The sequence below is a fragment of the Nocardiopsis sp. NPDC006938 genome (assembly GCF_042869555.1).
Classification (GTDB): Bacteria; Actinomycetota; Actinomycetes; order Streptosporangiales; family Streptosporangiaceae; genus Nocardiopsis.
On the sequence record NZ_JBIAGA010000014.1, the window covers coordinates 1 to 57,333 of the forward strand.

The 57,333-nt window shown below is 72.2% G+C and carries 48 protein-coding genes and 2 tRNA genes (1 of these 50 only partly in view); 29 read left to right on the forward strand and 21 right to left on the reverse strand.

From position 1 onward, the window contains the following. Window positions 1-136: 136 nt before the first annotated feature. Complete coding sequence (locus ACFYL4_RS20050; protein ID WP_387519880.1) at window positions 137-1,255, reverse strand: hypothetical protein; 1,119 nt, start codon at window positions 1,253-1,255, stop codon at window positions 137-139. A gap of 162 nt (window positions 1,256-1,417) precedes the next feature. On the opposite strand from ACFYL4_RS20050, the gene uvrB reads away from it, so the two are divergent. The 16 genes from uvrB (at window position 1,418) to der (ending at window position 19,365) form a co-directional block, all read left to right on the forward strand. After that, window positions 1,418-3,511: an excinuclease ABC subunit UvrB gene (gene uvrB / locus ACFYL4_RS20055; protein ID WP_387519882.1), complete on the forward strand. Its 2,094-nt coding sequence runs from the start codon at window positions 1,418-1,420 to the stop codon at window positions 3,509-3,511. Window positions 3,512-3,714: 203 nt separating this feature from the next. Beyond that, entirely contained in the window at window positions 3,715-4,164 is a 450-nt protein-coding gene (locus ACFYL4_RS20060; protein WP_357759926.1) for a DUF3060 domain-containing protein, read from the forward strand. A 314-nt stretch (window positions 4,165-4,478) separates the two neighbouring features. Then, window positions 4,479-5,474, forward strand: coding sequence for a GNAT family N-acetyltransferase (locus ACFYL4_RS20065; RefSeq protein WP_387519885.1), 996 nt, complete (start codon window positions 4,479-4,481; stop codon window positions 5,472-5,474). Window positions 5,475-5,578: 104 nt separating this feature from the next. Continuing rightward, window positions 5,579-6,502 (forward strand): hydroxymethylglutaryl-CoA lyase, encoded by a 924-nt coding sequence (locus tag ACFYL4_RS20070; RefSeq protein ID WP_357759921.1) that lies wholly within the window; start codon window positions 5,579-5,581, stop codon window positions 6,500-6,502. Between the two features lie 318 nt (window positions 6,503-6,820). Then, entirely contained in the window at window positions 6,821-8,461 is a 1,641-nt protein-coding gene (locus tag ACFYL4_RS20075; RefSeq protein ID WP_357759919.1) for a CTP synthase, read from the forward strand. 42 nt (window positions 8,462-8,503) lie between these two features. Continuing rightward, entirely contained in the window at window positions 8,504-9,172 is a 669-nt protein-coding gene (locus ACFYL4_RS20080; protein ID WP_357759916.1) for an NUDIX hydrolase, read from the forward strand. 24 nt (window positions 9,173-9,196) lie between these two features. After that, entirely contained in the window at window positions 9,197-10,216 is a 1,020-nt protein-coding gene (locus ACFYL4_RS20085; protein WP_357759952.1) for a site-specific tyrosine recombinase XerD, read from the forward strand. A 289-nt stretch (window positions 10,217-10,505) separates the two neighbouring features. Further along, the gene (locus ACFYL4_RS20090; RefSeq protein ID WP_357759913.1) at window positions 10,506-11,465 is read left to right on the forward strand and encodes an AAA family ATPase; all 960 of its coding nucleotides are present in this window, start codon (window positions 10,506-10,508) and stop codon (window positions 11,463-11,465) included. Further along, a complete protein-coding gene (locus tag ACFYL4_RS20095; RefSeq protein ID WP_357759910.1) occupies window positions 11,462-11,863 on the forward strand; it encodes a hypothetical protein in 402 nt (133 codons plus the stop codon). Before ACFYL4_RS20090 ends, ACFYL4_RS20095 begins: the two co-directional genes overlap by 4 nt. A gap of 117 nt (window positions 11,864-11,980) precedes the next feature. Continuing rightward, the gene (locus ACFYL4_RS20100) at window positions 11,981-12,844 is read left to right on the forward strand and encodes a ScpA family protein (RefSeq protein WP_357759907.1); all 864 of its coding nucleotides are present in this window, start codon (window positions 11,981-11,983) and stop codon (window positions 12,842-12,844) included. After that, window positions 12,844-13,434: an SMC-Scp complex subunit ScpB gene (gene scpB, locus ACFYL4_RS20105; RefSeq protein WP_357759904.1), complete on the forward strand. Its 591-nt coding sequence runs from the start codon at window positions 12,844-12,846 to the stop codon at window positions 13,432-13,434. The genes ACFYL4_RS20100 and scpB overlap by 1 nt, the downstream gene beginning before the upstream one ends. Then, a complete protein-coding gene (locus ACFYL4_RS20110) occupies window positions 13,421-15,193 on the forward strand; it encodes a pseudouridine synthase (protein ID WP_387519888.1) in 1,773 nt (590 codons plus the stop codon). The genes scpB and ACFYL4_RS20110 overlap by 14 nt, the downstream gene beginning before the upstream one ends. Window positions 15,194-15,308: 115 nt before the next feature. Next, window positions 15,309-15,671, forward strand: coding sequence for a chorismate mutase (aroH, locus tag ACFYL4_RS20115; RefSeq protein WP_357759895.1), 363 nt, complete (start codon window positions 15,309-15,311; stop codon window positions 15,669-15,671). Between the two features lie 106 nt (window positions 15,672-15,777). Beyond that, window positions 15,778-16,920 carry a prephenate dehydrogenase gene (locus tag ACFYL4_RS20120; protein ID WP_357759949.1) on the forward strand — a complete coding sequence of 381 codons (1,143 nt, stop codon included), beginning with the start codon at window positions 15,778-15,780 and terminating at the stop codon, window positions 16,918-16,920. A gap of 97 nt (window positions 16,921-17,017) precedes the next feature. After that, a complete protein-coding gene (cmk, locus tag ACFYL4_RS20125) occupies window positions 17,018-17,707 on the forward strand; it encodes a (d)CMP kinase (RefSeq protein ID WP_357759893.1) in 690 nt (229 codons plus the stop codon). Between the two features lie 221 nt (window positions 17,708-17,928). Continuing rightward, the gene (gene der / locus ACFYL4_RS20130) at window positions 17,929-19,365 is read left to right on the forward strand and encodes a ribosome biogenesis GTPase Der (protein WP_357759947.1); all 1,437 of its coding nucleotides are present in this window, start codon (window positions 17,929-17,931) and stop codon (window positions 19,363-19,365) included. Window positions 19,366-19,439: 74 nt separating this feature from the next. Here der and ACFYL4_RS20135 read toward each other — a convergent pair whose 3' ends face one another. Beyond that, on the reverse strand, window positions 19,440-20,618 hold the full coding sequence (locus ACFYL4_RS20135; protein ID WP_387519891.1) for a DUF418 domain-containing protein: 1,179 nt from the start codon (window positions 20,616-20,618) through the stop codon (window positions 19,440-19,442). Window positions 20,619-20,743: 125 nt separating this feature from the next. On the opposite strand from ACFYL4_RS20135, the gene ACFYL4_RS20140 reads away from it, so the two are divergent. After that, complete coding sequence (locus tag ACFYL4_RS20140; protein WP_387519893.1) at window positions 20,744-21,037, forward strand: AbrB/MazE/SpoVT family DNA-binding domain-containing protein; 294 nt, start codon at window positions 20,744-20,746, stop codon at window positions 21,035-21,037. A gap of 58 nt (window positions 21,038-21,095) precedes the next feature. Here the strand turns inward: ACFYL4_RS20140 and ACFYL4_RS20145 are convergent, their stop codons facing one another. Next, on the reverse strand, window positions 21,096-22,544 hold the full coding sequence (locus tag ACFYL4_RS20145) for an MFS transporter (RefSeq protein ID WP_387519895.1): 1,449 nt from the start codon (window positions 22,542-22,544) through the stop codon (window positions 21,096-21,098). Between the two features lie 98 nt (window positions 22,545-22,642). On the opposite strand from ACFYL4_RS20145, the gene ACFYL4_RS20150 reads away from it, so the two are divergent. After that, window positions 22,643-23,140: a DUF523 domain-containing protein gene (locus tag ACFYL4_RS20150; protein WP_357759888.1), complete on the forward strand. Its 498-nt coding sequence runs from the start codon at window positions 22,643-22,645 to the stop codon at window positions 23,138-23,140. 48 nt (window positions 23,141-23,188) lie between these two features. On the opposite strand, the gene ACFYL4_RS20155 is transcribed toward ACFYL4_RS20150, so the two are convergent. Then, window positions 23,189-23,737, reverse strand: a complete 549-nt coding sequence (locus ACFYL4_RS20155) for a dihydrofolate reductase family protein (RefSeq protein ID WP_387519897.1) — start codon at window positions 23,735-23,737, stop codon at window positions 23,189-23,191. After that, window positions 23,734-24,687 carry a helix-turn-helix domain-containing protein gene (locus tag ACFYL4_RS20160; RefSeq protein ID WP_387519899.1) on the reverse strand — a complete coding sequence of 318 codons (954 nt, stop codon included), beginning with the start codon at window positions 24,685-24,687 and terminating at the stop codon, window positions 23,734-23,736. The genes ACFYL4_RS20155 and ACFYL4_RS20160 overlap by 4 nt, the downstream gene beginning before the upstream one ends. Before the next feature lie 151 nt (window positions 24,688-24,838). On the opposite strand from ACFYL4_RS20160, the gene ACFYL4_RS20165 reads away from it, so the two are divergent. Continuing rightward, window positions 24,839-24,912: transfer RNA gene (locus ACFYL4_RS20165), tRNA-Pro, on the forward strand. 50 nt (window positions 24,913-24,962) lie between these two features. On the opposite strand, the gene ACFYL4_RS20170 is transcribed toward ACFYL4_RS20165, so the two are convergent. Then, the gene (locus ACFYL4_RS20170; RefSeq protein WP_387519901.1) at window positions 24,963-27,188 is read right to left on the reverse strand and encodes an APC family permease; all 2,226 of its coding nucleotides are present in this window, start codon (window positions 27,186-27,188) and stop codon (window positions 24,963-24,965) included. A 200-nt stretch (window positions 27,189-27,388) separates the two neighbouring features. Here ACFYL4_RS20170 and ACFYL4_RS20175 point away from each other — a divergent pair, with 200 nt between their 5' ends. Then, entirely contained in the window at window positions 27,389-27,796 is a 408-nt protein-coding gene (locus ACFYL4_RS20175) for a Rid family hydrolase (protein WP_357759875.1), read from the forward strand. Window positions 27,797-27,805: 9 nt separating this feature from the next. On the opposite strand, the gene ACFYL4_RS20180 is transcribed toward ACFYL4_RS20175, so the two are convergent. After that, window positions 27,806-28,030, reverse strand: a complete 225-nt coding sequence (locus tag ACFYL4_RS20180; RefSeq protein ID WP_357759872.1) for a helix-turn-helix transcriptional regulator — start codon at window positions 28,028-28,030, stop codon at window positions 27,806-27,808. Continuing rightward, window positions 28,030-28,527 (reverse strand): DUF2975 domain-containing protein, encoded by a 498-nt coding sequence (locus ACFYL4_RS20185; protein ID WP_357759869.1) that lies wholly within the window; start codon window positions 28,525-28,527, stop codon window positions 28,030-28,032. Before ACFYL4_RS20185 ends, ACFYL4_RS20180 begins: the two co-directional genes overlap by 1 nt. A gap of 154 nt (window positions 28,528-28,681) precedes the next feature. Here ACFYL4_RS20185 and ACFYL4_RS20190 point away from each other — a divergent pair, with 154 nt between their 5' ends. The 3 genes from ACFYL4_RS20190 (at window position 28,682) to ACFYL4_RS20200 (ending at window position 33,216) form a co-directional block, all read left to right on the forward strand. Then, complete coding sequence (locus tag ACFYL4_RS20190; protein ID WP_357759867.1) at window positions 28,682-29,782, forward strand: NAD(P)-binding domain-containing protein; 1,101 nt, start codon at window positions 28,682-28,684, stop codon at window positions 29,780-29,782. 117 nt (window positions 29,783-29,899) lie between these two features. Then, entirely contained in the window at window positions 29,900-30,964 is a 1,065-nt protein-coding gene (locus ACFYL4_RS20195) for a glutathione S-transferase family protein (protein ID WP_387519904.1), read from the forward strand. A gap of 836 nt (window positions 30,965-31,800) precedes the next feature. Further along, complete coding sequence (locus ACFYL4_RS20200; RefSeq protein WP_387519906.1) at window positions 31,801-33,216, forward strand: HNH endonuclease; 1,416 nt, start codon at window positions 31,801-31,803, stop codon at window positions 33,214-33,216. Window positions 33,217-33,392: 176 nt separating this feature from the next. On the opposite strand, the gene ACFYL4_RS20205 is transcribed toward ACFYL4_RS20200, so the two are convergent. After that, complete coding sequence (locus ACFYL4_RS20205) at window positions 33,393-35,153, reverse strand: TIGR03767 family metallophosphoesterase (RefSeq protein ID WP_387519907.1); 1,761 nt, start codon at window positions 35,151-35,153, stop codon at window positions 33,393-33,395. Between the two features lie 474 nt (window positions 35,154-35,627). On the opposite strand from ACFYL4_RS20205, the gene ACFYL4_RS20210 reads away from it, so the two are divergent. The 4 genes from ACFYL4_RS20210 to ACFYL4_RS20225 all read left to right on the forward strand — a co-directional run bounded on the left by ACFYL4_RS20210 (window position 35,628) and on the right by ACFYL4_RS20225 (window position 40,276). Next, on the forward strand, window positions 35,628-36,401 hold the full coding sequence (locus ACFYL4_RS20210) for a hypothetical protein (protein WP_387519909.1): 774 nt from the start codon (window positions 35,628-35,630) through the stop codon (window positions 36,399-36,401). 89 nt (window positions 36,402-36,490) lie between these two features. Further along, entirely contained in the window at window positions 36,491-38,320 is a 1,830-nt protein-coding gene (locus ACFYL4_RS20215) for a PQQ-binding-like beta-propeller repeat protein (protein ID WP_387519911.1), read from the forward strand. Beyond that, window positions 38,317-40,122, forward strand: a complete 1,806-nt coding sequence (locus ACFYL4_RS20220; RefSeq protein ID WP_387519913.1) for a hypothetical protein — start codon at window positions 38,317-38,319, stop codon at window positions 40,120-40,122. The genes ACFYL4_RS20215 and ACFYL4_RS20220 overlap by 4 nt, the downstream gene beginning before the upstream one ends. An 80-nt stretch (window positions 40,123-40,202) precedes the next feature. Continuing rightward, a tRNA-Pro gene (locus tag ACFYL4_RS20225) sits at window positions 40,203-40,276 on the forward strand. A 92-nt stretch (window positions 40,277-40,368) separates the two neighbouring features. Here the strand turns inward: ACFYL4_RS20225 and ACFYL4_RS20230 are convergent. Beyond that, the gene (locus ACFYL4_RS20230) at window positions 40,369-40,950 is read right to left on the reverse strand and encodes a GNAT family N-acetyltransferase (protein ID WP_387519915.1); all 582 of its coding nucleotides are present in this window, start codon (window positions 40,948-40,950) and stop codon (window positions 40,369-40,371) included. A 126-nt stretch (window positions 40,951-41,076) separates the two neighbouring features. On the opposite strand from ACFYL4_RS20230, the gene ACFYL4_RS20235 reads away from it, so the two are divergent. After that, window positions 41,077-43,086, forward strand: coding sequence for a prolyl oligopeptidase family serine peptidase (locus tag ACFYL4_RS20235; RefSeq protein ID WP_387519917.1), 2,010 nt, complete (start codon window positions 41,077-41,079; stop codon window positions 43,084-43,086). 22 nt (window positions 43,087-43,108) lie between these two features. Here the strand turns inward: ACFYL4_RS20235 and ACFYL4_RS20240 are convergent, their stop codons facing one another. The 8 genes from ACFYL4_RS20240 to ACFYL4_RS20275 all read right to left on the reverse strand — a co-directional run bounded on the left by ACFYL4_RS20240 (window position 43,109) and on the right by ACFYL4_RS20275 (window position 53,647). Beyond that, entirely contained in the window at window positions 43,109-43,546 is a 438-nt protein-coding gene (locus ACFYL4_RS20240; protein WP_357759817.1) for a hypothetical protein, read from the reverse strand. A 132-nt stretch (window positions 43,547-43,678) separates the two neighbouring features. After that, window positions 43,679-44,920, reverse strand: coding sequence for a helix-turn-helix domain-containing protein (locus ACFYL4_RS20245; protein ID WP_387519919.1), 1,242 nt, complete (start codon window positions 44,918-44,920; stop codon window positions 43,679-43,681). 147 nt (window positions 44,921-45,067) lie between these two features. Beyond that, a complete protein-coding gene (locus ACFYL4_RS20250) occupies window positions 45,068-46,150 on the reverse strand; it encodes a hypothetical protein (RefSeq protein ID WP_387519921.1) in 1,083 nt (360 codons plus the stop codon). 10 nt (window positions 46,151-46,160) lie between these two features. Beyond that, window positions 46,161-47,216 (reverse strand): TIR domain-containing protein, encoded by a 1,056-nt coding sequence (locus ACFYL4_RS20255; RefSeq protein WP_387519923.1) that lies wholly within the window; start codon window positions 47,214-47,216, stop codon window positions 46,161-46,163. Between the two features lie 70 nt (window positions 47,217-47,286). After that, the gene (fxsT, locus tag ACFYL4_RS20260) at window positions 47,287-51,153 is read right to left on the reverse strand and encodes an FxSxx-COOH system tetratricopeptide repeat protein (protein WP_387519925.1); all 3,867 of its coding nucleotides are present in this window, start codon (window positions 51,151-51,153) and stop codon (window positions 47,287-47,289) included. 164 nt (window positions 51,154-51,317) lie between these two features. Next, window positions 51,318-51,812: a GNAT family N-acetyltransferase gene (locus ACFYL4_RS20265; protein WP_357759801.1), complete on the reverse strand. Its 495-nt coding sequence runs from the start codon at window positions 51,810-51,812 to the stop codon at window positions 51,318-51,320. A gap of 81 nt (window positions 51,813-51,893) precedes the next feature. Beyond that, the gene (locus tag ACFYL4_RS20270; RefSeq protein WP_387519927.1) at window positions 51,894-53,039 is read right to left on the reverse strand and encodes a PrsW family intramembrane metalloprotease; all 1,146 of its coding nucleotides are present in this window, start codon (window positions 53,037-53,039) and stop codon (window positions 51,894-51,896) included. Further along, window positions 53,036-53,647 (reverse strand): hypothetical protein, encoded by a 612-nt coding sequence (locus tag ACFYL4_RS20275; protein WP_357759796.1) that lies wholly within the window; start codon window positions 53,645-53,647, stop codon window positions 53,036-53,038. The genes ACFYL4_RS20270 and ACFYL4_RS20275 overlap by 4 nt, the downstream gene beginning before the upstream one ends. A 298-nt stretch (window positions 53,648-53,945) precedes the next feature. On the opposite strand from ACFYL4_RS20275, the gene ACFYL4_RS20280 reads away from it, so the two are divergent. Continuing rightward, on the forward strand, window positions 53,946-54,731 hold the full coding sequence (locus ACFYL4_RS20280; RefSeq protein ID WP_387519929.1) for a class I SAM-dependent methyltransferase: 786 nt from the start codon (window positions 53,946-53,948) through the stop codon (window positions 54,729-54,731). Between the two features lie 55 nt (window positions 54,732-54,786). Here ACFYL4_RS20280 and ACFYL4_RS20285 read toward each other — a convergent pair whose 3' ends face one another. From ACFYL4_RS20285 to ACFYL4_RS20295, 3 genes are all read right to left on the reverse strand, one after another. After that, a complete protein-coding gene (locus ACFYL4_RS20285; protein WP_387519931.1) occupies window positions 54,787-56,220 on the reverse strand; it encodes a WGR domain-containing protein in 1,434 nt (477 codons plus the stop codon). Window positions 56,221-56,315: 95 nt separating this feature from the next. Continuing rightward, window positions 56,316-57,257 (reverse strand): MBL fold metallo-hydrolase, encoded by a 942-nt coding sequence (locus tag ACFYL4_RS20290; RefSeq protein WP_387519933.1) that lies wholly within the window; start codon window positions 57,255-57,257, stop codon window positions 56,316-56,318. Between the two features lie 16 nt (window positions 57,258-57,273). After that, a protein-coding gene (locus ACFYL4_RS20295; protein WP_357759785.1) for a hypothetical protein crosses the window boundary here: on the reverse strand, window positions 57,274-57,333 show its 3' end. The gene runs 114 nt beyond the window's last position; the window shows 60 of its 174 coding nt (coding positions 115-174); the start codon falls outside the window, past its right edge — the gene reads right to left on this strand; it ends in the stop codon at window positions 57,274-57,276.

Here is a 57,333-nt window from a genome sequence, read left to right on the forward strand (position 1 = left end):
TGCCCTTGGCAGGGTCGGCGGGCAGGAGCGGGGCGAGCAGGGCCCACTCGGCATCGGTGAGTTCATGACGGCCAGACACATCGACCACGATGCCACCGCAGACCCTGCTCCACTCCCAACTTCTAAAAAACAGGGTCTAGCCCGCTGTCCCGACCTGCTCCCGGATCAGCCTGGCGGTGGCCTCGGCGGTCTCCCGGATCATCTCCTCCCGAACCGCGCGGGCGGCCTCGGCTCCGTGGAGGCTGTGGGTGAGGGCGTCGGAGGTGCCCGCGTCCGGTGAGGGCGCCCGGGCGGCCAGGTCGGCGAAGTCGCCCGCCTGGTCGGCGACCCGTTGGAGCCTGACCCACTCCTCGTGGGTGTCCACCGCGGCCTGGATCTTGCGTCCGAAGGCGTCGAGTCGGCCGACCTCGGTGTCCAGGTCCCGGGAAGCCTTCTCCAGGACCTTCCACTGGGGGGCCAGCGCCTCCTTGACCTGTGCGGAGACGCCCCCGATCTCGTGGCCCGCCAGTCGGTCGCGCAGACGGTCGAGGTGGAGGCACTCCCGTGCCAGGCGCCACTCCTCGGCGCGCAGCAGGGGCAGGGCGTGGTCCAGGCCCACGTGGGTGCCCAGGACGCGGTGGGCGTGCTCGGCGCGGGCGGTCGTGCGCTGGAGCTTGTTCAGCGCCCGGTGGCTCTGGGTGAAGCCCAGATCCGCCGGGACGACGTAGCGGTCCCGGTGCCACGCGGCGAGGTCGGCGGAGTCCCAGGGGCGCCGCAGGAGCAGGATGGCGACCAGGACGGCCACGGGCAGGAACCACAGCAGTACCGCGCCCGGGGTGCCGGGCGCCACGAGCGCCGCGGTGGAGGGGGCCAGCCGAAGAGCCAGCCACACCGCGCCGCCGACGAGCGACACGGACACGAGGGAGAAGGCGGTCGCGGTGGTCAGGAGCAGAAACCAAATCAGCGCCCGCTCGCCGACGCTGTCGGCGCCGCGCAGCAGCTCCGTCCACACGAACCTGACCCAGGGGTAGGTCGGGTAGGACGCCGCCACGAGGGCGAGCGGAACGAGCACGGCCTCGCCGGGGCCTTCGGGGAACAATGCCAGCGGTGCTCCCGCGACGGCCGCGGCCGTGACGGCCAGGGTGATCAGGACCCAGCGGGGCAGGGGGAGCCGGAACCCGTTGGGGCGCGCCAGGGCTTCGGGGGAGGCGCTGAGCCGCCGGACGGTTCCGGGACGGAGAGCGGGGTCGAAGGTCGCCTGTGTACTGGGGGCCACGGGGCACACCACCCTTCTTCGGGGAGCTGACGCGGATGTGATGCCGTCGGCGGGTTCCCGGTTCCGATTCCGGCTCCGGGATGTCGTGGGCGGTCTGTAGCGTTGGAGGGAGGGGACACGCGGGCGAGGGGTGGCCCGACGTTCGTAGGGAGAAGAGGGCAAGTGCGACCGGTCAGTGACATCAAGCGCAGCGAGGCACCCTTCGAGGTGGTCTCGGACATGACCCCCGCCGGGGACCAGCCGGGGGCGATCGAACAGATCACCAGGAGGGTGCGGGACGGCGACCAGCACACGGTCCTGCTGGGCGCGACCGGTACCGGCAAGACGGCCACCGTGGCGTGGACGGTGGAACAGCTCCAGCGGCCCACGCTGGTGATGCAGCCGAACAAGACCCTGGCGGCGCAGTTCGCCAACGAGCTGCGGCAGATGCTGCCCAACAACGCGGTCGAGTACTTCGTCTCCTACTACGACTACTACCAGCCCGAGGCCTACGTCCCGCAGAGCGACACCTACATCGAGAAGGACTCCTCGATCAACGACGAGGTGGAGCGCCTGCGGCACTCGGCGACCAACTCGCTGCTCACCCGGCGCGACACCATCGTGGTGGCGTCGGTGTCGTGCATCTACGGCCTGGGCACTCCGCAGGAGTACGTGGACCGGATGGCCCAGTTGTCGGTGGGCATGGAGGTGGACCGGGACGACCTGCTGCGCCGCCTGGTCGAGATGCAGTACACGCGCAACGACATGGCGTTCACCCGGGGGACGTTCCGGGTCCGCGGCGACACGATCGAGATCATCCCGGTCTACGAGGAGCTGGCGATCCGCATCGAGATGTTCGGTGACGAGATCGAGCGGCTGCTCACCCTGCACCCCCTGACCGGCGAGGTACTGGGGGAGAGCGCCGAGATGTTCATCTTCCCGGCCTCGCACTACGTGGCCGGCGAGGAGCGCACCGAGCGGGCGATCGGCACCATCGAGGCGGAGCTGGGCGAGCGCCTGGCCGAGCTGGAGGGCCAGGGCAAGCTCCTGGAGGCACAGCGGCTGCGCATGCGCACCACCCACGACCTGGAGATGATGCGCCAGCTGGGTACCTGCTCGGGGATCGAGAACTACTCGCGGCACTTCGACGGCCGCGAGCCGGGCAGCGCCCCCAACACCCTCCTGGACTACTTCCCCGAGGACTTCCTGCTGGTCCTGGACGAGTCGCACGTGACGGTCCCGCAGATCGGGGCCATGTACGAGGGCGACGCGGCGCGCAAGCGGACCCTGGTGGACCACGGTTTCCGGCTTCCCTCGGCGCTGGACAACCGTCCCCTGAAGTGGGAGGAGTTCACGAAGCGGATCGGGCAGTCGGTGTACCTGTCGGCGACACCGGGCCGGTACGAGCTGCGTCAGGCGGGCGGTGACGTGGTCGAACAGGTCATCCGCCCGACCGGGCTGGTGGACCCGCAGGTGGTGGTCAAGCCGACGGACGGGCAGATCGACGACCTCGTGCACGAGATCCGCGAGCGGGCCGAGCGCTCGGAGCGGGTCCTGGTGACCACGCTGACCAAGAAGATGGCCGAGGACCTCACCGACTACTTCGCGGAGCTGGGCATCCGGGTGCGGTACCTGCACAGCGAGGTGGACACGCTGCGCCGCGTGGAGCTGCTGCGGGAGCTGCGGGTGGGCGAGTTCGACGTGCTGGTGGGCATCAACCTGCTGCGGGAGGGCCTGGACCTGCCGGAGGTGTCCCTGGTGGCGATCCTGGACGCGGACAAGGAGGGCTTCTTGCGTTCGGAGACCTCGCTGATCCAGACCATCGGCCGCGCGGCGCGCAACGTCGACGGCCAGGTGCACATGTACGCGGACAACGTCACGGACTCCATGCGCGCGGCGATCGACGAGACCACCCGGCGCCGGGACAAGCAGCTGGCGTACAACGCCGAGCACGGGATCGACCCGACGCCGTTGCGCAAGCAGATCGCCGACATCCTGGACACCCTCAACCGCGAGGACGTGGACACCGAGGAGCTCATGTCCACGGGTTACCGCCAGGGCGGTCGGACGGCGCGGGCGCCGGTGCCCGCGTTGGGGGAGCGCGCGGACGTGGCGAACATGCCGCGCGCGGAGCTGGCCGACCTCATCGACCAGCTGAGCGGCCAGATGCACCAGGCCGCGACGGATCTGCAGTTCGAGCTCGCGGCCCGGCTGAGGGACGAGATCGGCGAGCTGAAGCGGGAGCTGCGGGGGATGGACGCGGCCGGGTTGAAGTGACCCCGGCGTCGGCCGGTAGGGTGCTGGCAGGCCCGTGGGGCGGGGGTGTGCGGGTCGCGGACCCCCGCCCCGCACACCGGGGGCGTCTCGAATCAGGCACGATCGAGGCACGGTTGGGTCGCATAGTTACCTTCACGTGACATATTCTTGTGCTTTGCGTACGTCGAATGTCGCTTTTGCCTTTTTTGGGTGTGGGGGAGTTCATGGTCGGTCGGGTACTGGGCGTCGCGTTCACCGCGGTGCTGACGGGTCTCCTGGTGGCCGGGTGCGGGATCGCCCGGGGCGGTGAGGACCCCGAGGAGATCGAGCCCACTCCCGACCTCGGCCGGGGCACGGACGACGATCCGGTCGACTCCGTCTCCAACGACGAGGTCATCGTCGTCGTCGACGACGGAGCCGAGGTCCACGAGGACTGCGCCAACCGCGAGGTCGTGGTCAAGGCCGACGACGCCCTGGTGATACTCGACGGCGACTGCGGCCTCGTGCGCGCCACCGGGCGCAACTCCGTCGTCGAGGTGGGCACGGCCGAGAAGATCGTCCTCGTCGGCGTGGACAACCAGGTCTCCTTCGCCTCCGGTGACCCCGAGGTGGTCAACCACGGGCGCAACACCACCGTCAGCGAGGGCGGTACCGCCAGCCCCGAGGCACGGTGACCCGACCGCGACGAGGCCTGCCCCGCCCGTGGCCCGGGCACCCGCGTCCGTTACCGTGGTGCGCGTTCGCGCACACGCGTGCGCACCGCGTGAGCGCCCCTCGGCGCGGCGGCGGGACCGGGGCCTCCCCGGAGGCGGCGGAGGCGGGCGGGCCCGTGTTCACCGCTTTCCGTTCACCCGTACCGCTTCGAGGAGGTACGGTCGATCCTGTCCCGACACGTCGGTCGGTGCGGACACCGGTCCGGTGGCCGCGACACGACCGCACCCGTCAGTCCGGTCGGGGCGCGCGCTTGACGAATGGAGGGGTGGGGCGGGTGAGTGGTTATGTCGCTCGGGTGCGGCATGATGAGTCGCCTGGCGGCGACATCGGACTCGATCCGTTGGTGCACTCCGCTGCCAGGCGCTGGGCGGAGTCGGACCCCCTTCTGCCCGAACCCGTGGGGTTCGCGGCCAACTCCTACCCCCTGCTGACCGTCAGCGACGAGGACGGCCGTACCGTCGCCGCGGGGAGCATGCACTACACCTGGTACCAGCCGGGCGAGGTGGGCCGCATCTGGGGCGTGCCCGACCAGCACTGGCTCACCCCCATCGTCGGCGGCCCCGAGCCCGCCCGCGCCCTGGACTCCCTGCTGACCAGCTGGCGCGACCAGATCGAGGACCTGCCCACCGGTACCGGCTCGGAGTCCGCGGCCCTGGTGAGCTGGCCCGCGCGCGACGTCGCCGGGATCATCCCCTTGCAGCGGCACGGCCTCCAGCCCTACACGGTGCTCGCCGCCCGCCAGCGCCGCCGGGGCGTGCCGCCCTCGCTGCCCCCGCGTGACGTGGCCATCCGGCTGGCCGACACCAGCGACCTCACCCAGGTGGTGGGCCTGCTGATGGAGGAGCACCGCTACGAACAGCACTTCGGCGGGGTGTTCCTCCAACCCGACACCGCCGAACAGACCCGCAAGGTCGCCGCCCGCGCGCTCAACCGCTCCCGCTCGTGGATCTGGCTCGCGGAGCGCCGGGGCCGGGCCGTGGGCCTGCTGTGGGTGTCGCCGCCCGAGCGCTCCCGCTGGGCCAAGTCGCTGGTACGGGCCCGTCCGATCGCGCACATCGGCTACGGCGTGGTCACCGCCGCCGAGCGCGGCCGCGGAATCGGTACCGCCCTGGTGAGCCAGGCCCACCAGGCCCTGGACAGCCACGGCGTGGGGGCGTCGGTGCTCAACTACGCCGCCATGAACCCGCTCTCCGGGCCGTTCTGGCACCGCATGGGCTACCGCCCCGTGTGGACGACCTGGGAGGTCCGTCCCGCCCTGGCGCTGCGCTGACCACGGCGGGCCCGGCCGGACCGGCGCCCCGGTGACGGAGTTGACGGTCCCCGCTGGTTAGCCTGGGCGCGCAAGCGCAGTGTGGCGTGGGAGAGGTGGAGCCGATGAGCGCGGACGACCGTGGGCCCGAGGGCGCCGAGCACGTGGAGATCGTCGAGGTGGGGCCGCGCGACGGCCTCCAGAACGAGTCCACGGTGCTCTCGGTCGAGGACCGGGTGGAGTTGATCGACCGGGCCGTGGCCGCGGGAGTGCGGCGCGTCGAGGCGGTCAGCTTCGTCAACCCCAGGCGGGTGCCGCAGATGGCCGGGGCCGAGGAGGTCATGGCCGGGGTCACGCGGGTGCCCGGGGTGTCGTTCATCGGCCTGGCGCTCAACCGGCGCGGGCTGGACCGGGCCCTGGCGGCGGGGGTGTCCGAGGTCAACGTGGCGGTACCGGCCACCGACGGCTTCAGCACGCGCAACCAGGGCAGCACCGTCGAGGAGATGCTGGACACCCTGGTGGAGATGGACCGCGCGCTGGAGGGCACGGGCGTGCCGCTCAGCGTCACGGTCTCCACGGCCTTCGGGTGCCCGTTCGACGGCGAGGTCGCGCCGGAGCGGGTGGTGGAGGTGGTGCGCCGGATCGCGGACACCGGGGCGGTGGAGATCGCCCTGGCCGACACGATCGGGGTGGGGGTTCCCGGGCAGGTGCGCGACCTCGTGCGCCGGACGGCCGAGGTGGCGGGCGGACGAACCCTGCGTTGTCACTTCCACAACACCCGCAACACCGGCTACGCCAACGCCCTGGCCGCCGTGGACGAGGGCGTGCGGGTCCTGGACTCCAGCCTGGGCGGGTTCGGCGGCTGCCCCTTCGCCCCCGCCGCCACCGGCAACATCGCCACCGAGGACCTGCTGTACATGCTGCACCGCGGCGGGCAGCACACGGGCGTGAGCCTGTCCGGCGCGGCCGCGCTGGGCGACTGGATGGGGGAGCGGCTCGGCAAGCGGCCCCCCGCCTACCTCGGTCGCGCCGGCGACTTTCCCGCCTGACCAGCGGCACCGGTGCGCCCCGGGTCCGCGCCCTCCGGCGGGACCCGGGGCGGTGTTGCCTTCGCCACCCGGCGGGCCCCGACCGGGCCCGGAGTGCCCAGCCACCAGGGGTTCACGGCAACCGCGCAGGTCGGGATGGGGAACACCGGAGGTGGGACGAACGTTCCCGGGTGTGGACGAACGGGGGGCCTGTTATCCTGGTGCCCCGTGGAGTCCGACGCGCTGGAACGGCATCGCCGCCGCTCGGAACCGGACCGCCGCACGGCCGCCCGGCTCGCCTGAGCCAGCCGTAGCCACTCAACCCACGGGAGCAACACTTTGGCATCCGCCGCGAGTACCAAGCACCTTTTCGTTACTGGCGGCGTCGCCTCCAGTCTTGGCAAGGGGCTGACCGCCTCCAGCCTGGGACGACTCCTGAAGTCGCGCGGACTTCGGGTCACCATGCAGAAGCTGGACCCCTACCTCAACGTCGACCCCGGAACGATGAACCCGTTCCAGCACGGCGAGGTCTTCGTGACGGACGACGGAGCCGAGACCGACCTCGACGTCGGCCACTACGAGCGCTTCCTCGACGTCGAGCTCTCCGCCTCGGCCAACGTCACCACCGGGCAGATCTACTCCAGCGTCATCGCCAAGGAGCGCCAGGGCGCCTACCTCGGTGACACCGTGCAGGTCATCCCGCACATCACCAACGAGATCAAGGCGCGCATCTACGCGATGGACGCCCCCGACGTCGACATCGTCATCACCGAGATCGGGGGGACGGTCGGCGACATCGAGTCGCAGCCCTTCCTGGAGGCCGTCCGCCAGATCCGGCACGAGATCGGCCGCGAGAACTGCTTCTTCCTGCACGTCTCCCTCATCCCCTTCCTCGGCCCGTCCGGCGAGATGAAGACCAAGCCGACCCAGCACTCGGTCGCCGCCCTGCGCAGCATCGGCATCCAGCCCGACGCGATCGTGTGCCGCTCCGACCGGCCCATCACGCAGAGCCTGAAGTCCAAGATCAGCCTCATGTGCGACGTGGACGAGGCGGGCGTGGTCTCCACCCCCGACGCCCCCTCCATCTACGACATCCCCAAGGTCCTGCACCGCGAGGGCCTGGACGCCTATGTCGTCCGCCGCCTCGGTATGCCCTTCCGCGACGTCGACTGGACCGAGTGGGACGAGCTGCTGCGCCGCGTGCACCAGCCCGACCACGAGGTCACCATCGCCATGGTCGGCAAGTACATCGACCTGCCCGACGCCTACCTGTCGGTCAGCGAGGCCCTGCGCGCCGGCGGCTTCGCCACCGACACCCGCGTGAACATCCGCTGGGTGGCCAGTGACAACTGCGCCAGCCCCTCGGGCGCGGCCGCCGAGCTCGACGGCGCGGACGGCATCCTCATCCCGGGCGGCTTCGGCGTGCGCGGCATCGAGGGCAAGCTGGGCGCGATCCGCTACGCCCGGGAGAAGGGCGTTCCGCTGCTCGGCATCTGCCTCGGTCTCCAGGGCATGGTCATCGAGTACGCGCGCAACGTGCTCGGCCTGGAGGGCGCCAACAGCCTGGAGTTCGACGACAAGGCCGTCGACCCGGTCATCGCCACCATGGCCGACCAGGAGGACGTCGTGGCGGGCGACCGCGACATGGGCGGCACCATGCGCCTGGGCCTGTACCCGGCCGACCTCGGCGAGGGCACCCTCGCCCGCGACCTGTACGACGGCGCCGGTCAGGTCTCCGAGCGCCACCGCCACCGGTTCGAGGTCAACAACGCCTACCGCCCCCGTCTGGAGGAGGCGGGTCTGGTGTTCTCCGGCCTCTCCCCGGATGGCAAGCTGGTGGAGTACGTGGAACTGCCCCGGGACGTGCACCCGTTCTTCATCGCGACGCAGGCACACCCGGAGCTGCGCTCCCGCCCGACCAACGCGAACCCGCTCTTCCGGGGCCTGATCTCCGCCTCGCTGGAGTACAAGCTCTCCTAGCGGCGACGGGGGCGGGTGGGGCACGAGCCTGAGAGGGGCCGCATGGCCAGCCACACCCGCCCGGTCGGCGAAGGGACGACGGGGGCGTTCGCGAGGGTCGCGGACGCCCCCGAGTCGTGGCCGGTGGAGCGCTCCGAGGAGCGCTACAGGGGAGCCAAGTGCTCGATGCGCACCGACTGGGTGCAGATGCCCGGCCCCCACGGCGTGGGACGGACGGTGGCCGCCCGCGACTACATGGACCACCCCGGGGCCGCCGCGATCGTCGCACTGGACGCACGGGGGCGGGTCCTGCTGCAACGCCAGTACCGACACCCCACCCAGCACACGCTGTGGGAGCTGCCCGCCGGCCTGATCGACGGCGAGGGCGAGGGGCCGCTGGCCACCGCCCGCCGCGAACTGGAGGAGGAGGCCGCGCTGCGCGCCGCCACCTGGCACCAGCTGCCCGACTTCTTCCCGAGCACAGGCTTCTCCACCGAACGCATCCACGTGTTCCTCGCCCGTGACCTCACCGAGGTGCCGGAGGCGGAGATCGACTTCGTGCGCGAACACGAGGAGACCGACCTGGCCTCCGAGTGGCTGCCGCTCCCCGAGGCGGTGCGCGCGGTCATGGAGGGACGGCTGCACAACGGTGCGACGGTCATCGGCGTCCTCGCCGCGCACGCCGCGTCCCTGGACGGGTACGCCTCCCTGCCCGCGGCCTCGGACGACTGACCCCCTCCGGTGGAGAACGAAGCGCTGGAGGGCGGGCCGGAGCGGCCCGAACCCGACGACGGTCCCCTGGAGCGGGTGCGGGCCGCGTTCCTGGACCACCTGGGCGCCGAGCGCGCACTGGCCGACAACACCCTGCTGGCCTACCGCCGCGACCTGTGGCGCTACACCGGGTACCTGCGCGGCCGGGGGGTCGCCGACCTCGCCGCGGTGACCCCCGGGCACGTCGGAGCCTTCCTGGGAGCACTGCGCGAGGGAGACGACTCCCACGCCCCCCTGAGCGCCTCCTCGGCCGGGCGCGCCCTGGCGGCCGTGCGCGGACTGCACCGGTTCGCGGTGCGCGAGGGGTGGTCGGCCACGGACCCGGCCGCCGAGATCGCCCCGCCCCCGCCGCCCCTGCGCCTGCCCAAGGCCGTGCCCCTGGACCAGGTGGAACGGTTGCTCGAGGCCGCCGGACCGGCGGCGGCCCCGGCCTCGGACGCGCGCGCCGACCTGCTGGCCCAGCGCGACCGCGCGCTGACGGAGGTGCTGTACGGCACCGGGGCACGGGTGTCGGAGGCGGTGGGGCTGGACGTGGACGACGTCGCGGACGCGGTCGACGGCGACGCGGCGGTCGGCCTGGTGCGCTTCCGGGGCAAGGGCGGAAAGGAGCGCCTCGTACCACTGGGCTCCTACGCGCGTCGCGCCCTGGCGGGCTACCTGACCCTGGTGCGGCCGGTACTGGCCGCGTCCGGTCGGGGCGGCCCGGCCCTGTTCCTGAACACGCGTGGCGGCCGTCTCACCCGGCAGGGCGGATGGGCGCTGCTGTCCGCGGTGGCGGAACGGGCCGGGGTGGAGGGCGTCTCCCCGCACACCCTGAGGCACTCCTTCGCCACCCACCTGATCGACGGCGGTGCGGACATCCGGGTCGTCCAGGAGCTGTTGGGGCACAGTTCGGTCACCACCACACAGGTCTACACCCTGGTGACGGTGGAGCGGCTGCGCGAGGTGTACGCCTCCAGCCACCCCAGGGCCAGGCGCGGGCGGGAACCGGGCGGCCCGCGGTGAGGTCCGCGGCCTGTGGTCGGGGGGCGGCTCGGCGTTCGGGACGAGTCCGACGTGCGTCGTGTGTACCCTTCTCCTACGAGAGAAATGGGTACGACCGTGCGGTTCCTCCCGGTTGCAGAGGGTGGGGAATCCTCGTCGGATCATGTTGATGTGCGCCGTGTCGTCGTTCTAGAGTCGCCGCACAGAGGTACGTTGCTGTCGACATATTGAGTTTCCGACGGCGGCCAGTCGTGGGAGACGTCAAGAGTCCCGTCGGGCCGTGGCCGGTCCGTAGGGGAGGTCAAGGGTTGTGAACTGGTCGGAGAGCGACGAGGCGGCGAACACCGCACCCGTCGGCGAGGAGGGCTTCGCCGAACCGGTGAGCAACCCGTGGGGGACGACACGCAACACGGGGGCGGATCTGCACACCAAGAGACCCGTGCGTACATATCCGGAGCCGACACCGCTCGACGAACACGGTCCGGCACGGATTGTAGCACTCTGTAACCAGAAGGGTGGGGTCGGCAAGACCACCACCACCATCAACCTCGGCGCCGCCATCGCGGAGTACGGCAGACGGGTGCTGCTGGTCGACTTCGACCCGCAGGGCGCCCTGTCGGTCGGCCTGGGCCGACTGGACCCGCGCGAGCTGGACCTGACCGTCTACAACCTGCTCATGCAGCGCGACGTGACGGTCGAGGACGTCCTGCTCAAGACGGACGTCGACGGCCTCGACCTCATTCCGAGCAACATCGACCTGTCCGCCGCGGAGGTACAGCTCGTCGGCGAGGTGGCCCGTGAGCAGATGCTCGGACGCGCGCTGCGCCCGGTCATCAACGACTACGACGTCATCCTCATCGACTGCCAGCCGTCGCTCGGCCTGCTGACCGTCAACGCGCTGACCGCGGCCGACGGGGTCATCGTCCCGCTGGAGTGCGAGTTCTTCGCCCTGCGCGGTGTGGCGCTGCTGATGGACACCATCCAGAAGGTCCAGGAACGCCTCAACGAGGACCTCGTCATCGACGGTTTCCTCGGCACCATGTACGACCCGCGCACCCTGCACGCCCGCGAAGTGCTCTCCACCATCGTGGACGGCTTCGGGGACAAGGTGTACGGCACCGTCATCAACCGCACCGTGCGCTTCCCGGACGCCACCGTGGCGGGCGAACCCATCACCAGGTTCGACTCGTCCTCGGCCGGGGCCAACGCCTACCGTTCGCTGGCCAAGGAGGTGCTGGCGAGGTGGCCTCTCAGCGGTCACGACGTGTGACGCTACCCGGGGCGGACGAACTGTTCTTCCGCCCTTCCGGTCCCGAAGAGGAACCGGCCGAGACCGAACGCCAGTACCAGGTACCGGAACAGGACCGGCAGAGCACCAAAGAGACCCCGCCGGAACGGCCCGCGCGCAAGTCCGGCGGCAGGACGCGGAGCAAACTGGACCGCGCCCCCAAACCGAGCGGGCGCCAGCGCCACGACGAGAAGATCACCGTCTACGTCTCCGGGCCCGAACTGCTGGCCCTGGAACAGACCCGGCTCTCGCTGCGCGCGGAGCACGGGTTGTCGGCCGACCGGGGCCGCCTCGTCCGCGAGGCCGTCGCGGTGCTGCTCGCCGACTTCGAGGAGCACGGTTCCAGCAGCATGCTGGTCCGTCGTCTGACCGAGGACTGAGTCCCCGGGCCGGCCGCTGGGGGAGCGGACGGCCACCGGGGACCGGCGGGTGGGTGTCACCGGCTGGTCCCAGCCGGTGACACCCTTGTGTCATGAGTGAGAAGACGTGGACCCGCCATGGTGACTGACCAGGAGGGCGCGCTCCCGGGGGCGGAGGGCGCCGACGAGGTCGACGAGAACGCCTTCCAGGTACACCTGGACAACTTCGAGGGCCCCTTCGACCTGCTCCTCGGGCTGATCTCCAAGCACAAGCTGGACATCACCGAGGTGTCCCTGTCGAAGGTCACCGACGAGTTCATCGCGCACATCCGCCGGTTCGGCGACGACTGGGACCTGGACCAGGCCAGCAACTTCCTGCTGGTGGCGGCCACCCTGCTCGACCTGAAGGCGGCCCGCCTGCTGCCGCGCGGCGACGTGGAGGACGAGGCCGACCTGGCACTGCTGGAGGCGCGCGACCTGCTGTTCGCCCGCCTGCTCCAGTACCGCGCCTACAAGGAGGTCGCCGCCTTCCTGCGCGAGCGCCTGGCCACCCAGGGCCGCAGGTACGCGCGCGCGGTTCCGCTGGAGGAGCGGTTCGCGGGGATGCGTCCCGACGTGCTGTTCAAGCTCGGCCCCGAGGAGTTCGCGGCCCTGGCCGGGCTGGTGTTCACCCCCAGGGAGCCACCGAGCGTCTCGGTCACCCACATCCACCTCACCAAGACCTCCGTCAAGGAGCAGGGCGAGCTGATGGTGGCCGAGCTGCGCGAGCACGGGCAGCTCACCTTCGCCCAGCTGACCGCCGAGTGCGACGGTACCTTCGAGGTCGTCGCCCGGTTCCTGGCACTGCTGGAGCTGTACCGGGCCGCGAACGTGGGCTTCGACCAGCCCGTGCCGCTGGGCGAGCTGACCGTCACCTGGACCGGCGGCGACGCGGACGTCGAACTGGAGTCCGACTACGACGAGGCGGAACCGACCGCCGACACCACACCCAGGGAGCAGTGATGACCGCGCAGCACACCGTCGAGGCGGGGGACACCGCCGTGCCCCCGGCCCTGCGCCGGGACCTGGAGGCCGTCATGATGGTGGTCGACCAGCCGGTGTCCGAGTACGACCTGGCCCGCGCCATGGACGTGCCCCTGGAGCTGGTGACCCGCGCCCTGGAGGAGCTCTCCCGGGAATACACCGAACAGGGCCGGGGTTTCGACCTACGAGCGGTGGCCGAGGGGTGGCGTGTGTACACGCGCCCCGAGTGCGCCGACATCGTCGAGCACTTCCTCAGGGAGGGGCAGGAGGTGCGGCTCACCCAGGCCGCACTGGAGACGATCGCCGTCGTCGCCTACCGCCAGCCGGTCTCACGTGGCAGGGTCTCCGCGGTACGCGGGGTCAACTGCGACGGCGTTATGCGTACCCTCGTACTGAGGGGCCTGATCGAAGAGGCCGGGCACGATCCCGAGTCCGGTGCTCTGCTGTACCGGACCACCTCCTATTTCCTGGAACGGCTCGGTCTGCGCGGCCTGGACGAGCTGCCCGACCTGGCGCCGTTCCTTCCCGACGACATCGAAGGTCTTGACGACACCGGTGAGCACACCTAACAGAGAACGTTCCCGTGGTGAACGGGACGGACGCGCACCGCGCGGTGAGCGCGGCGACTACGACAACCGCGGCGGCCGAGGCCCCCGCGACGACAGGGGCGGCGACGACCGCCGAGGCGGCGGACGCCAGGACCGTGACGACCACCGTGGCGGTCGTTCCTACGGCCGCCGTGACGACAACCGTGGTGGTTTCCAGGGTCGTGACGACCGAGGAGGCCGTCCGCAGGGCCGTGACGATCGCCGTGGTGGTTTCCAGGGCCGTGACGACCGTCGTGGTGGTTTCCAGGGCCGTGACGACCGTCGTGGTGGTTTCCAGGGCCGGGATGACCGGCGCGGCGACCGTGGGGGTCGCTCCTACGACCGCCGCGACGACAACCGTGGTGGTTTCCAGGGTCGTGACGACCGTGGTGGTCGTCCGCAGGGTCGGGACGACCGTCGTGGTGGTTTCCAGGGCCGGGATGACCGGCGCGGCGACCGTGGGGGTCGTTCCCACGACCGTCGCGACGAGCACCGTGGTGGCTACCAGGGTCGTGACGACCGGCGTGACGACCACCGTGGTGGTCGCTATGACCGGGACGACCGGCGTGGTGGCTACCAGGGTCGCGATGACCGTGGTGGTCGTCCGCAGGGTCGGGACGACCGTCGTGGTGGTTTCCAGGGCCGGGACGACCGGCGTGACGACCGTGGTGGTCGCTCCTACGACCGCCGCGACGACCACCGTGGCGGCAACCGCGACGAGCGCCCGCGCCGCGACGCCCAGGGGCGCCGTCTCCAGAGCCGCGACACCAAGGGCGGCGGCTACCAGCGCCGCGACGACAAGCGCGGAGGCCGTCCCCAGGACCGCCACGACCGGCCGCGCCGCGACCCCGACCAGCGTCCGGTCCGCCGCGACCACGAGCCGGTCAGGGACGTCAAGCGCGAGAACCAGCTCTCCAAGGCGGCCCGTGAGCGGCTCCAGGCCCTGCGCGCGGACTACAACCCGCGCGACGAGGACCGCCACGAGGGTGACTCCCGGGACACCTACACGGACGTCCCCAACGGCATCCGCCTCCAGAAGGCACTGGCCGCGGCCGGTGTCGCCAGCCGACGGGCCAGCGAGGAGATGATCGCCGCCGGACGGGTGAGCGTCGACGGCCAGATCGTCAAGCGCTTCGGCGCCCGCGTCGACCCCGAGGCTTCGGAGATCCGCGTCGACGGCATGCGCGTGGTCACCGCTCCCGACAAGCTGTACTTCGCGCTCAACAAGCCGCGCGGAGTGGTCAGCACCATGTGGGACCCGGAGGGCCGCCCGACCCTGGCCGACTACGCCGGTCAGACCGCCGAGCGCATCTTCCACGTGGGTCGGCTGGACACCGAGACCGAGGGTCTCATCCTGCTGACCAACGACGGTGACCTGGCCAACCGCCTCACCCACCCGCGCTACAAGGTCGTCAAGACCTACATCGCGAAGGTGCCCGGCCCGGTGCCGCACCGCGTGGTGCGCGAGATCCAGAAGGGTGTGGAGCTGGAGGACGGGCCGGTCAGGGTCGACTCCTTCCGCGTGGTCGACAACGACGACGCCCAGGCCATGGTGGAGATCCGTCTGCACGAGGGGCGCAAGCACATCGTGCGCCGCCTCATGGAGGCGGTGGGCCACCCGGTCGCCGACCTGGCGCGCACCCAGGTCGGCCCGATCGACCTCAACACGCTGCGCCTGGGCACCATGCGGGCGCTCAGCTCGCGTGAGGTCGGCGAGCTCTACAAGGCCGCGGGGCTCTGACCCGAGGCTCTATCGCTACAGTTGACGGCGGTCGCACCCTGTGTGGGGGCGGCCGCCGTCCGCCGTCTATCCCTGGCGGGCGGCACCACCGGCGAGGACGAGGGCGGGGACGAACGTGGCGGTACGGGCCATTCGCGGTGCGGTGCAGGTCGACGCGGACGAACGCGAGCAGGTACTGGAGGCCACGACCGAACTGGTCTCCGAGGTGATGCGGCGCAACGGACTCACCACCGACGACGTGATCAGCGTGTTGTTCACGGCCACCCCCGACCTGACCAGCGAGTTCCCCGCACTGGCGGCGCGCGGTGTGGGCTTCGCCGACGTGCCGCTGATGTGCGCGTCCGAGATCGCCGTGCCCGGCGCGCTGCCCCGGGTGGTGCGGCTGATGGCGCACGTGGAGACCCCGCTCGCGCGCACCGAGGTGCAGCACGTGTACCTGAGGGGTGCCCAGGCGCTGCGCCTGGACATCGCCCAGTAGCGCTCCCGAGCGGACCTCGGCGGCGGGGGCGGGACTCCAGGTCAGGAGGTCGTACCCTGGGACCGTGCCCGCGACCTCCGTGGGCGCGGTGAGGCGGGGGAGTGCCGTGGGCGAGGAGACGACCGGGGCGGGCCGGACGGGGCCGCTACGGGTCACGGTGGTCGGGACCGGTCTGATCGGGACGTCCGTGGCCCTGGCCCTGCGGGCCCGAGACGCTGACGTCACCCTGAGCGACCCGGACGCCGCCTCGCTGCGGCTGGCCAGCGACCTCGGGGCCGGGCGCCCCCTGCACGAGGCCGGTGACGGGGCCCCCGCCGACGTCGCGGTGATCGCCGCCCCGCCCGCCGTGGTCCCCGCGGTGCTGCGCGAGGCCCAGCAACGCAAGCTCGCCCAGGTGTACACCGACGTGGCCAGCGTGAAGACGAGCGTCCTGGAGGGCGCCGAGCGGCTCGGCTGCGACATGGCGACCTTCGTGCCCGGCCACCCCATGGGGGGACGGGAGAAGCACGGTCCAGGCGCGGCCCGCGCCGACCTCTTCCTCGGCCGTTCCTGGGCTCTGTGCCCGACTCCCGCGACGGACCCCGGGTCCGTCGAGGCGGTGGCCGCCCTGGCCCGTCTGTGCGGGGCCGATCCGCTGGTGCTGGACGCCCGGTCGCACGACCGGGCGGTGGCGTTGGTCTCGCACGCCCCGCACGTGGCCTCCTCCGCCGTGGCGGCCCGGCTGCTGTCCGGGGACGGCGACGCGCTGTCCCTCGCCGGACAGGGGGTACGCGACGTCACCCGGATCGCCGGAGGCGACCCGGGCATGTGGACGGAGATCCTCACACACAACGCCGGGCCCGTGGCCGAGGTGCTGCACGGTGTCGCCGCCGACCTGGCCGCCACCGCCGACGCCCTGCGCGACTGGAGCGGTGCGGAGCACGGCGCCGACCCGCGGCGGGGACTCGAACCTGTTCGCGACCTCCTCGCGCGCGGGCGCTCCGGCCAGCGGCGCATCCCCGGCAAGCACGGGTCGGTCCGCAGACCCGACTACACCGTCATCCCGGTGGTCATCCCGGACGAGCCCGGCGCGCTGGGCCGTCTGTTCGCGGCGGCCGCCACGGCGGGCGTGAACATCGAGGACGTGCGGATCGAACACAGCCCCGGCCTCCCGCTGGGTGTGGCCGAGCTGTACGTGCTCCCCGAGGCCGTGGACACCCTGGCCGGGGCGCTGTCCGCGGACGGCTGGTCGGTGCACCCCGGGCTGTGAGACGGCCCCGTCCTGCGGACCCCGGCGCGAGGGTAGGCTGGGGCGTCGGCGGCAGCAGGCGCCGACGCAGGCACAGTGAACTCGGGAGTCAGCAGCAGTGAGCGCGCAGGGCAAGGGCATCGTCATCGCCATCGACGGTCCCTCCGGGTCGGGCAAGTCGAGCACGGCCAGGGGTGTCGCCAGGGCGCGGGAGCTGCGCTACCTCGACACCGGGGCCATGTACCGGGCCCTGACCTGGTGGATGCTGGACCAGGGCGTGGACGTCCACGACGCGGCCTCCGTGGCCGCCAACGTCGGCCGTCCGGTCATCACCATGGGCACCGACCCCTCCGCCCCCTCCGTGGCGGTCGACGGCCGCGACGTGGCCGTCGAGATCCGGGGAGAGCAGGTCACCACCAACGTGAGTGCGGTCTCGGCCGTGCCCGAGGCGCGCGAACTGCTGGTGCGCACCCAGCGAGAGGTCATCGAGGCCGCTCGTCTGGAGAGCGCCGGTATCGTGGTGGAGGGGCGTGACATCACGACCGTCGTCGCCCCCGACGCCCCCGTCAAGCTGTTCCTCACCGCCAGCGCCCAGGCGCGGGCGCAGCGGCGCAGCAAGGAGGTGCGCGGCTCCGACGTCGCGGCGACCCAGGCCGACCTGGCCCGCCGGGACCGGCTGGACTCCAGCCGTGCCCACTCGCCGCTGACCCAGACCGCGGACGCCACCGAGCTCGACACCACGGGCCTGACCCTCGACGAGGTCGTCGCCCTGGTCGTCAAGCTGGCCGACGAGGCCCGAGAGGGCTAGCACGACCCGCCGGAGACGGCGGCGGGTCGGGGAGAGACCGGCCACACCACCCCCGCCAGGGGGAACACACGAACATCCACGGGGGTTGCCCCCCGTGGCAGGACACGGGCGCCCGCGGTGGCGCCCGTGGGCGATTCACGTGGCGATCGCGCTGAATCCTTCGACATCCTCGCGGCACGCATCCTGGGCGCGTGGGGACCTGGAACCGGGAGTACGAGTACATGAGTGAGTTCGACGTGTCCGACGTGGGCACCGCCTCCGAGGGCGAGGAGACGGCACTGCCCGTCGTCGCCGTGGTCGGTCGGCCCAACGTCGGCAAGTCCAGTCTGGTGAACCGCATCATCGGCCGTCGCGAGGCCGTGGTGGAGGACGTCCCGGGCGTGACCCGTGACCGGGTGGCCTACGACGCCGAGTGGCAGAACAACCGTTTCACGCTGGTGGACACCGGCGGCTGGGAGACCAGCGTCAGCGGGCTGGCCGCGATGGTCGCCCGCCAGGCCGAGTACGCCGCGCAGACCGCCGACGTCATCCTGTTCGTGGTCGACGCGACCGTGGGCATCACCGACGCGGACGCCGCCGTCACCCGGGTGCTGCGCGCCACCAAGAAGCCCGTGGTGCTGGCCGCCAACAAGGTGGACGGCGGGCAGCAGGAGGCCGACGCCCTCGACCTGTGGAACCTGGGGGTGGGACAGCCGTTCCCGATCAGCGCCCTGCACGGTCGCGGCACGGGCGACATGCTGGACGCCGTGGTGGAGGCCTTCCCCGAGACCCCGGCGGGCGAGGCGGAGGACGAGGAGGACGGCCCGCCCCGCATCGCCCTGCTGGGCCGCCCGAACGTGGGCAAGTCCAGCCTGCTCAACCGGCTCGCCGGTGAGGACCGCGTGGTCGTGGACTCGGTCGCCGGTACCACCCGCGACGCCGTCGACGAGCTGATCGAGCTGGGCGGCCAGACCTGGAAGTTCATCGACACCGCGGGTATCCGCCGCCGGTTCCGCGCCCTCCAGGGCGCCGACTACTACGCCACGATGCGCACCGGCACCGCCCTGGAGCGGGCCGAGGTGGCCGTGGTGCTGATGGACGTCAGCGAGCCGCTGGCCGAGCAGGACATCCGGGTCGTGGAGCAGGTCGTGGAGGCCGGCCGCGGTCTGGTCCTGGCGTTCAACAAGTGGGACATCCTCGACGAGGAGCGCCGCACCTACCTGGAGAAGGAGATCGACCGCCAGCTGGCGCGGGTCTCCTGGGCGCCCCGGGTGAACATCTCCGCGATGACCGGCCGCCACATGGAGCGGCTCGTCCCCGCGATCGAGACCAGCCTCGCCGGGTGGAACCAGCGCATCTCCACCGGTCAGCTCAACAACTGGCTCAAGGAGCTGGTGGCGGCCACCCCGCCGCCGGTGCGCGGCGGCAAGCAGCCCAAGATCCTGTTCGCGACCCAGGCCGGTGCGCGTCCGCCGCACTTCGTCCTGTTCACGACCGGTTTCCTCGAGGACAACTACCGCCGGTTCATCGAGCGTCGTCTCCGCGAGGACTTCGGTTTCGAGGGCACTCCGGTGCACATCAGCATGCGCATCCGGGAGAAGAAGAACGGGACTCCGGGGCGCGCGTCCAAGGGCAGTGTGCGTCCGGACCGCAAGCAGCGCGGCGGTGCCCGCCGCTGACGGCCGACCGACCCGAACGGGTCCGGGGTTCGCGGGGGGTGTCCCAGCCGGGGCGCCCCCTGCGTCGTGCCCGCCTACCGGGCGTGCTCGGCGGCCGGGGCGCCGCTCCGGGGCGCGGACCCCGGACTCGGCGGTCCGACCAGTCGGCGCAGCAGTCGTTCGGCTGGCCCCCGGTATCCGCGCCGACGCATGAGGTCGGCGGCGACCAGGGAGACCATCCAGGTCAGGGCGGCCACGCCGAGGGCGGCTGTCAGGCCCGCGTGGTCCTGGAGCCCCAGGGCCGCCGGGGAGAACACCACCACGAACACGACGCTCTGGAACAGGTAGAACGTCATCGAGCGCTGTCCCAGCGCGGTGACGGCCGTGGTGACCGGACCCCGGGTGCGGGCGGCGCGGAGGGAGACCAGCGCGACCAGTCCGGCCAGGCCGAAGCCGCCGAGGTATCCGGTGAGCGGCTGGAGCAGTGCGGCGCCCCACTCCGCGGCTGTCGAGCCGGGGGACCACAGCCCGGTCTGCGCCAGGGCGGACGGAAGGGCGCCCAGCGAGGACAGCGTGAGGGTCACGGTGACGGCCCTGGCGAGGAGGGTGCGGTGGCGCTCGGGGTCTGCCAGCAGCCCGCGCCGGGCCGCCCACACACCGGCGATCACGCCGGGTACCACCAGGACCGCGCCGACGAGGACCCCGATCGGGGCGGCGGGGAGCCGTTGGAGGTACTGGGGGAGCGGGTCGGCCCCGGCGGGTACGGCCAGGGTTCCGACGTCGAAGGTGGTCACCCCCTGCTCCAGGGCGAGGAGCATCGGCACCGCCGAGAGCAGGGTCCCGGGGACCAGTGTGAGGGCGAGGAGTCGCAGCAGGGTGCGGTCGCTCACCCTGAGAAGGCCCACGATCAGCAATGACGCGACGCCGTACGCGGCCAGGATGTCGACGGGCACCAGCAGGAGATGGGCCAGGCCGAAGGCCAGCAGCCACAGGCCGCGTCTCCGGAGCAGGGCGCGGACCCCGGCGGGGTCCGCGCCGCGTGCGGTCCGCCGGTCCAGCGTCTGCACGAGGGCGTATCCGAACAGGGACGCGAACATCGGGCGGGCGGTGTTGTTGACGAACAGGTCGTGGAAGGCGAGCGAGAGGCCGTTGGCCAGGGCCGGTCCGTGGTCCACCGCGAGAACGAACAGCGGGGCGTGTGCGAAGGCGATGGCCAGCAGCATGGCGCCCCTGGCCAAGTCGGGGGCGAGCGCGCGTGGTGGTGTGGGGGTCACGATTCCTCCTCGTGCGAGCATGTTCTACATGCTATTACATGTAAATCATGTAGAACGTGTCAACGGGTGTCCCGACGCGCGCCGTTGGTACGCTGTACGGAACACGCGCGGAAGGTGGTGGCCAGGTGGCCGACAAGGCGGACGGAGTCTCCTACGGCCCGGGCGGCCGCGGTTTCTACGGTGCGGTGACGGTCAGCGAGCGCGGACAGATCTCACTCCCCGCCAAGGCCCGCCGCGACCTCGGAATCTCCCCGGGGGACAAGCTCCTCGTCCTGGGCGATCCCCAACAGGGGCTGGCGCTCATGACGGTCGACCGGCTCATGGGCAACCTGGAGGCGTCCTCGCTGCTCATGTCCGCGATCCAGGAGCACACGGACGAGGACGGCGCGCCGGGGGCCGACACCGGCCGGGACTCCTAGACGCGGGTGAGGGGGCGCCCCCAGGGAACGCCCCCTCACCCGTGCCCGACCCTCCGGTTCAGTTCTCCGTCGGCAGACGCCGGACGTTGCCGTTCCACTCGCCCGGGAGGGACTCGCCGCTCTCGCGCGGTGAGGGCGGGCCGCCGGAGGCGCCCGGCCTCCGCTCCGGGACCGGGATGGCCGGAGCGCCCGGCAGCGGCTGGCCCGCGCTCTCCCTCATCCGCCACACCACGACCAGTCCGACGGCACTGGCCGCCATCACCAGCCACGCCGGCGAGTACAGGTTCCCGGTGGCCTGTACCAGGGACTCCGAGACCAGCGGTGTGGTGCCGCCGAACAGCGCCACCGAGACGTTGAAGCTGATGGCCAGGGCTCCGTAGCGGACCTTGGTCGGGAAGAAGGCGGGGAGCGCCGCGGGGCCCGCCCCGGAGAAGTGCACCAGAGTGACGGCCAGCGCCAGCACGCCCAGCGAGGCCGCCCACAGACTGCCCTGTTGCAGCAGCCAGAACGCGGGCAGGGACAGCACGATCCCGAGCACGCAGCCCGACATCAGGACCGGTCGGCGGCCCACGTGGTCGCTCGCGAACCCGAACAGCGTCACCGTGAGCAGCATGAACACCATGGCACCCAGCGTCACCACCAGGGCCAGGGTCGAACTGTAGCCCAACACCGCCTCAAGGTAGGTGGGCATGTAGGCGGTGACCATGTAGTTGTTGACGTTGAACACCATGACCAGACCGATGCACAGGACGATGGCCCGCCACTGGCCCACGATGGTCTCCCTGAACTGGCCCTTGCGGCGCTCGCCCTCCTCGTCCTTGGCGAAGCCGTCGGTGTTCTCGTTGAAGACCGGGGTCTCCTCCAGCTTCACCCGCAGGTAGAGACCGATGGCACCCAGCGGCAGGGCCAGCAGGAACGGGATGCGCCAGCCCCAGTCGTGCATGGTGTCGGTACCCAGGAGCAGGGTCATCACGGTGACGATGCCCGCGCCGCCCACGTAGCCGCTCACCGTTCCGAACTCCAGCCACGAGGCGAGGAACCCCCGGCGCCGGTCCGGTGCGTACTCGGCGATGAAGGTGGTGGCGCCGCCGTACTCACCGCCGGTCGAGAAGCCCTGGAGCATGCGGGCGACCAGCAGCAGGATCGGCGCGGCGATACCGATCGACGCCGCGGACGGGATGAGGCCGATGGCGAAGGTACTGACCGCCATCAGCAGCATGGTCGCGGCCAGCACGCGCTTGCGGCCGATCCGGTCGCCGAGGGGGCCGAAGAACATGCCGCCGAGGGGGCGCACGAGAAAGGCCGCGGCGAAGGTCGTGAAAGTGGCGATGAGCTGCACACCCGAGGACTGCGACGGATAGAAGACCAGCCCGATCGTCACGGCGAGGTAGCTGTAGACACCGAAGTCGTACCACTCGGTCGCGTTACCGATCGCCGCCGCGACCACGGCCTTGCGCGTGGTCCGGTGCTGGGTGGTCAGGGTTGGCTGACCCTGCTGTTCGCTCACGTCTCCCCCTCGGTGAAATCACCAGAAGTACCCAGATAACCACTTGGGGTAGCCAAAGCGTGGGAGGCGTACGTGTCGCCCGACGGTAGCGTGGCAGCATGCGCAAAGTGCTGGTCAGTGCCTGTCTCATGGGACGCCGGGTCCGTTTCGACGGACGGGCCAAACCGGTGGATGACGCCACGATCGAGCGCTGGCGCGCGGAGGGGCGGTTGGTGGTGCACTGCCCCGAGGTCGCCGGGGGACTGCCCGTGCCCCGGCCGCCCGCCGAGATCGAGCCCGGCGCCGACGCGGCCGCGGTTCTCGCCGGTCGGGCCACGATCCGTACCCCCGAGGGAACGGACGTCACCGAGCACTTCGTCTCCGGAGCGCGGGCGGCACTGGCCACCGCGCGGGCCCAGGGCGTGGCGGTGGCCCTGCTCAAGGAGTCCAGCCCCTCGTGCGGACTGCGCGAGGTCTACGACGGGACCTTCACGGGGCGCCGGGTGCCCGGCGGGGGAGTGACCGCGCACCTGCTCCGCGAGAACGGCATAGCGGTGTTCAACGAACACGAGGTGGCCGAGGCCGCCGAGGCCCTGCGTGCCCTGGACACCGGTTGAGGGGCGACGGGCGCCGCCGACGTCGCGCCGCCCCCCGGCCCAGGCGGGTCAGCCCTTGACCACCTCGTAACGCAGGCAGGCGAAGGCGCCCGCGAGCCTCACCTCCAGCGGCCTGAGCTGGACTCGACCGTCCAGCAGCGGAGCCCCGCCGCCCAGACTGACCGGCGCGACGGACACCGACACCTCGTCCAGCAGCCCCAGCCGAGCCAGACGTGCGGCGATCCGCCCGCCACCGACCACCCAGATGTCGCGGCCGTCGGCGGCCCGCACCATCTCCGCGTGCAGGTCGCGCAGCTCCTCGTCGGTGTCGGCACTGGCGAAGCGGAGGTCGCCCTCGATCCGGGGTAGCTCCCGGTGGGTGAGTACCCAGGTGGGCGCCTCGTACGGCCAGGGCCCGCGCCCCTCGTGTTCCAGAATCCACTCGTAGGTGGTCGCCCCCAGGACGATGGCCCCGGCGTTCGCGATGAACTCGGCGGTCGAGTCGATCGCCTCACCCTCCTGCGCGCCCTCGACGGCGAACAGCCAGTCCAGGGAGTTGTCCTGGTCGGCGATGAACCCGTCCAGACTGGTGGCGGTCTCGTAGACGGTCCTGCTCATGTCGCGTCCCCCTGTTTCCTCGGTGTGTAGCGTTTCGGCAACCACTCCAGTGGGTCGCCCTGGTCGACCTCCACCCCCGCCGCGCGCAGCATGCGCCGCGCGTTCAGCCTGCGGTGCGCGGAGTAGGTGAGCACGTGCGCCACCACCCCGCCGAGCAGGAAGCTCTCCGGAGGGTCGCACAGGGCGTCGATCAGCCGGTCGCCCCACGCGTCCCGCCGACCGATGTCGGTGACGGTGGCGATCCACCGCGCCCCCGCCTCCTCGTGCCTGACCCGCAACGACTCCGGGTCGTCGGCTCCCCGGGCGGGTGTGTCCGCTCCCTCGATGGAGGCGAGCCACGTCTCCTTGCCCGCCACTAGGCGGTCCAGGGTGGCGGCGATCGACCCCTCCGGGCCGTCCCAGGACAGGACGGTCAGCTCCGGCTCCCGGACTCTGCGGTACTCCTCCTCCGGCAGCTCGGCGGCGATCCGGATGAGCAGTGCGGTGTCGTCCACGTCGTGGTGGGCCTGGAGTACGGTCATGTCCATGCTGGGTCGTCCCCTCGGGTCCTCCTCCACCCACAGGTGGATCGGCGGGTGGAAGTGGACGCCGTTGGGGGCGGGCAGCCAGCGCCCGCTGCCCGACGTGGTGGCGCTCGGCGGATGCCCGAAGGCTCGGGCGAAGGCCCGGGTGAACCCCTCCACGGACGCGTACCCCGCCTCAAACGCGGCGTCGGTGACGCTGCGTCCCTGCCCGATCCGCCAGGCGGCCCGCTCCAACAGGACCCGGCGGCGCAGGGCCACCGGCGACTCACCGGTGCCCGCGCTCAGCTGGCGGCTGAAGTGGAAGGGGGAGGCGTGGGCCCGCCCCGCCATGGCGCTCAGCCGCGAGTTGTCCTCGTCCAGGACCGCGTCGAGCAGTTCCCGCAGGCGGTCCCGCCCGGTGGGGGGAGCTGTGGTGGGTTCGGTCATGCCACCAGTATGTTCCGGGGGTCCCCGCCGCCGCTTGACCGTTCTTGCGCAGTGTCGGCGCGACGGGGAGGGCGCATCGTGGTGCGAACCGCCCGGAGGATGCGATAGAGTCGTTCCCGTTGGCGGGGCGGAGACGCCGCCGCCCAGCGGCCGGGACGTAGCGCAGTTTGGCAGCGCACTTGACTGGGGGTCAAGGGGTCGTGGGTTCAAATCCCGCCGTCCCGACAGACGAAGGGCGTTCACCCAGGTGAACGCCCTTCTTGCGTGCCTGCCGACTAGACGTGGAACGGCACGCTGGTGACCACGATCTTGGGCCGCTCCCGCAGCGCATGCCGGAGCCGGAAGGCCATCCTGTCGTGCAGCAGCCGGTGCCGTCGGTGCGCGGGCACCAGCTCCGGGAGGATCACCGTGATCGTCAGGTCCGGGCGCTGTTCGTGCAGCGCGCCGACGTAGTCCACCAGCGGGGCGATGATCGTCCGGTAGGGACACACGACCACCTCCAGGGGGAGGTGGTTCCCCCAGTGCCGCCAGTACCGGGTCATCCGCTCGGCCTCCTCGTCCGTGGGGCTGAGGTGGACCGCCAGCACCGGTTGCTGGAGCGAGGCCGCGTAGGCCAGGGCGCGGATGTTGGCCAGGTCCAGGGTCTCCACGGCGACCACCGAGAGGTGGTGGATCTCCTCCGGCGTCTCCTCTGCCTCCGCCTCCGTGCCGTCCCTGTCCGTCCCCCGCTCCGACCGTTCCGGGCCGGGCGGAACCCGGTCCGGAGGACAGAGCGGTGCGGGCGGGGTGTTCCCGGGCAGGGAGGCGGTGTGCGGATGCAGGCGCAGTGCCCGCCCGACCCTGTCGTAGTGGACGCGGATGCGCAGTGCCAGGACGACGAACACCACCACGGCCAGCAGCGCCACCCAGGCACCGGCGGTGAACTTGGCGATCGCGGCCGTCACGAACACCACGGCGCACATGGCCGCCCCCGCCGCGTTGAAGGCGAGGCTCTTGCGCCAGTGCCGGGTGCGTGCGCGCCACCAGTGCACCACCATCCCGCTCTGGGAGAGGGTGAAGGCCAGGAAGACCCCGACGGCGTAGAGGGGGATCAGGGCGTTGGTCTGGCCACCGAAGGCGACGAAGATCAACGCCGCGGAGACGGTCAGCAGGAGGATGCCGTTGCTGTACGCGAGGCGGTCGCCCATGCGCATGAACGGGCGCGGCGCATGGTGGTCGCGCGCCAGGAGCGAGAGCACCCGGGGGAAGTCGTTGTAGGCGGTGTTCGCCGCCAGCAGGAGGATGCCCGCCGTGCTCGCCTGGAGGAGCGTGTACATGACGCCCGGGCCGAAGGTGTGCTGACCCAGCTGGGAGAGGACCGTCTCGTGCGGTTTCGGCAGAGTACCGGTGAGCAGCACGAGGGCCATGATCCCACCGAAGAGCGCCAGCAGCATGGAGACCATCCAGGTGAGGGACGTGCGGGCGTTGCGCCATTCGACGGGCTTGAAGGCGGGCACGGCGTTGCTGATCGCCTCGATGTCCGTCATCGCGGTCGCCCCCGAGGAGAAGGCGCGCATGATCAGGAACAGGGTGACCCCCGTGGTGGCGTTGACCTGCGGAGGAGTGGGGGCCGGAAACCCCTGGCGCGCGGACTCGACGAGGCCGACGACGATCATCGAGCCCACACAGACGACGAACAGGTAGGTGGGCGCGGCGAAGATGAGGCCCGCCTGGCGAATGCCCCGGAGGTTTCCGGCCAGCAGAAGGGCGATGGCGCCCAGACCGAGGGGGACGGCCGACCCGCTCAGCGAGGGGACGGCCGAGGTGATCGCGGCCACCCCCGCCGCGATCGACACGGCCACGGTGAGCACGTAGTCGACCATCAGACCGCCCGCGGCCACCAGCCCCGGCACCCGGCCGAGGTTGTCGCTGGTCACGATGTAGGAGCCGCCCCCGTTGGGGTAGGCTCGGATGGTCTGGCGGTACGACAGTCCCACGGCCAGCATCAACAGCATGACGGCGAGGGCGATGGGCAGCGACAGGGCCAGCCCCGCCACACCGGCGATGACGAGGATGGTGATCATCGCCTCGGGCCCGTACGCCACCGACGACAACGCGTCGGAGGAGAGCACAGGCAGGGCGACCAGCTTGCGCATGCGTTCGCGGACCAGGGCCGTGCTCTTCAGGGCCGGGCCGAGGAGTACCCGCCGGACCCGGGAGCCGAGCGGGCTCGTGGAGGAGGAACTCAGGGCCCTGACCCTCGACACCTCGGACGCCCGCTTCTCGTCGCCGAGTTCGCTCACGGTGACGAAGCGCTCGTAGCGCGGCGGGTGGATCTGGTGCCGCGCGGGGTAGCTGCCGACGTTGGGGTCGACCGGGAGGGCGTCGCGCCACTCACGGGGTGGGCGGGTGACGCGGGACCACTGGTCGCCGACCTGGTGGAGCGTTTCCAGCTGGTCGGGTGTGAGGTCGGGAAGCGGGTCGCTCGGATCGGGGGGACGCGCGGCGCTCTCCTGGGTCATGGGCCCAGTGTCGTCCACCGGTGATTCCCGGATCGGCATTTTCGCCGTGTGTCGCACCCGTCCCCACCTGTGTGGACGTCGGGGCTACGGAATCCGGTCGACGGTGTGGAAGGCGGGTGCGACAGGCGGAAAACCGGTGGGGTCGGCGCGGAGGTGTGGCTATCGTTCCCGGTGTCCCATGCTTCCCACCGGAGACCTCCATGAACAGTGCCGTGACCCTTGTCCGTTCCGCCGCCCTCTCCGACGCCGCGGAGTACGCGTACGCGGCCACCGTCCCGCCGGGCGTACGCCTGGTCTTCCCCGCCGGTTCGTGCCCGCTCGCCCCGGACGGGACCACCGCGGCGGTCGGAGACTACGCGGGCCAGGCGGCCGTGTGCGTCGACAACCTGCGGACCGCCCTGGCCGAGGCGGGGGCCGCGCTCACCGACGTGGTCAGCACCCGGGTGCTGGTGGCCTCCTCCTCCCAGGACGACCTGGTCGCCGCCTGGGAGGTGGTCAGGGACGCCTTCGGTGAGCACGACGTCCCGAGCACCCTGCTGGGCGTGACCGTCCTCGGCTACGACCACCAGCTCGTGGAGATCGAGGCCGTGGCCGCCGTCCGGGAGTGACGGCGGCCCTCAGGCCGGTTCGCGGGCCTCGTCCGGAACCCGGCGCAGGACGTCGCCGGGCTGGCAGTCCAGGACCCGGCAGATCGCGTCCAGGGTGGTGAACCGTACCGCCTTGGCGCGGCCGTTCTTCAGCACGGCGACGTTGGCGGGGGTGATCCCGACGGCCTCGGCGAACTCCCCGACCGACATCCCGCGCCGGGCGAGCTGGACGTCGAGGTCGACGACGATCGCCATCAGACGACCCCGGCCAGCTCGGTCCGCAGGCGTGTGGCCCTGCCCAGCAGTCCGCGCATGAGGACGACCAGCGCGGCGAAGGCCGCTCCCGCGACACTGGTCAGGGCGGCGGCGCCGAGGGCGGACACCGCCTCCATGGCGCCGTTGGCGAAGGGCATGTCGGTCACGGCCAGGTGGACGGCGACCCCGGCGGCGAGCAGCGTCCCCACGAGGCTCGCGCCGATGACGAGGTCGACCCAGGGCAGGGCCCGAGCGTCGAAGAGCGTGTCGTGTTCCACCATGCCGAGGAGCTTCCAGGTGGCGGCCAGGGCGACCTGGACACAGGCGACGCCGAGGATGCCCAGGACCGTGTAGGGGACCACGATCGGTGCGTACGGCGGGAAGGACGCGGCCTCCTCGGCGATCGCGCCCGGAATGACCACGATCTGTCCGAAGAGGCCGAGGGTGATCGCCCCGACGACGAGGGTGCGCAGCAGAAGGGTGATGTAACGGTGCATCTGTCGATTATCGATAGAAGTCTATCGAAAGTCAATAGGAGATGCGTCGTGTGCGCCCGGTACGACGACCGACACCGGCCAAGGGAACCGTGGCAGGCATGAACCGCGGCGCCCCGTTGTTCCCCACTGGTGGCGGACAACGGGAGGAGCGGTCGTGGAGCGTGTTCGGGACGTACTGCCCGAGACGGCGGACGCGGTGGTCATCGGTGCCGGACAGGCCGGGCTCTCGGTCGCCTGGCACCTGCGGCGCCTCGGACTCGAACCCGGCACGGAGTTCGTGGTCATGGACCGGGGGCCCGACACCGGCGGAGCGTGGCAGTTCCGCTGGGAGTCGCTCCGACTCGACGACGCCCACAAGGTCGACGACCTGCCCGGCATGCGCGAGATGGGCCTGAGCTTCGCCACCGCCGACGCCTCCCGACCCGCACGGGACGTGGTGCGCGACTACTACGAACGCTACGAGCGCTGGTTCGGGCTGCACGTGGTGCGGCCCGTCCGGGTCGGCTCGGTGCGCGCACGAGGCCACCGACTCCTCGTCTCCACCGACAAGGGAGACGTCGCCGCACGCGTGGTGGTCAACGCCAGCGGTACCTGGGCGCGGCCCTTCCGGCCCCATTTCACCGGGGCCGCCGACTTCCGGGGCGCGCAGGTGTCCACACCCGAATACCGTGCCGCGCAGGACTTCGCCGGGATGCGCGTGCTCGTCGTGGGCGGCGGAACCTCCGCCGTCGGCTTCCTCCGCGAACTGGAGGGCGTCGCCGCGAGCACGGTGTGGGCCACCCGGCGGCCCGTCGAGTTCGTCAACGACCCCCAGGGCGGCGTACGCGCCGTACGGCAGGCCGACCAGGCGGCCCGCGCGGGGCGCCCGCTGCCCAGCATCATCAGCGGCACCGGGCTGCCCGCCACACCGGACAACCTCGCCGCGCGCGACCGGGGCCTCCTCGTGGCCCGGCCGATGTTCACCGCGATCGAACCCGACGGGGTCCGCTGGGCCGACGGCTCCTTCACCCCCGTGGACGCGATCGTGTGGGCCACCGGGTTCCGGCCCGAGCTCACCCACCTCTCCCCGCTGCGGCTGCGCGAACCCGGCGGCGGCCCGCGGGTCGAGAACGGCCGCTCCGTCAGTGAACCGCGCCTGTTCCTGGCCGGGTACGGTCCGCAGGCGAGCACCATCGGCGCCAACCGGGCCGGACGCGCCATCGCCCGCCAGGTCATGGCCGAACTCGGAGCCGCACGGCCGACGCGGCGGCACTGACCGCCCTCACCGCGCGAAAACGGGTGATTCTCCCTGTGGACCACCGGCTCCGCCGCCTCCCCGACGGCTAGGGTCGGTGACGTACCCACTCGATCCACACCGTCGGAGGTAGCCGGTATGCGGGCCAACAAGCTTCCCACCGAGGAGATCAAGCGCGCCCCGGCGGCCTTCGCCGACCGGGTCACCGCGGACGGCCGGCACGGGCGCACCGCCGAACCCGGACGCTACCGGCTGGTCATCAACCGGGCCTGCCCGTGGGCGCACCGGGTGGTGATGACGCGCAGGCTCATGGGCCTGGAGGACGTCGTCTCGTTGGCCGTCACCGACCCCGTTCAGGAGATCATCGAGGGCGACCCGCACTGGGTGTTCACCGAGCGCACCGGCAGCCCCGGCGGCCGTGACCCGATTCTGGGCATCCACGCCCTACGAGAGGCCTACCTGGCCCGCGACCCCGCCTACGACGGCGGGGTGAGCGTGCCCGGTCTGGTCGACGTCACCAGCGGCCACCTGGTCTCCAACGACTTCGACCAGATCAGCGTGGACCTCGCCACCGCATGGGGCGGACTCACCCGCCAGGGCGCGCCCGACCTGTACCCGCGTGACCTGCGGGAGGAGATCGACACCGTCAGCGCCGAGGTCTACCGCGACCTCAACAACGGCGTGTACCGTTCCGGGTTCGCGCCCGACCAGCGCCGCTACGACCGGGCGGTGTCCGCCGTCTTCGACCGGCTGGACGCCCTGGAGGACCGCCTGACCCACCGCCGCTACCTGGTGGGCGACCACATCACCCTGGCCGACCTCCGACTGTGGGCCACCCTGGTCCGGTTCGACGCGGTCTACCACGGCCACTTCAAGTGCAACCGGCGCACACTGGTCGCGTATCCGGCACTGTGGGCGTACGCGCGCGACCTCTTCCAGACGCCCGGGTTCGGAGACACCACCGAGTTCGAGCACATCAGAGTCCACTACTACCGGGTGCACACGGCCATCAACCCGACCGGAGTGGTGGCTGTCGGACCCGACCCCCACGCCTGGCTCACCCCGCACGGTCGCGAGGAGCTCGACGGACACCCCTTCGGTGAGGGCACGCCTCCCGGCCCGGTTCCCGCCGTCGAACGCGTCCCGCCACTGGAGGTCCAGGACCGCCCCGCAGGCGGCACCTGGGACGCCCCCGTGGTCTGAGCCGGATCTGGGTCGGGATGGAGTCGGGTCCTCACCGGGACGTAGTCCGGGCTGGGGCCCGGCTGTCTCCGGGCAGGCAGGTGACGTCCGGACAGGGGACGCGAAGAAGTATCTCGGGGAGAAGCACGGGTGAAGACTGAATTCCGGGATCGCATTGGTGCGTGAGTTCGGGCACTTCGCCGCCGAACGAGAAAGGCGGGGCGATACCCCTTCTCTCCCCGCCGCGTGAGTGTGGCCGCTTGCGCTGCGCGCGTCCAGGTCGTCGTGTCGCGGACGTTTAGGAAGGGCGCTCCACCGTGACCCGCATCGCTCCATCGGCCGGTGAGCGGTCATCGGGAAAAGAGGGGGGACGGGAGGGGGCAATGGCCCCAAGGGGCCAACAGCCACCTCGACGTATTCCCGCACCTGCGCTCACCGTTCATTGCCTCCCGGTCGGCCATGCGCCCCGGCGTTTCCCCTGGCCGTTGCACGTTGGGCCGGGTGTCGCGGTCGGTGTACGTCGGGCCGGTGTGCGTCGCGGCCGGTCAGGCACCCAGCGAAGCAACAACAGAGATCGCCTTCGGGCGGGTGGCCCGGGTTATTCACAGGCAGGCAAGGCTCGCTGGCGACCTGGGCGGACGTCGTTCTAAGGTCGATATTGGGGGGCCTCACATCCCGCCCATGTCGTGCTGCCCGAAATCCGAACAGACACCCCCGAGAGAGTGCCCCCTAGCATGACATTGCGACGCTTTTCGAGTTATCCACAGAGTCGATAGGGTATTTGTTTTGTCGAATGGCCAGGGTTTTATGGCCGACCGGCTATGGAATGCGCTGGGGTGATTGGCTATTGTGGAGACATGGACCTTTTCCCTGAAGTGCCCACTTCCTCGACCGGACACCGCCCGGCCGAGGAAGTGGTGCGCGCTGCCCGGGAACAGGCCGCGCTCTTCTTCGACCGGGAATGGGCGCCCGGGTCCGAGGGTGAGGTCCTGGACCAAGCCACCCGCGTGTGGGAAGAACTCGACCTGATCAAACTCCACCTGGTGGCCGCCGTGGCCCGCGTCGAGGCCAGCGGACAACTGCTCGACCAGGGCGGTCAGCGGGACCTGGCCACGTGGATGCGCCATTCCTTCGGCGTCAGCGCTACCCAGGCCAACGAGATGGCCGGGGTGGGACGCGCCACCGCCCGGCACGCCTTCGCCGACACCACCCGCGCCCTGCGATCCGGGGCGCTCTCGTTCGGGGAAGCGGCCGCGGTGGTCAGGAGTGTGGAGCGGGCGGTGGACCGGCTCAAGCTCAACACCACCGACCACCCTGACCCCGACCTGTTCCGAAAGAACATGGAACACGGACTGCTCGCCTTCAAAGCCGAACACCCCACCACTTCCGTAGTCGGTCTGGGCCGGGCCGCCCTCCAACTGTCGGCCCGGCTCGACCCTCACCGGGCCGAACGCGACCACGCAACCGCACACGCTCAGCGTGGAGCGCGCCTGTCACGCACGGACGCAGGGAGCTTCCTCTTCCAGGCCTGGGGTTCGGCCGCGGACGCGTTGCGTGTGGAAGCGGTGCTGGAGGGGTTCGCCAACCCCCACGACCCTGAGGGCGGTCTGTCTCGGGAGCAGCGGACCTTCGACGCTTTCCTCAACGCGGCTTCCTTCGCCCAGACGCACCACGGGTGCGAGAGGGCGCCCTCTCCGGTGGCGATGATCAGCGTCCTGATCCCCGCGACCACCCTGGCCGGTGCCCCGGGCGACGACCCCGCCACCACGGAGAACGGTCGGGTCGTTCCCACCAGCGCGGTACGTGAGCTGCTGGGGGAGAGCCTGGTGCGGCACCTGATGGTGCAGCACCGCACCGGCGCTGTGCTGGACGTGGGGCACGAGTACCGGACCGCGACCCCGGCCATCAAGACGGCGGCGTTCGCCGGGCACACCACTTGCGCCTGGCGGCACGGGTGCGACGTGCCGTTGAAGTGGACCCAGGCCGACCACATCATCGAGTGGTGGCAGGGCGGCCGCACCAGCGCCGAGAACATCCAGCCCCTGTGCTCGACCCACAACCGGCTCAAGCACCGGTGGGGACTGCGCAAGGACCGCACGATGTGGGCGGGCAGGACCAGGGGCCACCCACCGACACCACCGGGCTCAGCGCCCGACCCACCTCCCGGGCCAGCGCCGCCACCAGTGCGTCCCAGCGCACCGGAGCCGCCGGGGCCACCAGATCCGCCGGGACGGTCAGGGCTCGTGCCCCGTCCACGCCCACCAAGCGAATAGTCCACAGCCAACCCAACCCGATGAGACAGGCTCCTACCCCGGCACGCCCACCGCCGAGAGGGAGACACCACCATGCGCAGCCTCCGCGGTGGCGCTTGCCGTACTCGTTGCTGGTGCTGCTGTTCGGCGTGGCGGTGGCGGGGGCTCCCCGCGCGGTGAGGGGAGCCCCGTCCGTCCTAGCGTCCCGGGTGGCGGGCGGCGACCAGCAGCTCGACGTTGCGGTCGAGCGGTTCGCCGTAGTTGGCCGGGTCGGCGTACAGGTCGTTCACGGACAGCTCCCGGTACAGCGAGGCCAGTCCGTCCACGGAGAAGTCGCCGTGGTCGACCTGGTAGGGGCTGTCGGCCTCCAGCAGGGTGGTGAACAGCGACATCGTTCCGTCGGCGTTGTCGACGATCTCGATGCTGCGGGCCATCTGCGGGTGGTCGATGTGCGAGGCCGTGTTGATCTCCCAGAAACCGCGCTCGGGGGTGCTGGAGGTGTGTGCCCGCACCTTGTTGTAGTGGGTGTGCCCGTTCACCCACGCCAGCACGTTGGGGTAGCGCTTGAGCATGCGGACCAGGATGTCGCCGATGTAGCGGATCTCGGCGGGTCGGCGCCGGTCCGGCAGCGGGTTGGTCATGGTGTCGCTGGTGTGGTGGCTGAACAGCACGAACAGCTCGTCTCCCACCTGCTGGGTGCGGCGCCGCCCGAGCAGGTCGTAGTAGACCGAGCTGGAGGCGTGCAGGGTGCGTTCCAGCCAGTCGTACTGGGTCTTGCCGATGGAACCGTTGGCCAGACCGGCGAGGGTGGTCGTGTCCATGCTGATTCCGGTGATGCCATCGGCGATCCGGAATCGGTAGAAGCAGTTCACTCCGTCCGCGTTGTCGTCAGTGAACCCGTGGCCGGCCGGGCCCGGGCCGGTGTTGGCCTCCGCCAGGTGGGCGGCGACGAAGCCCGCGGTGTCGAAGGGGGCGCGTCGTTCGTCGGGGGTCACCCGGGAGGTCAGCGCGGCGGTGGTCACGGCGTCGGGGTCGGCCTGTTCGACCTCGTCGGGGACGTCACCGAGCTGGTCCTCGTCGGTCATGGCCTCGGCCATCTCGGCGGTGACCCGTTCGTCGGCGAACATGAGTTTGCGGTCGCCCACGTAGACGTCGCCGAGGGTGCCGGCGGGCAGGGTGCCCGCGGGGGTGTTGTCGTGGTTGCCAACAGTGCAGTACCAGGGGACGTCCAGCCCGGGGCTGGTGAACTCGGCGGTGGCGGCGGACAGCAGCCCGGGCAGGTGGGGGAGGCCGCCACGCGCCTTGTACCGGTCGGAGCGTTCGCTCTCGGGTTGCCAGTACAGCTCGGAGCCGCAGTTCTGCACGCCCTCGAACCGGTTCGGGTCGCCGGTGTTGGGGGTGAGTGCGCCGCCGTTGAGGATCGACATGAGCCATTCGAGCTCGATCTGCTCGTGGTTGTCGGTGTTGTCGCCCGTGGTCATCATGAAGTCGAAGGGGCGGCCGGTCACGGGCCCGTTCCTGAGCGAGTTCACGCGGGAGACCAGCGCGGACGCCCCGACCATGGCGAGGGCCTCCTGGGGCCGGTGCGCACTGGAGCCGAGGATCGGGTGGGTGTACTCGAAGCGCACGGGGCTCTGCACGTCGAGGATGTGCAGGTCGGTGAACTGCACGAAGGCACTCAGCGGCACGCGTCGGTCGTCCCGACCGGACTGTGCGGGGACGAGGTCCTCGCGTACGCGCAGGGGCCAGCCGGGTCCGGCGGTGAGGAGTCGGTAGCCGTCGCCGACGGGGGAGGCGACCTCGGCGAAGGTCGTGCCCTCGGGGTTGACCACCCGTGCGAGGGTCTCCCGTACGAGCCGGTCGTGGGTGGATGCCGAGACGGGGAGGGCGGGCAGGCCGAGGGCGAAGCCGAGTCCCGCTGAGGCGGTGAGGAATCCGCGCCGGTTGAGGGAGGACATGGGTGGCGGCGTCCTTTCGGCCCGGGGAGGGCCTGTGGGGAGAGCGGGGCGCCGTCATTTAAGGCCGAAGTCAGGGCGGGTGGCAACGGGGTTCGCGCGCTGGGGCCGCAGCCGTGCCGGTGCGGCTCGCGGGCGGGTGGGTACGATCACCGGTTGGGCTCCTTCCAGGTGCTGGGGCTCCGGCGGGGTGTCACCGAGGGTGATCATCCGGCGTCCTTTCGCGCGTCGCCGGGGTGTGGCGGGTTGTTCTTCTCGGCCGTGGCGAGCCGTCACAAAGGTGAGTACTTCTCATGTTTGGCCGGATGCGGCCAATTCTTCCCAGGTCCCGGCGGTCGACGGGCGAACCGGTCCGCTCTCGCTGGCACACTTTGCTGGCGCCCGGGGCCGGGGCGAGGGGTCCTGGCCGGGACGCGAGCGAACGGGGGAATCCATGGACAGGACCACGAGACCCGAACCGGGCCGGGAGGTTCGGTCGTGAGTTGGTCGGACCCTTCGCACGGGAACCCGTACCCGGTCCCCCAACAGCAGGGGCACCCGCAGCCCCCGCACCAGCACCCCCAACACCCGAACCACCAGTGGCGGGTTCCGGTGGAAGGCCTCCCCCAGGGGTGGACGCGCTCTCCCGGCTGGGCGCTGCCGGGCGAGCCGTGGACCCTCACCGCGCGCCCCGAGGGAGACGCGGGCACCTACCTGCGCTACCTGCTGGCGTTCAGCCCACTCCTGGGCGTGTTCTTCCTCGTCATCCTGGTCCTGGCGTCCATCTTCTTCGAGACGGCCAACCCCGGGACGGGGGTGGCCGGTGGAGTCGTCGTCGGCGCCCTGGCCACGCTGTGCCTCACCGCCATCCCGATCCGCAACACCCGGCGTATGCTCATGGGCACCGTCGTGGTGATCTCCCCGGTCGGGGTGGAGCTTCGCGACCACATGGGGTTCGAGGTACGTCTGCGCTGGCGGGACGCCACGCAGATCGGCAGGACCATCGACCGTGTGGCGGCCGGTCCGGGCGTCGGGGTCGGCGGGCGGCAGGTCCAGGTCAAGGACCTGGAGTCCCGTGGTCTGGTCGGCTGGGGGGAGAGGGTCATCCCCGAGAGGGCGGCGCGCATGAGGTCCGTGCTGTCCGCGCAGCCCCGCCACCCCCAGACCGGCGCCGAGCTGGTCGCGGTCTCCTTCCAGGCCGCGGGCGGCAGCGGGTGGGACAACCCGCTGGTGGACCAGGCCCGCCGCCACCGCCCCGACCTGTTCGGCTGACGCGACACCGACCCGTGTCCCGCCCCTGCTACCTTCTCGTCACGTTGTGGGGCTTTTGGTACACGTGATCACGGGTGGGACGGTGCGGGTTGGCGGGCGAGCGGCGCATGGAGGGCGTTCCGGCGTGGGTCGGGGCGGGAACGATCGCCGGGGCGCTCGTCCTGGCCGTCGTGGCACTGGTCCTGCACCCCTCGGAGCTGGAGGAGGGGTTGTTCGCGGCCACCGGGTGGGGCTGGTTCTGGTCCTGCCTGATCGGGGCGTTCGTCCTGCTGGCCGGGGTCCGCTGGCGCCGCGCCCGGTATGACGGGGATCAGGCCGCTGAGGGCGGCTGGGACTACGTGGTGCTCGTGGGCGGCACCGCGCTCGTGGTGTCGCTCATCGCGACCAACGGTGTGTTCCTGGGCGCAGGAGCACCGGACCGGAACACCCTCACGCCCAGCGAGTTCCGTGCCGGAACGGTGGTCTGCGCCGTCGCACTCGGCCTGGTGCTCCTGCTCACCGCCGTGCGACGCCCCGAGCCCCACCGGCGTTCGCGCACCCTGACCGGGTTCGGTGCGGGCGCGTTCGCCGTGGTGCTGGTCGGGACGTTGGGCCCACTGGTCGTCGGCACCGGTGACGGCACCCGGGCACGCCACGTCGTCGCCGGGGACCCGCCCTCGGCGGTCCCCCTCCCGGACCGGGTGCGGGAGGCCGGTTGGGTGTGGCGGCCGGAGCGGGGCGCCGACGTCGACCGGGTCGAGCCCGGTGTCCACGGCCCCCTCGTCGTGCTCCAGGACGGCGTGGTGGCCCTGGACGGCACCGACGGCACACCGGTGTGGTCGTACCGTCGACCCGAGGTGCACGCCGCCGACGAGGAGGTCTCCGTGCTGGTGGGCCGGGACGGCGCCTACCTCACGTACACACCGGTGACGGACGACGACACCGAACCCGTCCCCGTCACGGAGGTGTTCGACCTGGCCACGGGAGAGCGCCTGGCCGAGTACACCCTGCCGGTGAACGGTGGGCGACTGCTCGGGTGGTCGGATGGGGTGCGCGTCCACACGGACTGGCGGTCCCGCCCGGAGGACGACAGGGCGGCGGGGCTCAGCGCCTGGGACGCCGGGACGGGCGCGGAGCTCTGGCACCGGACGCTGGGGACGGACCAGGACCACGTCTGCGACGGCGGCCGGGGCCGGGTGCGGGGGGACACGGTCGTCCTCGCGGTCGTCTGCGTCGACGAGGACGTCGTCTACGAGGAGCGGACCGACGTCGGCCAGCTCGTCGATCGCGGCGAGGTCCCCACGGTGTTCCGGGTGGCCACCCTGGACCTGCGCACCGGCGAGGAGCTGTGGAGCCACGAACGGCGGGACTGGGAGGACGCCTTCGTGCCCGGTGACCCGTGGGTGGCTCCGGGCACGCAGGACCGGGGTGACGCCCTGGTCGTGCAGCGCAGGTCGTCGAGCGTCCGTGGCCTGCTGCTGGACCCGGACACCGGTGAGGAGCTGCTGGATCTCTCGTCCGATCTGCTGGAGGGGGACGATGATCTCTCCCCTGACCTGTTGCTCACCGCCGACGGCGCGGGCGCCGACGTGCTCTTCACCCGGTCCGGCCAGGGGGCCGAGATCCAGCGTGTGGACACCTCGGGTGACCGCACCACGCTGGTGGGTGCGGGGGGTCTGTTCAGGGACCTCTTCGTCCAGGACAACACGGTGCTCTCGGACCAGGTGCTGTTCACCGAAGTCGAACAGGACACCGCGGGGCGCGAACCCGCCGCTGTCCTGGCGGTGTCACCGGGGGAGCGGTGGGGGGCGGGGTTGGACCAGCGGATCGTTCTGAGCGCGCCGGGGGACGTGCGCCAGCTGGCACGGGCCCCGGGGGCGGTGGCGGCCCTGGTGGGACAGGAGGAGGGCGGGAGTCGAGTGGAGGGGTTGGTTCCGTGACGCGCCGGATCGACGTGGACGGTCTGTGGACGCCGCTGGCCTGGGTGGGAACCGGTTCGGTGCTCGCCGCGGGCCCGCCGCTGGTGGCCCTGCTGGTGACGGGGGGTCCCGCCGGGTGGGGCGGGCCGGGCCCCCTCCACTGGGCCCTGGGCGGTGCGGTGGCACTGCTCGTCGTCGCCTGGGGCCGGGGCGGACGGGCCCAACGGCCGGTAGGGGACGCTCCGGTGCCCGGCCCCGGAGAGGGGTCGGGGCCGGTGCGGGCCAGCGCCGCCCTGGTGGCGTTCCTGGCCCTGCCGACCCTCCTGCGTGAGGCGCGGTCTCCGAGCGAGGAGGAGGGCGGCGGGGCACGGTCGGCCCCGGACGTGCTGACCGACCCGGGTTGGGTCTCCCACCTGTGGCTTCTGGTCGCCGTGGCGCTGCTCGTCGGGGGCCTCGCGCTCGCGGTCTCGGGCCGCCCCGAACCGTTGCGGCCCGCCCCCGGGCGGGCCCGGCGCGCGGTCCTGGCGGCCGTGCTCGCCCCCGCGGTCGCACTGGCGGCGTTCGCGGTCCCCGTGGTCCTCGACCGCGACCGGCTCGAACACACCCTCGCCGCCCCCTCCGGGGAGCCGGGGGAGCCGGTGCGCGGAGACGAGGTGGCCTGGGTGTGGGAGCACCCGGAGGAGGGGTCGGCGGGAGGTGTCCGCGTGGCCGCCACGGGGACGGGGGCGCTGGTCCTCGACGACGGCGGGGTGTGGGCGCTGGACAGCGGGGACGGTACCGAACGCTGGCGGTTCCGGCCGGTGGGCGAGACCCTGTGGTCGGGAGTCTCCCCGGACACCGAACGCGTCGGGGTCCTCTACCGGGACGCGTCGGCCATGGACGGGCGGGGGCGCGCGCTGGCGATCCTGGAGAGTGACACCGGCAGGCTGGTCGGTCGGCACACCGTCCACGACCGCGTGGAGGGGGTTCTGTTCACCAACGCCACGTTCGTCGAGGTCGGGCCGGAGGGCGGGTTCGTCGTCCGGGACCACTCCACGGGCGCCATCTGGCAGCACGCCGAGGTCCCGGACGGGTGCGCGGCGGCGGGTGCCCCCGTGGTCGCTGGCGCCCGGATACTGGTGCCCGACGCGTGCGAGGAGGAGAGCCGCCACCGGGGCCAGGACCCGGTACGGGTCCTGGCCGCGCACGGCGAGTGGTTCGAGCGGGGCGACCTCCCCGGTCCAGTGGAGGAGCTGGTGTCGGCCCCGGACGGTTGGGCCGTGCTGGCCCGCTACGGCGGCGACGACCCCGGGGCGCTGGCGCTGCGCGGGCGGGACGGAGCGGTGATCGCCGAGGACCTCCCCGTGGACGGGGCTCCGCGTGTGGACCCCGTCGACGGGGAGCGGCTGCTGTTCACCGCGTACGACGACGGCGCCCGCCGGGTCGAGTACCGCCTGGAACGGCCGGTGGTCGTCCCTCCGGGCGGAGACGAGCCCACCACCGAGACCGAGGCCTCCCTGGAGTTCGCGTTCGAGGACGCGCTCACCGCTGACGAGGAGGAACGCTCCCTGGAGCTGGGCGCCGTCGCGACCGGGCCCGAACTGTTCGCCGCTGTTCCGGGCGTGCCGCGCGCCCCGGTCGGCGCGGCCGGGGGAGCGGCCGCCTACCTGCTGGTTGGCGCGTGGGGTTCCGAGGGGTCCGTGGTCAGGCTCGACACGGCGGTCGAGGGGCTGGAAGCGGACGGCTCCGCCTTCGGCGTGGCGCTGGCCCCGGGCGCGGTCGTGGTGTCCGGTCTCGCGGTGGGGGACCGGGCGCACGTCGTCGGCGTGGGGCCCGGAACCTGAGCCTGACCGGGTTCGAGCGCCCTCCCGAATACGGTAGGGTTTCACCTGTTGGCGAGGCGCGCGAGCGCCCGCCCGGCGGCCGGGACGTAGCGCAGTTTGGCAGCGCACTTGACTGGGGGTCAAGGGGTCGTGGGTTCAAATCCCGCCGTCCCGACAGGCGAAGGGCGTTCACTCAGGTGAACGCCCTTTTTCGTGTGCCCGGAGCGGGAACGTCCGCGCGCGTCGGCCGCTACGGCCTCCGGCGAGTCAGGGGTCCGACCGCGTATCCCGCCGCATCAAGACACGGGGGTGGCCGGACAGGACCGAGGTCGTGTCGGCGGCGTGGACGAACCCGGCGCGCTCGAAGTTCTTCCTGAGGCCGGGATAGGCCATCGTCTGGTCCACCCTGGTGCCGCCGTTGTCCAGGGGATAGGCCTCGACCACCGGAGCGCCGTGGAAGCGGGCGAACGCGACGGCCTCGGTGATCAGGGCGTGCGAGATCCCCTGTTTACGGTGGCCGGGGCGCACCCGGATACACCACAGGGACCACACCGGCAGGTCGTCGACGTGCGGAATCTTCCGGTACCGGGCGAAGGAGGTCGCCGAGCGCGGCGCCACGGCGGCCCAGCCGACCGGTTCGTCGCCGTCGTAGGCCAGCACGCCGGGCGGGGGGCTCTCGCGGCACAGTCGCTCCACGTAGGCGCCGCGGGCGGGGCCGCGAAGCTCCTTGTTGAGCTTGGACGGGACCCGATGACTCAGGCACCAACACACGTTGGCCTGGGGCGACCGGGGGCCCACCAGGGTCCGGACGTCGTCGAAGACCGTGGCCGGGCGTACGTCGATGGTCATGGTGCCAGGATGACACGGCGCGGGAGGCGGGCGGAGCGGTCTCCCGGGGCGGGCGGCGAACCCGCCCGTCGCGCGCGCCTCCTCCCGCGCTGGCTCGCCGGTCACCCCGCACGCTAACGTGACCCGATGCCCTCACCGACACCTGCTCCGTTCTCCGACTTCGCCGACATCGACGCCTTCACGCGGATTCCCAGGGTCACGTCCGTGGCCGCCGGACCGGACGGCCGGGTGGTCGCCTCCGTCGACGAGGTCGACGACCACGGGGCGGCCCGGCGGACGGCCCTGTGGGAGCTCGATCCGGAGGGTCTCGCCCCGGCCCGCAGACTGACGTTCTCCTCGCAGGGGGAGGGCGCGCCGCGTTTCTCCTCGGACGGCGCGCTGCTGTTCACCTCGCGGCGCCCCGCCCCGGGGGAGGACGACCCCGCCGACGCGGCGGGCCTCTGGCGCCTGCCCGAACAGGGTGAGGCGACCCTCGTCGCCCGGACTCCCGGGGGGTTGGGACTGGTCGGTGTCGCGGCCGACGGTTCGGTCCTCGCCACGACGAGCGTGCTCGCCGGTGGCGCCCTCGACGGGGACGCGGAGCGCCGCCGCGCCCGCGGCCAGGCCAAACGGTGCGCGATCTGGCACACCGGTATGCCGATCCGCAGGTGGGACCACGAGCTCGGCGACGTGAGTCCGCGCCTGGTGCTCGTCGCTCCGGACGGCCGCGTGCGGGACCTGACGGAGGACGCCGACACTCTGGCGCTGTCGGGAGCGTCGGCCGACCTCTCACCGGACGGGCGTACCGTCGCCACGACCTGGACCGAGCGGGTCGAGCGCGGGCAGACCCGGACCGGCCTCGTGCTGATCGACACCCGCACCCGTGAGCGCACCGTGGTGTTGGCCGCCGACGACCACCAGGAGTACGGCGCGCCGGTCTTCTCCCCGGACGGCTCCCTTCTCGCGGTCACGCGGACCACCGTCTCCACCCCCAAGGACACCGGCTACGCCTTCCTGGAGATCCACCGGCTGGACGGAGGGGAACCGACGGCGGTCGACGTCGGGGACCTCACGTTCGGCGGGTACGTGTGGGACCACGGAGGCTCCCTCCTGGTCACCGGTGACCTGCGCTCCTCGGGAGCGGTGCTCTCCGTCGACCCGGGTACCGGGCGGGTGCGAACCCTGGCGGAGGCCGGTGTGTTCACGTCCCTGGCCCCGGCGCCCGACGGGTCCCTGTACGCGTTGCGCTCCGACGTCGCCACCCCGGCCCGTCCGGTGCGGCTGGCCCCCGGCGGCGAGCGGACCGGGCTCCCCGCCCCGGGGGCGGTGGACACGCTGCCGGGTCGGCTCGAACGGGTGTGGGCCGACGTCGACGGCGTGCGGGTCGGCGCCTGGCTGTGTCTTCCCGACGGCGCCTCCGCTGTCGCTCCGGCCCCGGTGATGCTGTGGATTCACGGCGGTCCCCACAGCTCCTTCAACGCGTGGTCCTGGCGATGGTGCCCGTGGCTGGCGGTCGCGCGCGGCTACGCCGTGCTGATGCCCGACCCCGCCATGTCCACCGGCTACGGGCACGCGGGGCTCAACCGCGGGTGGCCCCGGCGGCCGGACGTCGTCTACGGGGAGTGCGAGGCGCTCCTCGACCAGGTGCTGGAGCGCCCGGAACTGGACGGTTCGCGCACGGCTCTGCTCGGCGCCTCCTTCGGCGGCTTCATGGTCAGCTGGATCGCGGGGCGGACCGACCGCTTCTCGGCCGTGGTGACGCACGCCGGGTCGTGGGCGATGGGCCAGCAGCACCGCACCACCGACGCGGCCTCGAAGAAGATGCGCGTGCACGGGATGGAGGACGAGCAGCCCGAGTGGTACCGCGACTTCTCCCCGCACCAGGGGGCGTCACGCGTGGTCACCCCCGTGCTGATCACCCACGGCAACCGTGACTACCGGGTGCCCGTGAGCGAGGCGCTGCGCATGTGGTGGGACCTGGTCTCGGGGTGGGAGGGCCCGCCGGAGACCATGCCGCACCGGTTCCTGCAACTGACCGACGAGAACCACTGGGTGCTCACGCCCTCCAACAGCCGGGTGTGGAACGAGACCGTGCTGGCCTTTTGCGACCAGCACCTGTTGGGGGCCGCGCCGATCCCCGAGTCCCTGCCCTGGTGAGGGGCGGTGGAGACATCCGCGCTCAGTAGCGGGCCGTTCCCGGTCGCCACCGGGTGGCCCGCTCCACCACGTACACCTCCAGGTTGTCCACGCTCGCGCCGCACGCGTCCTGCCGTTCGGTGGCCACCTGCGCCGAGGCGATCAGCTCCGCTCGGCGCCGCTCCTCGGCCTCGGTGTCACCCGGCGGGATCACCCTGCGCACGTGGTGGCACCGGGCCCGCCCGGTGGCGTGCACCAGCCCCACCACATAGGTGCGCCGCCAGCGTCGCAGCGCGGCCTGGTGGGGGATCACGTACCGGTAGCGGCAGCGCACCCGGCGGCCGTCGGGTAGCACGGCCTCGGCCTGGTAGGTGATCGACCACCAGTCCTCGGCGACCGGGAGGACCGTCGCGCGCATGGCCCGCGCCCACGCCTCCAGGGTCGGCCGGTCTCCGGCCTCGATGACGGCCGCGTCGTTCACGGCGCCCCCCGCGTTGTTGGACGGGCCCCGGGCGCCCCTAGCGGCGCCCGGGACCGTGACATGCTGTGACCCTAAGTGCGTGAGCGAATGCGAAGGGTACAGATTGTGACCCCGGTTCGCGCGCGGCCCAGCTCAGGCCAGCAGCCCGATCCGTTCGGCGAGGACGCCCGCCCCCTCCCGTCGCCGGGGGTCCCGCGACTCCAGCTCCTCCACGACCATGCGTCGGGCGAAGCCGTTGTAGCGGACCGTCTCGGGAGCCGCCGCGTGCGCCGACTCCAGCACCCGCAGCGCCTCGTCCGGTCGACCGGCCAACCGGTACGCGCGGGCCTGCTCGATCCGGTGCCGGGCCCCGCGCGGTCGCGACGGAATCGCCTCCGCCGGGGCCCGGGCGGACTGGCGTACCGCCTCGTGGCCGCTGCGCAGCTCCACCGCCACGGTGACCGCGTGCGCGCCGATCACCGGTCGCGAGAACGAGGTCATCGGGTGGTAGTAGGAGTCGGGCAGCCGTTCGGCGGCGCGCCGGGCGGTGTCCCAGTGCCGCCAGGCCGTCCCCGCCTCACCTCGCCGCGCGGCCGTGTACCCCGCCTCGAACCGGAGCGCGCCCCACACCGCCAGCAGGTCCGGCCCCGCGTCGGCCAGGTGCCGTTCCAGGTGCGCGCTGGCGTCCTCGGTGACCGCGTCGGCGGCCTCCCAGTCACCGGCGTCCCGGTGCGCCTGGGCCAGCAGCCAGGCCGCCACACCCAGTGCGTGGGGGTCGTCCGCCTCCCGTGCGGTCACCATGCCGCGTTCGGCCACCCGCCACAGCAGCCCCTGCGCGGGCTGGTAGGCGACGAAGAACTGGGCCAGCGAGCACACCTCCGAGAGCACCGAGCACGCGGCGCGGCGGGCGGGCCCGTCCACGGCGCCGTCCACCGACAACTGGGCGTCCGCGAACAGCCCCGGGAGCAGCCGCCCCAGCACGTCGCGGTGGTGGGGCGAGGAGTGCCGGGCCCGCCAGGCTCCGGCCAACCGGGCGCGCAGCCGTTCGGGCGGGGGAGCGGGCCGGTCGTCGTCCAGGGCGAGGGCGTTGACCGACGCCCGCACACCGGGCAGCATCGCGTGCCCGGGTCCGGTGAACGGCTCCACGGGCACGGACTGCTCGCCGGTGAGCGAGGCCAGGTCGCGCAGGCGCAGCGCCTCCACCAGCCCGAGCAGGATCGGGAGCTTGGGGGTGTCCAACCGCCCGGTCTCCACGGCCTTCACCCACGACGCCGACCGGCCCACCAGGCCCCCCAACACCTCACGGGTCAGGCCCCGTCTGGTGCGGTTGAGCTTCAGGCGGGTACCGAAGGGGATTCCGGCCTCGTTCGGGTCCGGGTCGCCGTCCACGGGCATCGCGTCGTCCTTCCCTGGGGGAGTGGCGGGGTCCAGGCTACGAGCCGGGTCCGTGCCCCAGGGCGGAAATCGCTCGACCTCGCCCAGTCGGGCCCCACACACCGCCCATAGCCCGGTCGGACCCCCTCCGAACTGCGACGACACCGTTCAGGCGCGAGTGCTCTGGGTAGGCGCGGGAGCCACCTGGGGCCCGGCGGGGCTGCGCAGACGCTCGAAGACGAGGTCGAAGGTGAACCCCGCCGTGAACCCCACCGGCACCACGAAGAACAGCAGCCGTCGGGCGTCCAGTTCCGCCAACAGCTCCGGGACGGTCAACAGCTGGGCCGCCACGTACAGCAGCACCGACACCGCACCGGCGCCCAGACCTCGGGCGCAGGCGCGGAGCGCGGAGGGGGCCGGACCGAACGAGTCACGGATCAATGCCCCCGAGACCGCCGCGCACATGGGACCGGCCAACAGCAGGCTCAGGCCGACCGGGTCGGCCGGGCCCGGTCCCCCGGCCAGCACGATCGAGGCCAGGGCGGCGAGCAGCAGCAGGATCGCGCCCACCAACCCGGCCGACTCGCGCAGGCGTCCCCACCGCCGGGCCCGCTCGCGTTCACGCCGCCGCTCGGCACGGCGCTCCATCTGCCCGCGCAGCACCGCCGTGATCCGCCGCGCCGAGCCCGGCGACCACGACTCTCCCAGGGCCCGGACGTCCTCGCGGTCGACGTACTCACCGGAGCCGTCCAGGTACACCCACACCTGGCGGGCGGCACCGCCGAACGCGGCCAGCGGCACGACCGGGATACCGTGGGCCAGCGCCACGACCCCGGTCACCCGGGTGGAACGGCCGCCACCGGCCAGGACGATCCCGTCCACCTCGAACAGCGTCCGGTAGTACGGCACCTCCCACTCCGCGCCGGTGTCGCGAACGGTGGTCACACGCACCCGCGACCCCTCCGGCAGGTCGGGCGCGTAGTCCTGGTGCCGGGGCGGGTGGGCGATGATGCGCGCGTCCGGGGCGGCGGCCGCCGCGTACCCGCGCGCCACCAGGGTCTCCACGTAGTGTTCGTCGTCGGCGAAGACCACGAGATCGTAACCGGCCAGCGCCAGTTCGCGGCCGAGTTCGTGACACGCGGCGCCCACCTGGTCGGTGGCGCTCAGGGCCGGCTCGTACTCGCGGGAGGCGTCGACGCTGCCGACGACGGCGATCCTGGGCCGCCTCGCCGGAGGGGGTGCGTTCTTCACGGGGGCTCCATCACGGTGCGGTGAGGTCGGTCGGCGTGTCCTCCGGCGCGGACCCGTCCCGGGGGAGGAGGGCGAGCAGGGCGTGGGCCGCGTCGGAGGCACCGGCGGTGTCGGCCACCGCCCGGGCGAGCCAGGCGAGGGCGTGGGGGTCGGGGTGCTGGGCGCGCAGGTGGGCCACGAGGTGGTCGAGGCGTTCGGGGGCGGGTTGGGAGAGTGACCAGTACCGGGGATTGAGCGCCCGGTCCCTGCGGAGTTCTCCGAGCCTGCTCAGGAAGGCCTCCCAGCAGGCGGGATCGTCCAGCGCCCCGACCGTGAGCAGGACGCGGACGGCCCGTTCGCCGACGGCGCCGCGTGGGAGCCCGCCGCCCGCTTCGGCCACGCGGTCCGCGCTCGTCTCGACCCCGCGGACGCTCTCCGGGGCGCCCGCCTCCGCGTCCACCCCGTCCGGGTCGCCGCCCGCCCTGCGCGCGGCCGCGTCCCAGGCCGGAACGGCACGCCGGGCGAGCGCCTCCGGGAGGGCGGGCAGGGCGACCGCCGCCGAGCGGGCCACCAGGGCGCCGATCCGGTAGCACAGGGCCCGGTAGGCGGCCGGGTCGGTGAGCATCAGCTCCAGCACTCCGGCGTCCGCGTGTCCGGCCACCCCTACCCAGTCCAGGCGTTGGCGCTCCCGCACGGCCCGGGGAAGCGGACCGGTGAGCGGCTGCCAGACCAGGGGCAGGATGTGGTGCGGAGGTCCCCCGCCGCTCCGGAAGCGCCGCACCCGCTCCTCCACGATCCACCACTCCCGCGCGCACCAGGCGCTGTTCAGGTGGGTCTCGCTCAACAGGACCACCAGGGTGCGCGTGGTGGCGCAGTGCCGGTGGAGTTCGGCCCGCCAGCCCCCGCCCGGCTCCAGGGTCGGTCCGGTCGCGCCGAAGGCGTGGTCGTCGGTGTGCAGCCGGACCATGCCCTCCAGATCGGCGTGGAAGCGCAGCACGTGTTCGCGGTCGGCCCTGCGCCCGCCGTAGCTCGTGAAGAAGGCGCTGACACCGTCCGCTCCCGTACCCGGTGCCCCGGTCGTCTCCACCCCGGCCGTCTCCACCCTGGACCTCCCCTCCCGGTCGCTCCCGCGACGCCACCGTCACCGCCGAGCGCGCTCAGATCTCCGGCACCTCCAGATCGACGTGCCCGCGTTCGCTCACCGAGTCGCCCATGTGCCGGGCGGTGCTGTTGAGGTAGTTGGCGTAGGCCAGCTCGTAGTGCGGATGGTGTGTTCCACACACCCGGTGCAGCTCCTCCTGGGTGCGCACGTCCAGAGCCACCGCCTCCGCGATCTCCCCCTTGGCCACCAGCGCGTTGGCCAGGTTCACCGCCGCTCCCAACGCGAGCGGGTGCCCCGCTCCCACCTGGGGGTCGGCGGCCAGTCCCTCGTGCGCCCGCCGGGCCTGGACCTCGGCCTCACGGACGTGCCCCGAACGGCACGCGTAGGCGGCCAGGTTGGCCCGGGCCACGAGGGTGAAGGGATGGTCCTCACCGAACACTTCCGCGTAGCCTTCCGTACAGGTCAGAGCCTGTGTTCGGGCCAGGTCGTGGCGTTCGCGGGCGGCCAGGCACGCGGCCAGCTCCAGCCCCATCGCCAGGCTGCGGGGGTGCTCCCCGCCGTACTCGCGACGGTGCCGCTCGTGGGTCCGTCGGATACGCTCCAGTGCCTGTCCGGGGTCGCCCACCAGCCGCTCGTTCGCGGCCAGTTCCTTGAGGGCGTGCAGTGTGTGCGAGGACAGCTCGCCGATGGTGCGGCTCAGCATCCGCGCCGCCTGCTGGATCTGCCGGTGCGCCATCACGTACTCGCCCGTCCGGCGGCGGTAGGTCGCCGCGGCCGAGGACAGTATCCAGGTGTAGGGGTGGCCCTGGCCCAGGACCTCCCGGGTGACCCGGTGCGCACCCTCTCCGACACTCAGCGCCTGCGGGTAGTCGCCGGCCGCCGACAACGACAGCGCCAGGTTGTGCTCGGCCAGCAGGGTGTGCTGGTGATGCGGCCCGCGCCCGGCCAGATAGGCCGAGTAGGTCTCCCGGTCGTGGTCGAGCGCGGACCGGAACCGGCCCAGCGCCCGCAGGTCGGCGCCCATGCCCCGCCGGGTGAGCAGGGTGAACGGATGCCGCTCGCCCAGGACCTCGCGTTGGAGTTCGAGGGTGCGGCCGTTGAGCGCACCGGCCTCGCGGTGCTCTCCGCGCGATCGGTGGACGTTGGCCAACTGGGTGGCCAGGTGCAGCCGCAGACGGTCGCGTTCGCCGAAGGCGTCGGTCCAGTGACGCAGTAGCGGGGAACCCAGCTCCAGCGCCGCCTCCAGCTCGCCCTTGCGGTGGTGGTAGCGCACCTGGTTGACCAACCAGCGGCGGACCTCGTCGTCCCGGCTCCGATGGGCTCCGGACGGGATGATCTGCCAGCGCAGGTTCTGGTACCGGCGGTCGTGGCGGGGGTCGTCGGCCTCCTCGTCGTGCGGGGCGTAGGAGGCCAGCACCTGGCACACCGACTCGCGCACCCGGGCCCGCTCCCCGGCCGGGATGCGGTCGCGCACCACCTCCTGGACCGCGGGATGCACCGAGAACATCCGCAACTGGCGGTCGAAGTCCATCAGCAGGACCCGGGTGAGCTGGAAGTGGACGTGGTTGAAGTTGACCCGCCCCGCACGGTACGCGGGGTCGGCCTCGCCGTACTCGCTGACCGCGCGCGGGGAGCGCAGCAGGTCCTCGGGGAAGCCGTCGGGGGACAGGTACGCGGCCAACCGGATCAGGCACAGGCTCGCGGGGTGGTACTGATCCAGCTCGTCCAGCGCCAGCGAACTGCTCAACCGCTCCTCGAACGACCCCGCTCCCCGCACCACCGAGGGTTCGCGCTCGTCGAGCAGCCGCGCGTACTCCGCCACCGCCTCGGCGGCGCCGTCCAGCCGCTGCCCCGAGTTGAGCCACTCCAGGGCGCGGTGCAGCTGGGCGGGCAGGTGGCCCAACCTCCGGGACAGTGCCAGCGCGTCCTCCGCGCCGACCTCCGGGAGACGGTCCCGGAAGAGCTCGGCCACCTCGCCTTCGCTGAAGGGGCCGACGTGCAGGCAGCGACGGTGGCCGTAGGCCTCCCACTCCCGGTGGTAGGAGGTGATGATCACGTGTCCGTGGTCGTGCGGGATGAGCGCGTCCAACCCGCCCGGCGGGCCCGCGTTGTCGTACACCAGGAGCCAGCGGTTGAGCGGTCGACCGGCCCGGAGCGCGGCGAGCACGGGCTCGGCGCCGGGGGAGCGGTGGTCCGGGAACCGTTCGGCCACGGTCGCCGCCAGCTCGGAGAGGGAGGCCTCGACCTTCTCCGGGCGGTCGGCGCGTATCCACCAGATCAGGTCGTAGTCGCTGCGGAAGCGCCGGACGAACTCGCGGACGATCTCCGACTTCCCGCTGCCCTGCATCCCCACCAGCACCACAGGTGGCTTGTCCTCCATGCCCTGGCCGAGGAGGTCGCGCAGGCGCTCCAGGAAGCCCTCCCTGCCGCTGAAGTTCTGGTTGCCGTGCGGAGCGTTGCTGATCAGCTCCGGGTTGGGCGCGCCCGGATAGCTCGGGCCCTGGCCGGGCCCGCGCGACCGGTGGCTGGGAAACCTGGGGTCGAAGCGGGCGAGCAGGGCGCCCCGCGCGTCGTCCTCCTCACGGATGCGCAGGTTGATCCACTCGGCGTCCGGGAAGTCGGGGGGCGGGGTCCCCTCGCCGATGGTCACGCCCAGCACCCGGTGCGCGCCGTTGCCGCCCCGGCCCTGCGGGGCCTCCAGGAGCCGGTTCAGGAGCGCGAACGCGGGTGACCCGTGCAGGTGGTCCGAGACCAGCGCCATGATGATGCCCTGACCACCGGTATCGGGCAGGGGCGAGCCCCGGTCCGGGCGGGGCCGGTGCACCCGGATACCGACCCACTCCAGCTGGGGTTGCACCCAGTCCGCCCACGACCGGTCCCGTGAGTCGGCCAGCAGCACCACCGAGGCGACCGCCCCGTGCCTGATCTGTTCGAAGACCAGCCTCACCTGCTCGCTCTGCTCCTGGGTGAGGTGTCGGCCCCGGGGCACCTCGCCGCCGGTGAGGACGGAGGTGAGCCGCTCGTAGGCGTGGAACAGGGAGCTGGGCATCCAGGTGCGCTCGAGGAACGCCGCGAGCGTGAGGCGTTCGGCGATCCTCGCCTTGTAGGGGATCTCGACCCGCCCCCAGTACCGCCAGGGATCGTCCTGGTCGGCCTCGACCCAGGGGGCGAACGTCGCGTACACCCGGTCGCGGAGCTCGTCCAGGTTGGGAAGCTCCAGGTCGACGCGGGTCAGCACCGGCCGGACCGGCACGTGCGGGGCCTCGGCGCGCAGATCGGCCGCGATCCGGGCGGACCTGTGGATCGCGGTGGTGCCCAGGGTCAGGCAGAGGGCGACCTGGTCGGCCAGGACGGCCGCGCACCGGCGGCCCAGCAGCCCGTCGCCGGGCGCGGTGTCGACCAGGACGTGGTCGTAGCCGCTGTCTTCCAGAGCGGAGCGCAGCGCGCGCAGGAAGAGCGTGGACAGGCCGCCTCGGGCGAACCCGGAACCGTGGATGGTGTCCAGCCGGGTGAGCCGGGCCGCGTGGTCGGTGCCCGGACCCAGATAACCGATCTCCCCCTCGGGGACCCCGGGGATGACCGGCCAGCGGCTCAGGCGCTCGATCTGGTCGCCGAGGTCGGCGCCGCGGGCGCACACCCCGGCGGGATCGGCCCCCGGGACGTGGCAGCCCTCGATGACCCCGGTGATCATGTCGACCAGCCCCTGGGGACGTCCGCCGCGTAGCCCGAACAAGGGGGAGAAGTACTCGCGTAGTTCGGGGGAGCGCAGGTTGAAGTCGACGAGCAGGACGCTCCGACCGGTGCTGGCGATGTTCCAGGCCACGTTGGCCAGGGAGGTGGTACAACTGCTCCCCGGCAGCGGGGAATGGAACACGAGTATTCTTCCGGCGGAGTTCGTGGCGCCGATTTCTTTGCTGGTCAACGCGGCTCCGGGGGAGGGAGGCTTCCCTTTCCTGGTCCTTCCCGTCGGCCCGTGTGTCCCGTGCGGACGGGCTTTCGGCCTGGGAGAGGGGATGTTCCCACTTTTCGCGGAATGGAACCCCGGGGAACCTGGGCGGGTGGTTCGGGAAAACGACCGCCGTGAATTCAGTGACCAGTGGTATTGGTGTTCTTTCTGAGATCGGCTTGCAGGAGAACGGGCGAGACGGCGAAACCGTGCCGCGCGTAGGCGGGGACGGCACGGTCGCTGGAGTGCACGCTCACCCGCTCCAGCCCGTGTTCGCGGGCCAGCCCCAGCACCGCGAGGATCAGCCGACCACCCAGTCCGAGGTCGCGCAGCTCGGGGCGCACGTAGACGCACTGCACGTCGCCCGAGGCCCGGTCGAACGCGCGCGGCTGCGGAACGCGCGGGGTGACGGCCAGCCACGCCATGCCGACGACCGCGCCGTCCGCGACGGCCACGAAACAGTGGTGGGTGCCCCGGTGGAGCGCGGCCCAGTCGGCGAACCGGGCGGCGAAGTCCGACAGCGGCGGCTCCGGTTCCCCGCGGTTCTCCCTCTCCCAGAACCAGCGCAGCTCGGCCACGGCGGGCAGGTCCTCGGGGGCGGCCGGGCGGACGACGATCTCCGTGATTTCGGGCATGGGCCGATGATGCCAGCCCGCCGGGAACGGAGGAGCGCCCGTGGCGGTGGATCACGCCCCGGGCGCTCTCCCGGCCCCGCCTCAGCCCCGGTACCGCGAGGCGTGGTCCTCGGCCGTCGCCACCATCCGGTCCTGCCGCTCGCGGAGGGCCGGCCGCTCCGGGGCCGGAACCCGGCCCACGGCGCCGTGGCGCACGCGCCGGTTGGACAGCGACGCCGCCGCCGACCGGCGCATTCCCAGTTCCTCCCCCTGGTCGGACAGGGACTGGCGGACCCGTCGCCGGTAGGCGTGCCGGGCCACGAAGTACACGGCCAGCGCGCTCAGGAACACCGCCATCGTCTTCACGAGCACACCGAGGATGCCCATCAGCAGCGGGGCGTCGAAGAACCAGTGGACCCCCACCGCCAACAGGAACAACAGCAGCGCCCCGACGGCCCTTCGCCCGTCGGGGCGCCAGGACGCGGCGGCCAGGAGACCGACAGCGGTGCCCGCGATCGCCGACATCGCCCAGTGCGAACCCAGTCCGGTCAGGCCCACCCGCACGAACAGGGTCTGGAGCACCGAGGCCACACCGTCCGTGGCACCCTGCATCATGATCGAGTTGAGGGCGTAGGTGAAGTCCTCGACGAGCTGGAACCCCAGACCCACCAGCGCCCCCATCACGAAGCCGTCGACGGGCCCGCGCACGACACGCGGCGCCATCACGGCGATGAGCACCACTCCGGCGGTCTTGAGCAGCTCCTCGTTGAGGGGGGCGGTCAGCGCGGCGCCCCACGCGGAACCGAACTCGACGCCACCCAACCGCGACCACACCGACATCAGCTGGGAGTTGGCGAACAGGGACAGGCCGATCGCGGCCGTCAGCCCCCACAGCACGGCCAACACGGAGAACAGCGCGCTCGGGGCGCGGACGGGGCGGATACGGCGCAGTATCCAGAATCCGACCAGCCCGGTCACCCCCAGCACGACGGCGGCCGCCAGCGTCTCGGCCGGAAAGACCCACATCACGCCGAAGAAGTTCGTCATGGTGTAGAGGAGCCCGCCCGCACACAGCACACCCAGGGCCACGGCGGCCACGAGTGCGGGCGGGCGACGCGCGGGGGGCCGTGTCGCCCGCGGCACGGCGCCGCGTTCGGTGCCCTCGTGCCCCTGGTCGGAGCCGCGCGGGTTCGGTACCCGTCCGCCGGTGGTGGACGGGACGTCGCGTTCGGGTCGTGCGTGGCTCATGTGGTCCCCCCGGTGTCCCGGTCGAACCGGATCGTCCGGACGACCCGCTCCGCCTCGGTGATGTCCTGTGTGGTGGCCTCGGCGCCGATGGCCTGGGTCTCCACGGCGAAGCCTCCGTTCGGTGAGGGGAACACCGACGCGACACCGGTGTGCTCCCCGATGCTCAGGTCTCCTGTCAGCCCCTCCGCGCCCGCCTCGGAGGTGATCGGCCGGGGTTCCCCGAGGGTGGCCGATGCGTCGCCGACCCGGACCATCTCGCGCAGGCCGTTCCAGAGTTCGGGGGCGTCGACCCGTTCGGTCGGTTCCACGAAGCTCACCTGCAGGTTGACCGGGCCCTTGGCGAAGAGGAACTGCTGGCCGTGCGTGCTGGAGCCGGTGTCGAGCTCCCAGCCCTCGTCGAAGGTCAGCGAGGCCCCGTAGCCCTCTCCGGAGCCCAGGGCCACGGACTGGCCCGGGGGCACCGCCTCGGACGAAGGCAGGCCCGCGTTCACCAGGGCCCACCCTCCGGTCAGGACCACGATCACCGCGGCAGTCACCCCCAGGGGGACCCATCCACTCCGTGCGCCCCGGGCCCTGGCGTGGCGTAGCTCCACGCTGTCGTTCACCATCGTGCCCCCGTCTCCGCGTTCGTTCCGGTGCCTGACTGCCGTACTCGCATCAGCGAAACACCGACAAAGGTCGCGAAAGGTCCACATGGCGATACTTGGCGTTATTTTGCGGTGATTTCACCGACGACAAAGACGAGGCGGCCCCCGGGGCGAGGACCCCGCCGACGGCGCGGCCCCGCCCGCTCCGGTGGCCGAAGGTGGCCGCGGTTCACCGGCGCAGCCCCCTTGGCGAATCGGTCCACCCGTGATGGGATGCCACCTTCAGTGTGAGACCCACCGACGGAAGCACGGGCGACCGATGCCGAAGCAGAGCACAGACCCCCTCAACACGGACCGCTCATCCCTGGTCCACCGGTTGCGCTACGCGTTGCGCCATCCCGGCCGCATCGCACCCCACGTCCTGCGGTCCGCGCGTGACCTGCGTCTGCGCCTCACCCACCGGGACCACGTCTCCTACTACCGCGCGGTCATGGCCTCCGACGCCGCGCGCGACCCCCGGGCGGCGGTCGGCAGCCGCAACGAGGAACGCTGGCTCGCCCTCGGCGAGATGCAGTTCGACTACCTCGTCGAACACGGCCTGAAGCCCAGCCACCGGATGCTCGACATCGGCTGCGGCAACCTCAGGGCGGGGTGGCGGTTCATCGACTACCTGGACACCGGGGGCTACTACGGCATCGACATCTCCCCGGACATCCTCATCGCGGGCAAGAGGGTCCTGGCCGAACGTGGGCTCCAGCACAAGCTGCCGCACCTGACCCTCACCCAGGACCTCACCTTCGACTTCCTCCCCGAGGGCGTCTTCGACGTCGTCCACGCGCACAGCGTCTTCTCGCACTCCCCGCTGGAGGTCATCGACGAGTGCCTGGGTCACGTGCGTCGGGTGCTCGCCCCCGGGGGGTTCTTCGACTTCACCTTCGACCGCACCGAGGGCGCCGAGCACCACGTGCTGCGCGAGGACTTCTACTACCGCACGGGCACCCTCGTCGCGCTCGCCGAGGCGCACGGACTGCGGGCCCGCTTCATGGAGGACTGGGAGGAGCGCCCGCACGGGCAGTCGAAGATCAGGGTCACCGCACCGGAGTGAGCCGCCGCGGTCACCCCTGTGAGGGGCGCGGCCGAGGCCCGACGGGCTCCGGCGCTCAGTCCAGGCGGCGGATGTCGCCCCTGACACGGTAGAAGCCGCCGCTGCCCGAGGTGAGGACCTCGTTGACGACGTAACGGGCGCCCGCGCGGCGGATGTCCTTGGGGAACTGCACCCGCAGGGAGCGGTCGAAGCCGTCGGAGACCACCCGGACCCGGAGTCGCCCGCCCTCGTCCACGCACTCCACCACGACGCCGCCGACGGCGGGGAGATCGCTCGTCCGCACGGTCTCCAGCTCGGTCGCCGGGGTGACCGCGTCCCACGACGGAGCCTTGACGCACACCGGCTCGGGGACGCTCCCCGCCTCCGCGGCGAGGATGGCGGCCTCGGAGGCGTCGACGCAGGCCAGCGACCCGTCCGTGGTGACGATGTACAGCCGGTCCTGGTGGAACTGCATCGAGTAGGCCGAACCGCAGCCGGTCGCGAGCTTCCACAGGCGGCGCCCGCCGCGGTCGAAGCAGTAGACGGAGGAGTGGTTGTCGCCCGCGAACACGTACCGGCCGTCCGGGGAGGCCGCGCACGAGAAGACCGCGCCGTCACAGCGGTACGTGGACCGGAGCGTGCCGTCCTTGCCGACGCGGTCCACGGTGTGCCGGTTGGTGGCGGCGAACAGCTCCTCGCCCTCCTGCCAGCCGAACAGCACCGAGCCGCTGGTCCGCACCGACCAGCGTTCGTCCCCGCTGCCCGCGTCGTACATGGTGACGCCGTACGAGTGCCCGTGGTAGACGCCGGCGTCGTCGTGGCGCACCATCCACGCGTGCCGGCCCGCGCTGCGCCGCGACCACTGGAACTCGTCCTCGTGGTCGATCACGGTGATCTTCCCGGCCGCGTCGGAGACCCCGAGGACGCCGTCGTGGATGTCCAGCCAGAAGATGTCGACGTCGTCGGAGATCTCGTACGCGACGTGCGGGATCTTCGCGCCCAGGTCGTAGACCCGGCCGTCGTCGCACCCGGCGTAGATCCAGAAGTCGTCGGCCACGATGCACTTGACGCCGTCGGGGAGCCCGTACCGGGCGGTGACCTCCCCCCGGTGGGTCAGGGTGTACACGTCTCCGCGCTCGTTGCCGACCCAGCAGCGCTCGTCGTCGACGAAGACGCCGTAGGCGGGGCCGCCCGACCGGAACCGCCACAGCACGGGTGCGAGATTGGCGGTGGACCGCTGGCTGACCATGCTCCGGCGGGTCACCGAGCGCCGTTGGCGAACCCCGGCGACGGCGGTCTCGTATCCCTTGCGCCGCTTCTCGGCGATCTTCCTCGCGGCGGTGGCCCGGGCCTTGGCGAGGGTGGAGTGGCTGGCGGTACGCGTCTGCCCGGTCTCCCCGATCCGCCCGTAGCGGATGGTGACGTCGGTGCCGTCCAGGGTGACCTCGTAGAACTTGTGCGCGCCGGCACCCTCTTCCGAGAGTTCCAGGTAGGTGCGGGTGCTGGTCATGGCTGGCCCTTCGACGGTTCGGTGGGGAGGCGGTGTCGACGGGCACGAAGGTAGCCGCGGGCACCGACAGTCGGGGCTCCCGCCCCCGACCGGCCTCAGACCGAGGTGGGCATCGGGCCGCCGTTCCACTCGACGGCGTCGCCCAGCGCCAGGTCGAGGTCCAGGGGTTCCCCGATCAGGTCCGCCCGCGCCCGGTGCAGGTTCATCACGATCCGCTCCGGGTCGGCCCACGCGCCGAACTCGCCGAGGTCGGCGGCGTACGCGGCCTCCAGGGGCGTACGGCCCTCACGTACGGCCCTCTTCGCGGTGTCGAGGACGAACCGGTAGTACCGCTCGTGCTCGGCCAGCACCGCGTCGAGTCCGCTCCCGCCCACAACGGGTCCGTGACCGGGCACGACGTGGTCCGGCGCGAAGGACCGCACCCAGTCCAAGGAGCGCAGGGCCCCGTCGAGCGACCCCATGAGCAGGAGTGGGGTGAGCCCGTGGAAGAGCAGGTCGCCGGTGAACAGGACCCGTTCCTCCGGCAGCCAGGCCACCACGTCCCCGACGGTGTGCGCGGCGTACCCCGGGTGGCGGAGGTCGACCCGGCGGCCGCCCAGGTGGAGGGTGAGTTCCCGGTCGAAGGTGACGGAGGGGAGCCTGCGGGTGACCCCGCCCCAGTCGGGCGCGGGCTCCCACACCGGCGGAGGGTTCTCGAAGAGGGGGTCGGCGTCGAGTGCCGCGCGCATCCCGGTCTGGCCGATGAGGACGGTGGAGTCGGGCAGGAGGCTGTTGCCGTAGGTGTGGTCGCCGTGCTGGTGGGTGTTGACCGCCCAGCGCGGGGGAGCGCCCGCCGTGGCGGCGGCCAGGGCCCCCAGGAACCGTCGGGTGCGGGTCTCGGTGGCGCAGGTGTCCACCACCAGGAGCCCGTCCTCGCCGGTGACGGCGCCCGCGTTGTTCACCCACCAGGTGCCGTCGGGCTGCACCCACGCGTACACGCCGTCGACGACCTCGGTCAGGGCCCCGGCCTCCGGCCCGGTCCGCGCGGTCTGTCCCATGGCGTTCCTCCCGTCGTCAGCGGGCCGGGGCCGCCCCCGGTCCGTCGCGGGCAGCGTAGCGCGCGGCCTCGCCCGG

Excerpts from the sequence above, each read along its gene's own strand:
- ACFYL4_RS20060 (WP_357759926.1), top strand. The coding sequence starts at position 3,715 with ATGGTCGGTCGGGTACTGGGCGTCGCGTTCACCGCGGTGCTGACGGGT.
- ACFYL4_RS20070 (WP_357759921.1), top strand. The coding sequence starts at position 5,579 with ATGAGCGCGGACGACCGTGGGCCCGAGGGCGCCGAGCACGTGGAGATC.
- ACFYL4_RS20080 (WP_357759916.1), top strand. The coding sequence starts at position 8,504 with ATGGCCAGCCACACCCGCCCGGTCGGCGAAGGGACGACGGGGGCGTTC.
- ACFYL4_RS20100 (WP_357759907.1), top strand. The coding sequence starts at position 11,981 with ATGGTGACTGACCAGGAGGGCGCGCTCCCGGGGGCGGAGGGCGCCGAC.
- scpB (WP_357759904.1), top strand. The coding sequence starts at position 12,844 with ATGACCGCGCAGCACACCGTCGAGGCGGGGGACACCGCCGTGCCCCCG.
- der (WP_357759947.1), top strand. The coding sequence starts at position 17,929 with ATGAGTGAGTTCGACGTGTCCGACGTGGGCACCGCCTCCGAGGGCGAG.
- ACFYL4_RS20150 (WP_357759888.1), top strand. The coding sequence starts at position 22,643 with ATGCGCAAAGTGCTGGTCAGTGCCTGTCTCATGGGACGCCGGGTCCGT.
- ACFYL4_RS20155 (WP_387519897.1), bottom strand. The coding sequence starts at position 23,737 with ATGAGCAGGACCGTCTACGAGACCGCCACCAGTCTGGACGGGTTCATC.
- ACFYL4_RS20160 (WP_387519899.1), bottom strand. The coding sequence starts at position 24,687 with ATGACCGAACCCACCACAGCTCCCCCCACCGGGCGGGACCGCCTGCGG.
- ACFYL4_RS20170 (WP_387519901.1), bottom strand. The coding sequence starts at position 27,188 with ATGACCCAGGAGAGCGCCGCGCGTCCCCCCGATCCGAGCGACCCGCTT.
- ACFYL4_RS20175 (WP_357759875.1), top strand. The coding sequence starts at position 27,389 with ATGAACAGTGCCGTGACCCTTGTCCGTTCCGCCGCCCTCTCCGACGCC.
- ACFYL4_RS20180 (WP_357759872.1), bottom strand. The coding sequence starts at position 28,030 with ATGGCGATCGTCGTCGACCTCGACGTCCAGCTCGCCCGGCGCGGGATG.
- ACFYL4_RS20185 (WP_357759869.1), bottom strand. The coding sequence starts at position 28,527 with ATGCACCGTTACATCACCCTTCTGCTGCGCACCCTCGTCGTCGGGGCG.
- ACFYL4_RS20195 (WP_387519904.1), top strand. The coding sequence starts at position 29,900 with ATGCGGGCCAACAAGCTTCCCACCGAGGAGATCAAGCGCGCCCCGGCG.
- ACFYL4_RS20200 (WP_387519906.1), top strand. The coding sequence starts at position 31,801 with ATGGACCTTTTCCCTGAAGTGCCCACTTCCTCGACCGGACACCGCCCG.
- ACFYL4_RS20205 (WP_387519907.1), bottom strand. The coding sequence starts at position 35,153 with ATGTCCTCCCTCAACCGGCGCGGATTCCTCACCGCCTCAGCGGGACTC.
- ACFYL4_RS20230 (WP_387519915.1), bottom strand. The coding sequence starts at position 40,950 with ATGACCATCGACGTACGCCCGGCCACGGTCTTCGACGACGTCCGGACC.
- ACFYL4_RS20235 (WP_387519917.1), top strand. The coding sequence starts at position 41,077 with ATGCCCTCACCGACACCTGCTCCGTTCTCCGACTTCGCCGACATCGAC.
- ACFYL4_RS20245 (WP_387519919.1), bottom strand. The coding sequence starts at position 44,920 with ATGCCCGTGGACGGCGACCCGGACCCGAACGAGGCCGGAATCCCCTTC.
- ACFYL4_RS20265 (WP_357759801.1), bottom strand. The coding sequence starts at position 51,812 with ATGCCCGAAATCACGGAGATCGTCGTCCGCCCGGCCGCCCCCGAGGAC.
- ACFYL4_RS20270 (WP_387519927.1), bottom strand. The coding sequence starts at position 53,039 with ATGAGCCACGCACGACCCGAACGCGACGTCCCGTCCACCACCGGCGGA.
- ACFYL4_RS20275 (WP_357759796.1), bottom strand. The coding sequence starts at position 53,647 with ATGGTGAACGACAGCGTGGAGCTACGCCACGCCAGGGCCCGGGGCGCA.
- ACFYL4_RS20280 (WP_387519929.1), top strand. The coding sequence starts at position 53,946 with ATGCCGAAGCAGAGCACAGACCCCCTCAACACGGACCGCTCATCCCTG.
- ACFYL4_RS20285 (WP_387519931.1), bottom strand. The coding sequence starts at position 56,220 with ATGACCAGCACCCGCACCTACCTGGAACTCTCGGAAGAGGGTGCCGGC.
- ACFYL4_RS20290 (WP_387519933.1), bottom strand. The coding sequence starts at position 57,257 with ATGGGACAGACCGCGCGGACCGGGCCGGAGGCCGGGGCCCTGACCGAG.